At 72.0% G+C, this 57,671-nt stretch carries 42 protein-coding genes (1 of these 42 cut by a window edge); 20 read left to right on the top strand and 22 right to left on the bottom strand.

The window, feature by feature from the left end; translation table 11 throughout:
* A protein-coding gene (locus tag AB0J66_RS13240) for an MEDS domain-containing protein (protein WP_364659399.1) crosses the window boundary here: on the bottom strand, positions 1–161 show its 5' end (the start). 622 nt of this gene lie to the left of the window's left edge; only the first 161 of its 783 coding nucleotides appear in the window; its start codon is at positions 159–161; its stop codon lies beyond the left edge, outside the window.
* 104 nt (positions 162–265) lie between these two features.
* Complete coding sequence (locus AB0J66_RS13235; protein WP_364659397.1) at positions 266–1,114, bottom strand: helix-turn-helix transcriptional regulator; 849 nt, start codon at positions 1,112–1,114, stop codon at positions 266–268.
* Between the two features lie 104 nt (positions 1,115–1,218).
* Between AB0J66_RS13235 and AB0J66_RS13230 the strand changes: the two genes are divergently transcribed.
* Together AB0J66_RS13230 and AB0J66_RS13225 are read left to right on the top strand one after the other, a co-directional pair.
* On the top strand, positions 1,219–1,905 hold the full coding sequence (locus AB0J66_RS13230) for an SDR family NAD(P)-dependent oxidoreductase (RefSeq protein WP_364659395.1): 687 nt from the start codon (positions 1,219–1,221) through the stop codon (positions 1,903–1,905).
* A 91-nt stretch (positions 1,906–1,996) separates the two neighbouring features.
* A complete protein-coding gene (locus AB0J66_RS13225; RefSeq protein ID WP_364659393.1) occupies positions 1,997–2,980 on the top strand; it encodes a hypothetical protein in 984 nt (327 codons plus the stop codon).
* Here the strand turns inward: AB0J66_RS13225 and AB0J66_RS13220 are convergent.
* The 4 genes from AB0J66_RS13220 to AB0J66_RS13205 all read right to left on the bottom strand — a co-directional run bounded on the left by AB0J66_RS13220 (position 2,977) and on the right by AB0J66_RS13205 (position 7,304).
* A complete protein-coding gene (locus tag AB0J66_RS13220; RefSeq protein WP_364659391.1) occupies positions 2,977–3,354 on the bottom strand; it encodes a DUF6582 domain-containing protein in 378 nt (125 codons plus the stop codon). The genes AB0J66_RS13225 and AB0J66_RS13220 overlap by 4 nt on opposite strands.
* Positions 3,355–3,361: 7 nt before the next feature.
* Positions 3,362–5,584, bottom strand: a complete 2,223-nt coding sequence (locus AB0J66_RS13215) for an EAL domain-containing protein (RefSeq protein ID WP_364659389.1) — start codon at positions 5,582–5,584, stop codon at positions 3,362–3,364.
* A gap of 30 nt (positions 5,585–5,614) precedes the next feature.
* A complete protein-coding gene (locus AB0J66_RS13210; protein WP_364659387.1) occupies positions 5,615–6,505 on the bottom strand; it encodes a phosphotransferase family protein in 891 nt (296 codons plus the stop codon).
* 73 nt (positions 6,506–6,578) lie between these two features.
* Entirely contained in the window at positions 6,579–7,304 is a 726-nt protein-coding gene (locus AB0J66_RS13205; protein ID WP_364659385.1) for an ATP-binding protein, read from the bottom strand.
* Positions 7,305–7,494: 190 nt separating this feature from the next.
* Here AB0J66_RS13205 and AB0J66_RS13200 point away from each other — a divergent pair, with 190 nt between their 5' ends.
* The 4 genes from AB0J66_RS13200 (at position 7,495) to AB0J66_RS13185 (ending at position 11,258) form a co-directional block, all read left to right on the top strand.
* Positions 7,495–8,439, top strand: coding sequence for a helix-turn-helix transcriptional regulator (locus AB0J66_RS13200; protein ID WP_364659383.1), 945 nt, complete (start codon positions 7,495–7,497; stop codon positions 8,437–8,439).
* A gap of 45 nt (positions 8,440–8,484) precedes the next feature.
* The gene (locus tag AB0J66_RS13195; protein ID WP_364659381.1) at positions 8,485–9,270 is read left to right on the top strand and encodes an FAD binding domain-containing protein; all 786 of its coding nucleotides are present in this window, start codon (positions 8,485–8,487) and stop codon (positions 9,268–9,270) included.
* A 41-nt stretch (positions 9,271–9,311) separates the two neighbouring features.
* Entirely contained in the window at positions 9,312–10,061 is a 750-nt protein-coding gene (locus tag AB0J66_RS13190) for a CPBP family intramembrane glutamic endopeptidase (protein WP_364659379.1), read from the top strand.
* A gap of 189 nt (positions 10,062–10,250) precedes the next feature.
* On the top strand, positions 10,251–11,258 hold the full coding sequence (locus AB0J66_RS13185) for a hypothetical protein (protein ID WP_364659377.1): 1,008 nt from the start codon (positions 10,251–10,253) through the stop codon (positions 11,256–11,258).
* Positions 11,259–11,866: 608 nt separating this feature from the next.
* Here the strand turns inward: AB0J66_RS13185 and AB0J66_RS13180 are convergent.
* The 3 genes from AB0J66_RS13180 to AB0J66_RS13170 form a co-directional block, all read right to left on the bottom strand.
* Positions 11,867–12,421, bottom strand: a complete 555-nt coding sequence (locus tag AB0J66_RS13180) for a DUF2510 domain-containing protein (RefSeq protein WP_364659375.1) — start codon at positions 12,419–12,421, stop codon at positions 11,867–11,869.
* Between the two features lie 189 nt (positions 12,422–12,610).
* Positions 12,611–12,763, bottom strand: coding sequence for a hypothetical protein (locus AB0J66_RS13175; RefSeq protein WP_364659373.1), 153 nt, complete (start codon positions 12,761–12,763; stop codon positions 12,611–12,613).
* A gap of 234 nt (positions 12,764–12,997) precedes the next feature.
* A complete protein-coding gene (locus AB0J66_RS13170) occupies positions 12,998–15,910 on the bottom strand; it encodes an NB-ARC domain-containing protein (protein WP_364659371.1) in 2,913 nt (970 codons plus the stop codon).
* A 150-nt stretch (positions 15,911–16,060) separates the two neighbouring features.
* On the opposite strand from AB0J66_RS13170, the gene AB0J66_RS13165 reads away from it, so the two are divergent.
* From AB0J66_RS13165 to AB0J66_RS13150, 4 genes are all read left to right on the top strand, one after another.
* Positions 16,061–16,555 carry a hypothetical protein gene (locus AB0J66_RS13165; protein WP_364659369.1) on the top strand — a complete coding sequence of 165 codons (495 nt, stop codon included), beginning with the start codon at positions 16,061–16,063 and terminating at the stop codon, positions 16,553–16,555.
* 58 nt (positions 16,556–16,613) lie between these two features.
* Positions 16,614–17,327: a hypothetical protein gene (locus AB0J66_RS13160; RefSeq protein WP_364659367.1), complete on the top strand. Its 714-nt coding sequence runs from the start codon at positions 16,614–16,616 to the stop codon at positions 17,325–17,327.
* Positions 17,324–18,019, top strand: a complete 696-nt coding sequence (locus AB0J66_RS13155; protein WP_364659365.1) for an NUDIX domain-containing protein — start codon at positions 17,324–17,326, stop codon at positions 18,017–18,019. Before AB0J66_RS13160 ends, AB0J66_RS13155 begins: the two co-directional genes overlap by 4 nt.
* An 81-nt stretch (positions 18,020–18,100) precedes the next feature.
* Entirely contained in the window at positions 18,101–19,315 is a 1,215-nt protein-coding gene (locus tag AB0J66_RS13150; RefSeq protein ID WP_364659363.1) for a hypothetical protein, read from the top strand.
* 4 nt (positions 19,316–19,319) lie between these two features.
* On the opposite strand, the gene AB0J66_RS13145 is transcribed toward AB0J66_RS13150, so the two are convergent.
* From AB0J66_RS13145 to AB0J66_RS13135, 3 genes are read right to left on the bottom strand one after another with little or no spacing between them, the layout of a single operon-like run.
* The gene (locus tag AB0J66_RS13145; RefSeq protein ID WP_364659361.1) at positions 19,320–22,463 is read right to left on the bottom strand and encodes a DUF87 domain-containing protein; all 3,144 of its coding nucleotides are present in this window, start codon (positions 22,461–22,463) and stop codon (positions 19,320–19,322) included.
* Positions 22,460–23,071, bottom strand: a complete 612-nt coding sequence (locus AB0J66_RS13140; protein WP_364659359.1) for a hypothetical protein — start codon at positions 23,069–23,071, stop codon at positions 22,460–22,462. The genes AB0J66_RS13145 and AB0J66_RS13140 overlap by 4 nt, the downstream gene beginning before the upstream one ends.
* Positions 23,072–23,093: 22 nt before the next feature.
* Positions 23,094–24,863, bottom strand: a complete 1,770-nt coding sequence (locus tag AB0J66_RS13135) for a hypothetical protein (RefSeq protein ID WP_364659357.1) — start codon at positions 24,861–24,863, stop codon at positions 23,094–23,096.
* Positions 24,864–25,174: 311 nt separating this feature from the next.
* Here AB0J66_RS13135 and glgX point away from each other — a divergent pair, with 311 nt between their 5' ends.
* Positions 25,175–27,286, top strand: coding sequence for a glycogen debranching protein GlgX (gene glgX, locus AB0J66_RS13130; RefSeq protein WP_364659355.1), 2,112 nt, complete (start codon positions 25,175–25,177; stop codon positions 27,284–27,286).
* A gap of 10 nt (positions 27,287–27,296) precedes the next feature.
* Here glgX and AB0J66_RS13125 read toward each other — a convergent pair whose 3' ends face one another.
* Positions 27,297–28,034, bottom strand: coding sequence for a hypothetical protein (locus tag AB0J66_RS13125; protein ID WP_364659353.1), 738 nt, complete (start codon positions 28,032–28,034; stop codon positions 27,297–27,299).
* Between the two features lie 62 nt (positions 28,035–28,096).
* Here AB0J66_RS13125 and AB0J66_RS13120 point away from each other — a divergent pair, with 62 nt between their 5' ends.
* Together AB0J66_RS13120 and AB0J66_RS13115 are read left to right on the top strand one after the other, a co-directional pair.
* Entirely contained in the window at positions 28,097–28,804 is a 708-nt protein-coding gene (locus tag AB0J66_RS13120; RefSeq protein WP_364659351.1) for a GAF domain-containing protein, read from the top strand.
* Between the two features lie 142 nt (positions 28,805–28,946).
* A complete protein-coding gene (locus AB0J66_RS13115) occupies positions 28,947–33,299 on the top strand; it encodes a S8 family serine peptidase (protein ID WP_364659349.1) in 4,353 nt (1,450 codons plus the stop codon).
* A gap of 47 nt (positions 33,300–33,346) precedes the next feature.
* Here the strand turns inward: AB0J66_RS13115 and AB0J66_RS13110 are convergent, their stop codons facing one another.
* From AB0J66_RS13110 to AB0J66_RS13090, 5 genes are all read right to left on the bottom strand, one after another.
* Positions 33,347–33,805 carry a winged helix-turn-helix domain-containing protein gene (locus AB0J66_RS13110; protein WP_364659347.1) on the bottom strand — a complete coding sequence of 153 codons (459 nt, stop codon included), beginning with the start codon at positions 33,803–33,805 and terminating at the stop codon, positions 33,347–33,349.
* Between the two features lie 210 nt (positions 33,806–34,015).
* On the bottom strand, positions 34,016–34,978 hold the full coding sequence (locus AB0J66_RS13105; protein ID WP_364659344.1) for a hypothetical protein: 963 nt from the start codon (positions 34,976–34,978) through the stop codon (positions 34,016–34,018).
* Between the two features lie 11 nt (positions 34,979–34,989).
* On the bottom strand, positions 34,990–36,459 hold the full coding sequence (locus tag AB0J66_RS13100) for a chitobiase/beta-hexosaminidase C-terminal domain-containing protein (protein ID WP_364659342.1): 1,470 nt from the start codon (positions 36,457–36,459) through the stop codon (positions 34,990–34,992).
* Positions 36,456–40,358: a ThuA domain-containing protein gene (locus AB0J66_RS13095; protein ID WP_364659340.1), complete on the bottom strand. Its 3,903-nt coding sequence runs from the start codon at positions 40,356–40,358 to the stop codon at positions 36,456–36,458. The genes AB0J66_RS13100 and AB0J66_RS13095 overlap by 4 nt, the downstream gene beginning before the upstream one ends.
* The gene (locus tag AB0J66_RS13090; protein WP_364659338.1) at positions 40,355–41,386 is read right to left on the bottom strand and encodes a multicopper oxidase domain-containing protein; all 1,032 of its coding nucleotides are present in this window, start codon (positions 41,384–41,386) and stop codon (positions 40,355–40,357) included. The genes AB0J66_RS13095 and AB0J66_RS13090 overlap by 4 nt, the downstream gene beginning before the upstream one ends.
* Before the next feature lie 448 nt (positions 41,387–41,834).
* On the opposite strand from AB0J66_RS13090, the gene AB0J66_RS13085 reads away from it, so the two are divergent.
* The 5 genes from AB0J66_RS13085 to AB0J66_RS13065 all read left to right on the top strand — a co-directional run bounded on the left by AB0J66_RS13085 (position 41,835) and on the right by AB0J66_RS13065 (position 48,115).
* Positions 41,835–43,115, top strand: coding sequence for a vanadium-dependent haloperoxidase (locus tag AB0J66_RS13085; RefSeq protein ID WP_364659336.1), 1,281 nt, complete (start codon positions 41,835–41,837; stop codon positions 43,113–43,115).
* Positions 43,116–43,136: 21 nt separating this feature from the next.
* Positions 43,137–44,591 (top strand): AAA family ATPase, encoded by a 1,455-nt coding sequence (locus tag AB0J66_RS13080; protein ID WP_364659334.1) that lies wholly within the window; start codon positions 43,137–43,139, stop codon positions 44,589–44,591.
* A gap of 1 nt (position 44,592) precedes the next feature.
* The gene (locus AB0J66_RS13075) at positions 44,593–45,693 is read left to right on the top strand and encodes a hypothetical protein (RefSeq protein WP_364659332.1); all 1,101 of its coding nucleotides are present in this window, start codon (positions 44,593–44,595) and stop codon (positions 45,691–45,693) included.
* Between the two features lie 54 nt (positions 45,694–45,747).
* Entirely contained in the window at positions 45,748–47,187 is a 1,440-nt protein-coding gene (locus AB0J66_RS13070) for an ATP-binding protein (RefSeq protein ID WP_364659330.1), read from the top strand.
* 64 nt (positions 47,188–47,251) lie between these two features.
* Entirely contained in the window at positions 47,252–48,115 is an 864-nt protein-coding gene (locus AB0J66_RS13065; RefSeq protein WP_364659328.1) for an NAD(P)-dependent oxidoreductase, read from the top strand.
* A gap of 11 nt (positions 48,116–48,126) precedes the next feature.
* Here AB0J66_RS13065 and AB0J66_RS13060 read toward each other — a convergent pair whose 3' ends face one another.
* The 3 genes from AB0J66_RS13060 to AB0J66_RS13050 all read right to left on the bottom strand — a co-directional run bounded on the left by AB0J66_RS13060 (position 48,127) and on the right by AB0J66_RS13050 (position 53,067).
* A complete protein-coding gene (locus AB0J66_RS13060; RefSeq protein WP_364659326.1) occupies positions 48,127–49,215 on the bottom strand; it encodes a hypothetical protein in 1,089 nt (362 codons plus the stop codon).
* A complete protein-coding gene (locus AB0J66_RS13055; RefSeq protein ID WP_364659324.1) occupies positions 49,215–51,830 on the bottom strand; it encodes a CHAT domain-containing protein in 2,616 nt (871 codons plus the stop codon). Before AB0J66_RS13055 ends, AB0J66_RS13060 begins: the two co-directional genes overlap by 1 nt.
* Positions 51,831–52,038: 208 nt before the next feature.
* The gene (locus tag AB0J66_RS13050; RefSeq protein WP_364659322.1) at positions 52,039–53,067 is read right to left on the bottom strand and encodes a hypothetical protein; all 1,029 of its coding nucleotides are present in this window, start codon (positions 53,065–53,067) and stop codon (positions 52,039–52,041) included.
* 377 nt (positions 53,068–53,444) lie between these two features.
* Here AB0J66_RS13050 and AB0J66_RS13045 point away from each other — a divergent pair, with 377 nt between their 5' ends.
* Together AB0J66_RS13045 and AB0J66_RS13040 are read left to right on the top strand one after the other, a co-directional pair.
* Positions 53,445–54,404, top strand: a complete 960-nt coding sequence (locus AB0J66_RS13045; protein ID WP_364659320.1) for a hypothetical protein — start codon at positions 53,445–53,447, stop codon at positions 54,402–54,404.
* A 52-nt stretch (positions 54,405–54,456) separates the two neighbouring features.
* Positions 54,457–55,926 carry a vWA domain-containing protein gene (locus AB0J66_RS13040; RefSeq protein ID WP_364659318.1) on the top strand — a complete coding sequence of 490 codons (1,470 nt, stop codon included), beginning with the start codon at positions 54,457–54,459 and terminating at the stop codon, positions 55,924–55,926.
* A 595-nt stretch (positions 55,927–56,521) separates the two neighbouring features.
* Here AB0J66_RS13040 and AB0J66_RS13035 read toward each other — a convergent pair.
* Positions 56,522–57,562, bottom strand: a complete 1,041-nt coding sequence (locus AB0J66_RS13035; protein ID WP_364659316.1) for a hypothetical protein — start codon at positions 57,560–57,562, stop codon at positions 56,522–56,524.
* Positions 57,563–57,671 lie beyond the last annotated feature (109 nt).

Raw genomic sequence — 57,671 nt, 5'->3', positions numbered from 1 at the left:
CCGCCGCGCACCGACGGGTCGGCCGTCCTGGCGCTGGGCACGTACCAGACCAGCTCGCCCGCCGCGAGCCCGACTTCAATAAATTTCCGGGCGTACGCGTCGAAAAGCCGCTCGTCGCTGTAAGCCCAGCACTCGTGCCCGGCCTTGATCGCCGGACTCATGCGCCGGACGCCGTGGCACTCATCATTTCGCAACAGTAACCACCCGCGCCGCCGCCCGCGACGCGCGAGCACGGACGGATGGCACATGCGCCCCTCATGCCCGCTCAGCCGGGTCTTGTAACCTGCCTTCTGGCCGGCAAGCCGGCGGAGGCGAGCAGGGCCAGTTTCTCCGCGTCGGCGGAGCCGGCGTCGGGGTGCAGGACGACCATCATCAGGTGCTCGGTCCCGGCGATGGCCAGCCGTTCCCGGTTGAGGGTGAGCTCGCCCACCTGCGGATGATTCAGCCGGATGGGTGTACCGGACTGACCCCGGACCTCGTGCCGGGCCCAGAGCCGGCGGAACCGGGGGCTGGCCAGGGTGAGCTCGCCCGTGAGCTCGATGAAGCGGGGATCGTCGGCATCGGTGCCGACGGCCTGGCGCAGGTTGGCCACGAAGCACTCGGTGACGTTCTCCCACTCCGGGTGCAGCGCCTGCTGGGCCGGCTCCAGGAACAGGTCCCGGAGCTGGTTGCCGCCCACGGCCAGGCCCGGCAACAGCGACTGGGCCAGGTTGTTCACGGCCAGGACGTCGAAGTACCGGTCCTCGATGAAGGCGGGCTGGACCAGGGACTCCAGGAGCTTGAGGGCGCCCGGGGGCGGGGTCTCCCGGCGCGGCCGGCGCTTGCGGCGGCGGGCGGCCTCCGAGACCAGCGTCATCAGGTGGGCGAAGTGGTCGTCGTCGAGACGGAGCACCCGGGCGATCGACTCGAGCACCTGGACCGACGGGTGGCGGTCGCGGCCCCGCTCCAGCCGCAGGTAGTAGTCGGCGCTGATGCCGGCCAGCATGGCCACCTCCTCGCGGCGCAGGCCGGGCACCCGGCGCACGCCGACGCCGGGGATGCCCGCCTGCTCCGGGGTGACCAGCTCGCGCCGGGCCCGCAGGAACGCGCCGAGGGCGTTCGTCGTCTCGCTCACCAGGCCAGCGTAGATCCGGGCCGGGCCGACAGCCGGGGTCCTGTCAGGCCCCCGGCTGAACAGGGCTCTGGGTGTGGCCGGTGGCCGCGCCTAGCTTTGCCGGCATGACCGTCACACTGATCACCGGCGCCAACAAGGGCATCGGTTACGAGACCGCCAAGCAACTGCAAGAACTCGGGCACGTGGTCTACCTGGGCGCCCGCGACCGGGAGCGCGGCGAGAAGGCCGCGGCCGGCCTCGGCGCCCGCTTCGTGCAGCTGGACGTGACCGACGACGCGTCGGTGACGGCCGCGCTGGCCACGATCGGCGCGGCCGAGGGGCGGCTCGACGTTCTGATCCACAACGCGGGCATCCTCGCCGCCGGCCCGGTCGACGGGCCGGCCGCGCTGCAGGCGTTCGACACCAACGCGGTCGGCCTCGTCCGGGTCACCGAGGCCGCGCTGCCCCTGCTGCGGAAGTCCGCGAACGCCTCCGTGGTCACGATCTCGAGCAGCATGGGCTCGTTCTGGGCCGTGACCAACCCGGACCGCCCCGAGTACGGGTTGCCGCTCGCCCTGTACGCGGCCTCCAAGGCGGCCGCCACCATGCTCACCCTGCAGTATTCGAAGTCCGAGCCGGCCATCAGGTTCAACGCCATCGAGCCGGGCACCACGGCCACCGACATGACGGCCGCCTTCGGCATCGGCCGTCCGGTGGCGGAGAGCGCCGCCTTCGTGGTCCGGATGGCCACTGGCGGCCCCGACGGCCCGACCGGCACCTTCAGCGACGAGCACGGCCCCCTGGGCTGGTGACGGTCAGCGGGACCGGCGAGTGATGTGTTTGAATGGCGGGCCGCCGCATCGATCTTCATGAGCGGCGGTTCGGACTCCACGGGGGAGATTTGTGAAGCGCAGAGGATTCTTGCTGTCCGCCGCCGTCGCGGTCACCGGTCTGGCGGCGGCGTCGCCGGCCCGCGCGGTCTCGCCGGCCGCGGGCGACGCGGCGCCCAATCTGGTGGCCGACCAGGAGGCGGCCGACCGTGACTTCGTCCGCTGGCTGTCGGTGCACGACCCGCGGGCCCTGGTCCGCTCGCCGGCCCGGTCGGCGCTGCTCCACAGCAGCGGCGCCGCCGCCATCACCGCGTTCCTGACCTCCGGCTACAAGTCGGCGGCGGAGCGGGCGGCGACCACCCGCGTGCGCCAGCTCGACTACGCGAACCGGATGGCGGCCACCCACGCGGCGCAGTTCTACCCGTGGGTCAACGCGGCGGCCCGGCGGGCGGCGGCCGGTTCCGACGCCGAGCTGGCCGAGTTCTCCAGCACCGGTTACGCGGCCGCCCTGGCCAAGGACAACGCCAAGGTGCCGTACGACGACGGGGCGGCCCGGGTGACCCAGGACGACCGTGACTTCGCGGCCCAGCTCGCCGTGCTCGACCTCGGCCCGGCCGTCCAGCAGCGGGCCCTCGAGGTCACCACCGACGCCGAGGTGGCCGAGTTCCTGCGGTACGGCCTGAGCAGCGCCGCCCAGATCGACTCGGACGACTTCCGCGCGCTCTACGTCGCCGAGGAATGGGCGCTCTGGCCCGAGGCGAAGTCCCTGACCGGCCGGGCCGTGACCGCCGGCGACCCGGCCGCCGCCCTGCTGGCCTGGCACGACGTGGCCGAGCTGGCCGCCCGCCCGGCGCAGCGCTGGACCGAGCGCCAGCAGTTCGCCCAGCGCCGGGTCAACGACTGGTCGGCGATCGCCGGGTCGGGCCGCCCGCTGCTCGGCGGGGCCGCGGCCGTCCGCACCCAGTGGGCCGCCGAGGTCACCAACGCGGCCGGCCAGACCGCCTGGTGGAACGACCTTCTCCAGTACGCGGCCGCCGCCTCGGAGCTGCGGCCCTAGTTCTTGTCGAGGGCGCGCTCGAGCTCGGCCTTGGTCATCTTCGAGCGCCCCTCGATCTTGCGGCGCTGCGCCTCGGCGTACAGCGTGGCCTTGCTCCTGGCCTTGTCGGAGGACTTGCGGCCGGCGCTGGGCTGGCCCAGCTCGTGCCAGGACGACTCGGTCACCTCGACGCCGAACTTGGCGGCGGCCTTCTTGATGCGGCCGAACGCCTCGTCGCGCTCTTTGTCGGAGACGTCGCGGACCTGGTCGAAGCGGGCGAGCGCGTTGCGCACGTGCCGGGCGTCGTTGAGGGGTTCCTTGCGGACCCGCGGGAACGCGAACGTGCTGTCGGGCAGGGCGTCGCGCTCCGAGGCGTCCAGGGTGTTGTCAGCCATGCTGGTGTTATGCCGCGATCGGGTGCCGGTAAAACCCGATCTCGGCCGCCGGCACCGGGCGGGCGAAGTAGTAACCCTGGGCGAATCGGTAGCCGAGGCGGTGCAGCTCGGCCGCCTGCTCGGCGGTCTCGACGCCCTCGGCCACCGCGTGCAGGCCCAGGCCGTCGCAGATCTGGATGAGGGCCGAGACCACGACCGCCTCCTGGCCGTCGGTGGTGACGTCGTCGACGAACGACTTGTCGATCTTGATGATGTCGGCCGGGCAGGTGCGCAGCAGACCGAGCGACGAGTGGCCGGTGCCGAAGTCGTCCAGGGCGATGTGCACGCCCAGACCGGCGATGGCCCGCAGCTCGTCCAGGGCCTGCCCGCCGTCGAAGACCGCGGTCTCGGTGACCTCGACGGTCAGCCCGGCCGAGGGCAGGCCGGTCTGCCGCAGCACGGCCGCGACCTCGGCCGCGAAGCCGGCCTCGCGCAGCTGCCGGGCCGAGACGTTCACGCTGATCTTCTGCGGCGCCCCCGGCACGTCCCGCCACTGCACGGCCTGGGCGCAGGCGGTGCGCAGGATCCAGGCGCCGAGCGGCACGATCAGACCGGTGCGCTCGGCGGCCGGGATGAAGACCCCGGGCGGGATCGGGCCGCGGACCGGGTGGGTCCAGCGGACCAGGGCCTCGACGGCGGCGAGCTCGCCGCCGGGCAGGCGGACGATCGGCTGGTACGCGAGATGCAGCTGGCCGGTGTCCAGGGCGATCCGCAGGTCGGCGGCGAGCCGGGCCTGCTCGGCGCTGCGCTGGTCCATCGCGTCCACGTAGACGACCTGGCGGCCCTTGCCCTGCGCCTTGGCCTCGTACATGGCCACGTCGGCCCGGCGCAGCAGCTCGTCGGCGGTGTCACCGGCCCGGGCCGCGGCCAGCCCGATGGAGGCCTCGACGACCAGCTCGTGGGCGCCGGCCCGGACCGGCTCCCGCAGCCGGGCCGCGATCGAGGCCAGCGTGGCCGCCGCGTCGCCGCGCAGCAGCATCGCGTACTCGTCGCCGCCGAGCCGGGCCACCGCGTCGCCCGGACCGAGCCGGCCGGCCAGCGACGAGGCGACCGCGACCAGCATCGCGTCGCCCACCGCGTGCCCGAGGTCGTCGTTGATCGCCTTGAAGTCGTCCAGGTCGATCAGGGCCACCGACACGTCGGGGAACTCGGCCAGGGAGGCCGAGATCCGCCGCAGCAGCACGGTCCGATTGGGCAGCCCGGTCAGCGCATCGTGACTGGCTTGATGATCGAGCACGCTCAGCAGCCGCGAATTGTCACGCAGCGCGACCATCTGCCGGGCGGCCACCAACAGCGTCACGGTGACCGAGCCGATCGAGACGGCGAGCAGGTCGACGGTCCGCGACGAGGCGGCGAACAGCAGCAGGCCCCCGGTCGCGAGCACCGCCGCGTACGGCATGACCGAGAGCCCGCGCGGCACCGGCCGCGGCAGGGGACGCCCACCGCGGGTGGCCCGGATCTGCCGGTCGGCCGCGACGCACAGACACAGGCAGGTCGCCGGCAACAGCACGTGGACCGGGTTCAGGTAGTCCTTGCCCTCCAGCAGCGGGGCGAACGCGCCCCCGCCGGCGCCGACGGCCCCGGTCAGGGCCAGCAGGTGCAGGGCCCGCCGGTCGATCGGCCCGGTGCCGGTGAAGGCGACCTTGACGAAGGCGAAGACGCAGATGAAGCCGGCCACGACGACGACGAGGATGGATCCCGTCCCGGCCCCGTTCTCGCCCACCCAGTCGCTCCAGCGCGGGAACATCAGGTGCCAGGCGAAGGTCAGCACGGTGACGATCACGGTCGCGATGTCGAGCCCGAACCGGGCCCACTCGATCCGCGTGCGCCGCGCCCCGGGGATGCGCAACAGGCCCAGGATGATCGCCACGAGCCCGGCGATGTAGATCGACGCCGTGAGCCCGCTGATCCGCTGCCCGGTCTGGTTCCCGCTGAAGTAGTCGTAGGCGTTGCCGACCGCGCCCAGCCCGATCAGCACGATGCCCACGGCCGCGTAACGCCAGTAGGTGCGCCCCTGAGCCGACGCCCGCCGGCACGTCACGGCCGCGACCGGCACCGAGACCAGCAGCGGCAGCCAGCCGACGATCGGCGGGGTGGGGCGGGCCAGCCCGATCGCGAACCAGACGGCCGCCACCACGACCAGCCCACCGGCCACGCCGAGCGTCCGGGTCAGCCGCAACGGAGGGATCACAAGGCTCCCATCGGCCACCCGAAGCCGTTCTTAAGGTACGCGGGCCTTGATCCGGCGCACCGCTTTCTGGAAATACCGGTGCTCGACCGGCCGGGTCAGGAAGTCGGCCAGGGAGAACAGGTCGAGGGCCTGGCTCAGCGAGCGCCAGTTCTCCGGCAGTGCCCCGCCCGCCTCCCGGAAGCCGTCGAGGAAGGCGGTCTCGAACGCCGGCGGGCGCGGGTCCCGCAGCATGTTGCCCACGTCGGCCAGCGGTGGCCCGCTGAACGCGAACTCCCAGTCCAGGACCGCGGTCACCCGGCCGGTCTCCACCGAGACGAGCAGGTTCTTCGGATTGAAATCGGAGTGTACGAGCTGACGTGAGCCGCGGAGCTCGGCCAGCTCGGCGGCCGACCGGGCGGCCAGCCGCAGAAGCTCGCTCTGCTCCTCGGCGGTCAGGTAGCCGGCCGCGTTGCCCTCGTCGAGGCATCGCCGCACGAACACGTCCAGGCCGTCCGTCGGCTCCTCGGCGCCCGTGGCGAGCGAACCGCCGGTGAAGAATCCCGGGTCGTCGAAGGTGACGGAGCCGAGGGCGGCGAGCGTGCGGCCGACGTCGCGGCCCAGCGCAGCCGCGTCGAGCGGGGACAGCTCGTCGATCACGTCGCCGAGCAGCCGTCCCGGGACGAACGCCATCAGCAGAACGTTCGCGTCCACCGCGATGACTTCCGCGGTCGGCACGACCCCGCCCGCCCGCCGGGCCAGCGCCGCCTCGACCTCCGGCCGCTTGCACCGGCGCAGCACGTACCTACCGCCGTCGTCGGTCGTGACCAGCACGTTCTCGTTGCTGTAGCCGCCGGTCAGGGGCCGGGTGGAGATCACCCGGCGGCCCGGAAGGGCGATGTCTTCGATCCACGAATTCGTGTTGCCGGGGGAGTCTGGCCGCATCTACGGCATTGTCCCCCGCATCCCCGCGAAAGGAACCTCATGCGGAAGCCGATCGCCGCGGCCGCCCTGGCGGCTACGTCCGCGGACCCCGGTTCGTCCTGAGCAGGGCCCAGACGATCTTGCCGCCGGGGATGCGGGTGGCCCCGGTGTTGGCGCTGACGGCGTCGATCAGGTGCAGGCCGCGGCCGCGTTCGATGCTCGGCTGGACGGCGCGGGGCAGGACGCTGCTCGCGTCCCGCACGGCGACGCGCAGGTAGCGGCCCGGGCAGGAGACCATGATCTCGAAGTCGGAGGCGGCGTGCAGGATGGCGTTGGCGGCCAGCTCGGTGGCCACGAGCCGGGCGTCCTCCCGCACGGCGGCCAGGTCCCAGGCCCGGCACGCCTCGTCGGCCAGCGCCCGGGCCGCCCGGGCGCTGGCCGGCTGGGGGGTCAAGCACCGGCGCAGCCAGCGCGGGACGAAGGCTCGGGCCGCGGTCAGCGCGTGGTCGCGGTCCGGGAAGAGGGCGACGAAGCTGCGGTACGCGCCGAGGTCGCGGGCCGTCTCGGGATCGGCCCCGTAGTGCAGCACGGGCACCCCGTAGCCCTCCCGCGCCTGGTAGGACGCGGTGGCGAAGGTGGTGAGATGGCCGGGCGTGCCCTGGCGCAGCCCGGCCAGGTCGACGACCACGGCGGCCGGGCACTCGGCGGCGGCCTTGCCGATCGCCGCGCGGACCGTGGACGACGTCGTCCGGCACAGCTCACCGGACAACCGGACCGTGGTGAAGCCGGTCTCCAGGTCACGCAGCGTCGAAGTCTTCACGATGTAACCCCGACATATCCCGCAAGGTTGACGTGGCGCCGTCCCGCCACCACTTCAGCCTGGCGGCTGGGGATGACGGCGGACTACGCGGAGAACGAACGCCGTCATCCCCGGGCTGCCGCGTCGGCGAAGCCCGGTTGATCCGGGAGCGCAGTCGAGGCACTGTGGGCACAGTGAGGGGTGACCGACGGTGATCAGCATTTTCGAGACCGATGATCTCGACCGGGCGTACGAGATCCTGACCCGTACCTATGCCCGGGCGCGGATCACGGTGACCGGCGACCGGATCGGGATGCGCATCGTGCGTACCGACCTGGGCCCGGTCTCCCTGGACCATGTCACCTTCACCATGAGCCACCGCACCGAGCTGGCGCCGATGGGCCAGATCGCGATCGGCCGGGCCCGGGCCGGCCGGGTCTGCTGTCGCACCGGCCGGGACACCACCGAGAACGGGGCCGGCGACCTGTTCCTCGGCAACCAGCCGGACAGCGTGCTGCGCACCGAGAGCGAGAACCACGAGGGCGAGTACGCGCGCTTCCCGCCGGCCGTGTTCGCCCGGGTCGCCGACGCCGCGCCCGGCCGGGCCGCGCAGCCCATCCGGTTCACCGGTTACCGGCCGATGTCGGCCCGGGCCGCGTTGTTCTGGGCCAAGACCTACGACCACGTACGGGATTACGTCGGCGGCCTGTCCCCCGAAGACGAGCCGCTGCTAGTCGGCTCGGCCGTGCAGATGCTGGCCTCGGTGACCCTGTCCGCGTTCCCCAACACCGCGCTGAGCGACCCGACGATCGAGGACCGGCACGACGCCCACCCGGCCACGGTCCGCCGGGCCGTCCGGTTCATCGAGGACTACGCCCATCTGGACATCACCCCGGCCGACATCGCGGCCACCGCCCGGGTGACCATCCGGGCCCTGCAGCTGGCGTTCCGCCGGCACCTCGGCACGACCCCGACCGCCCTGCTCCGGCGGGTCCGCCTCGAGCAGGCGCACCGCCAGCTGCTTGCGGCCGACCCGGCCACCACGACCGTGTCGGCCGTGGCCATGCAGTGGGGCTTCGCCAGCCACAGCACCTTCACGGCCCACTACCGCGAGGCGTACGGCGTCCTGCCGTCAGTCACCCTCCGCCGCCGGTGACCACCCCTTGTCCAACGGCAAGTAAAAGGGGCAATATCTCCTGTCGTGGACTACCTCCGCGCCGAGAACGTCACCGAGGTTCTGACCGCTCTGGCCGACGGCCGCACCGCGGTGCTCGCCGGTGGACAGAGCCTGACTGTCCTCCCCCGCCGGGTGGTCGACATCAATCAGGTCGCCGACTTCGATGTGCTCGCCGAAGTGGACGGCGCCTGGCGGGTCGGCCCGCTCGTCCGGCACCGGACCTTCGAGACCGACGTCGTCGGGGGCGCCCTCGGCGACCTGCTCCGCGTCGTCGTCCAGCACATCGGACACCCCCCGATCCGCGCCCGCGGCACCATGCTCGGCAGCCTCGCCTACGCCCACCCGGCCGCCGAATGGCCGGTCGCGGCCGTCATCCTCGACGCCACGCTCGAGCTGGCCGGGCCACACGGGCGCCGGCGCGTGCCCGCCGCGCAGTTCTTCACCGGCCCGGGCACCACCGTGCGCCGCCCCGACGAACTGCTCGCCGCCGTTCATCTGCCGCTGCTCCCATCCGGCACCGGCGCCGGCTACGCGGAGGACCGCCGCGGCCCCGGCATCTGGGCCGACGCCGCCACCATGGCCGCGGTCACCGTGACCGACGGCGTGGTCACCGCCGCCGCGATCGGCCTGGTCAACGCCGGACCGTGCCCGGTGCGGGCCCACACCGCCGAAAAGACCCTGATCGGCTCCACCTTCTCGGACGCCGCCATCACCGCCGCCGCCGGCGCGGCCGCCGCGGAAGCACCTGACGGCAGCACTGTCCGAATTCTCACCCGGAGAGCGCTGACACAGGCCCGCGACCGCTCCTAACCAGGGATCATGGCCAGCGGCGGGGGTAGTCTTCGGCGCCTATGTCTCCCGTCGTCCCCTCGCGCCTGTCTCCCGTCGTCCCCTCGCGTCGCCGCCTCGCCCTGCTGCTCGGCGCCGTCCTCGTCATCCTGGCCACGGTCAACATCGCCGACAAGTACGGCCCGCGGCACACCGGCCTCGTCGCCGGCCCCCTGGTCGCCCTCGGCCTGGTCCTGCTCGCCCGCCGGGCCGGCCTGACCTGGCACGACCTGGGTCTGTCCCGTCGCACCCTGCTGCCCGGCCTGAAATACGCGGTCGGCGCCATCCTCGCCGTCGCCACGGTCTACGCGATCGGCGCCGCCCTCCCCCTGACCCGCTCGGCCTTCCTCGACGCCCGCTACCACCTGCACCCCGGCGCCGCCCTGCTCACGGCCTTCATCGTGGTCCCCCTCGGCACCGTCCTGCTGGAGGAGATCGCCTTCCGCGGCGTCCTGCTCGGCCTGATCAACCGCCACCGCGGCGCCGTCCTGGCCAGCGTCACCTCCTCCGTCCTGTTCGGCTTCTGGCACATCCTCCCCTCGCTGCGCCTCAACGAGGCCAACCAGGCCGTACGCTCCGCCGTCGGCGCCAGCCTCACCGGCCAGATCCTGGCCGTCCTGGGCGCCATGGCCTTCACCGCCGTAGCCGGCCTCCTCCTCTGCGAGCTGCGCCGCCGCAGCGGCAGCCTCCTGGCCGCCGCCGCCCTCCACTGGGCCACCAACGGCCTCGGCATCCTGGCCGGGACCGCCCTGACCGCCCTCCGCCTGACCTGACCTCGCCCGCAGGCGGTGACCTCGCGAGGTTCGGGCGAATTGTCGGGCCGGACGGGAGGTGACCGGAGGCAACTCGTTCGGGTTCGGGTGGTTGTCTCGAAGTTCGTGCCTTTTACTCCGCTGTGCCGCTGTTCTGCGCTCACATAGCGTCACCGCAGCGAACGGATCGCGGGAAAAGGGGAGAACTTCATGCGAGTACGACAATGGGGCGCGGCGGTCGCGAGCGGGTTGCTGATCAGCGGGGGCGCGGTGCTGGCCGGGCCGCAGGCCGGGCTGGCGGCGTGCGGGGGAAGCTGGCGGCCGGACGGGGCGCTGACCGCGGAGTTCATCCCGTCCACGGCCGGGCACACGTTCACCGAGTTCGTGGCCGTGACCACCTTCCGCTTCACCCGGGCCCAGCTGGACAACCTCAAGTGCACCGGTTCGAGCGCGTTCGAGGTCGACGCGCAGGCGTACGGCGGGGTGCCGCGCCACGGCATCAAGTCGTGGAGCTCGAACCTGCCGGGCAGGTACATCGACACCGAGTTCAGCGACAAGGGCCCGCGGGTGCTGACGGTCGGCTCCAGGTCGGTCGACCAGCTGGAGGCGAACAAGGAGTACTACACGCGGATCCGGCTGCGGGAGATCACCCCGTCGGCCGACCCGGCGCGGCTGCAGCTGGCCTTCCAGCGTGGCCGCTGGGCCAAGGGCGTGAAGGAGCAGATCTCCTGCAAGGGGCATGGCGGCAGCGATCCGGCGTGGTGCGTCTTCGCCGACCAGTCGGTGCCGATGAGCGGCGAGACCGGCGGCCCGGCCCAGGTGTCGCTGCGGTCGCGCTACCAGGACACGTCCACGGTGTTCTGGGGTTCGTACCGCCGCACTCAGTTGACCTCCGGTGAGCAGCTCGGCCCGGGCGACCGCCGCTACTCCCCCAACGGCCTGAACGTGCTGTTCATGCGGGCCGACGGCACCCTGATCGAGTACATCCCCGGCGGCCGCACCGTCTGGGGCGTCAAGACCGGCAAGCCCCGCACCGTCTTCCGCGCCCAGCCGGACGGCAACATGGTCCTGATCGCCCCCGGCAACCGCGCCGTCTGGTCCACCAGAACCAGCCGCCACCCCGGCTCGGTCCTGCAGCTCCAGAACGACCGCAACCTGGTCATCTACGCCCCGGGCCACCGCGCCGTCTGGTCCAACGCCATCGCCGGCCGCGGCTGACGATCGCCGTCACGAGGCCGGCCGTCGCACGTCGACGGCCGGCCTCGAGCGATGACCAGGCCGGATCCTCCCGCATCTCCTCGTGCTGGGCGCGAGCCGCACGGACCCGCTCCGCCTACGCGCCGTCCTGTGCCCGGGCGAAGATCGCCTCCTCCCGGACCCCGCTGTTGCGCGCGCTCGGAGAGCGATCACCGCCGTCACTGCCGCACCCGCCAGGGTTCGAGCGACGCCGAACACGGCCGGCCAGAGACTGCCTGTCGAGGCCATGGTGGCCGCTACCGCCGTTCCCCATCGAGCAGCCTCGGCACGACGCCGAGTTCAGGTAGGGAGGGCCGGTCACGTCGCTGAGATCGCCGTAGTAATACAGCGTGTACCCCTGGCCAGCCGCCTCCAGTCGTCGCGGTTCGCCACGTTCGCTCCCCGATCCTCGGTGCGATCGCGATCCGGCGCCTCATGAGATCGGCCAGCGTCATGTCCAGCGGGAACGCTGTCCGGCGACGCCCGAACACGCCCCGGGAGGCCGCCGAGCAGTCACGCCGCGGCGTCTCTCCCGACGAGGGTGTCCTCAGTGGGATCAGCGTAGCCCGGAACGCCTACCCCAGGCGTTCTCAGAGCGGATCGACAGCCTGGAAACTGCCGTTGGCTACGCGGTTGGTCCAGCGGGTGCCGTCCCACCAGCGATGGGCGTAGCGGCCGGTGGGGTCGTGCTGCCAGGACGGGGGAATCGGGCGGGGCGCGGTCGGCTGGCTGCCGTAATTCGGGGTCTGGGGGGCGTTGCTGAATGAGGGCAGGCGATTGTTCTGGCGGTTGTTCCAGAGCTTGAAAATGAGCATCCAGACGCCGAGCAGGATGTAGAAGCCGATCCATGAGGCGAGTTTCAGCATCATGAGAAACATCCACAAAGGCAGCGGTACGCGGAAAGCCCAGAACCCGCCGTTGTCCTCCGGTGGATTGAGGAAGGCCGGTGCGCTCAGCGCTATGCCGAAGGCCAGGGCGAACAGCCAGACGAAGATGCCGAGCAGAAGGGCGCCGGCGCCGGGCTTCTCCGGCTGGCCGGCGTAGGACGAGCCGTCGGAGCCGGCGATGATCATTGTCGACAGGACCACGACGATGGTCGTCATGCCGACCCAGGTGGTGCCCGCCCAGAGCAGGAATTTGCGCATGGTTGCCCTCCTTCGGGGATTGCCCGGACGTTAACAACGGAATTGCCGGAGCCGCCAGGACCGTCAATGCGAATGGGGCTGGCCGAAAGAACGACCCGTACCGGGTAATTTCTCGAGAATTGCAGAAGCGGCGGACGCGCCATCGGCCCGTCCGCCGCTTTTCTCAGCCGATCATCCCGGCGTGGCCGGTCAGACGCAGCGCTTCAGGAAATCGTCCCAGGTGGTGCTGCCCGGGCAGGTGACCGCGAGGGCCGGATCGGGTGAGGGGGCGAAGACGCCGGTGAGGGCGACCGTGACGGCCGCGACGAGGGACACGAGGATCTGACGACGACGTGCGCGCATGACCTTTCCTTTCGAGGAAGGTTGCGGTTGATGTGGGATCGGCACGCGGTCGCCCCGTCCGGCCGAACGGTGGCTTGAGGAGGGTGGCCGGCCTCCACGCGCGTGCCGGTGCGCGCTCGACATGCGGCCCGGGCACCGTTCCGGTCGTACGCCCCGGTCCGGCACCCCAGCTTTAATGTCAGAATGACACTAAACCCGTACGGTAGTTTGTGTCAAGACGACAATAAGAGTCGGTCAGCCGACTCGGCGGTCCTCCGGCGGCACGTTGCCGCGGTCGTAGAGCTCGGTCACCCGGTCCCGCGCGGCTTTCGCCTCGGCGACGTCTTCGAGCCGGTCGTACGCGTCGGCGAGCTCCGTCTCCACACGGACCTCCAGCTTCACCGACCCGTACGACCGGATCGGCCCCAGTGCCCGCCGCAGCGCGGCGATCCGAGCCCGCTGATCGCCACGGGCCGCCTCGGCCGCGGCCAGCGACAGGCCGACCCGCCCCTCGAGGCCGGCGTCGGCCCCCTCCCGCGCGAGCGTCTCCGCCTCTTCCAGCCGGAGCACGGCCGCGCCGGTGTCGCCCTCGGCCAGGGCCAGATCGCCCAGCCCGTGCAGCGCGTACGCGTGAGCGAGGCCGGTGTCCGGTGGGGACATCCGGAGCATCTCGGCGAAGACCGCGGCCGCCGCGACGAGGTCGGCCCGGGCGAGGTGCGCCTGGCCCAGCCAGTACAGCGCGGGCGCGTGGACGCGGGCCTGGCCCTGGCGGCGGGCCACCTGCTCGGCCTCGCGCAGCACCGCCACGGCCGAGTCGGGGTCGCCGCGGTCGAGGTGGGCCTGGCCGATGAAGCGCAGCGCCTGCTGGCTGCCGACCAGGTCGCCGCTCTCCTGGTAGTGGGCCAGGGCCTCGGCGAACAGGCCCAGCGGGCGCAGCAGCTCGCCGTTGCGCCGCAACGCGTTGGCCAGGGTCCGCTGGGCGATGGCCAGCGCGTGCCGTTCGCCGGTCTCGCGCAGCAACGCGACCGCGCGTTCCAGCTCGGGCACGCCCGAGACACCGGCCCGGCCGCTGGCCACCAGCGGCGGCATGCCCAGCATGGTCAGCACGATGCCCTCGCCGCGCCGGTCGCCGGCGGCCCGGCAGGCGGCCAGGGCGACCTCGTGGGTGGCCCGCCAGTCGTCGAAGTAGCCGCCGATCGCGTAGAACTCGTGGGCCGAGACGGCCAGATCCCAGCACAGGCCGGCCTGGCCCAGCGCGGCCGCCTGCTCGACCGCGGCCCGGATGTTGGCCCGCTCCCGCTCGAACCAGGCCCGCGGGTCGGCGGTGGCCGCCTCGAGCTCGGCGGCGGGGACTTCGACGTCGGCCGCGTCGCTGTGCGCGACGTCGAAATCCTCGCCGTAGATGGCGGTGTGGGCGCGGCGGGTGAGTGAGAGCAGCGCGAGACAAACCCGCAGCGGGGCGTCGGACGGCGTCAGCGGGTCGGTAGCCGCGCGCCCACGGGCGTACTCGCGGGTGAGATCGTGGAAACGGTAGCGAGCCGAGCCGGGCACCGCGTCGAGCATGCCGATCGCGGCCAACTGGTGCAGCGACTCGGTGCCCGGCGAGTCCAGCACTGCGGCGGCCGTCCACTCACCGAAGACGGGCAGCGCGAGCAGGCCGAGGCCGAGGAACAGGCGGCGGGCACGGTCGTCGAGCGGAGCCAGCCCGGCCCCCAACGTGCGGGCCACGCTCTCCACCCCGTACGCGAAGGCCGTCGGCCCCTGCTCCTTCAGCCGCCGCAGCAGCTCCCCGGTGGAGCGGTGGAACGCCTCGACGCGCAACAGCGCGGCCATGCGCACGGCGAGGGGCAGGCCGCCGCACAGCCGGACCACCGCGTCGACCGACTCCCGCTCGCCGCGCAGGTCGACCCGGCCGTCGGCGGTGATCGCGTCGAACAGCTGCCGCGCGGTGGCCTCGTCGAACGCGCTCAGCGGGGCGACGTGGTGGGTGGGGGCCTCGATGTCGGGCAGCCGCCGCCGGGCGGTGATCACCACGACGCTGTCACCGCCGCCGGGCAGCAGGTCCCGGACCTGGGCGCCGTCGGCGGCGTCGTCGAGCAGCACGAGCAGCCGGCGGCCGGCCACCGTCGAGCGGAACAACGTCGCCCGCTCGGGGCGGGTCTCCGGGACCGCCGGCACGCCGAGCGCGCGCAAGAACTGGGCCAGCACCTCGGCCGGGTCGGCCGGGGTGTCGGCGGTGCCCCGCAGGTCGGCCCAGAGCTGGCCGTCCGGGTAGGCGCCGGCGGCGTCGTGCGCGGCCCGCAGCGCCAGAGCGGTCTTGCCGATGCCACCCGGGCCGGAGAGGGCCAGGACCGGCCACCGCCGCTGGCTCAGCAGCCAGCGCACCTCGGCCAGCAGGCTGGCGCGGCCCACGAAGTACGGCGGGGGCGGGGGCAGCTGCCGCGGCACGGGCATGGTCTCCCCAACCGCGCCGTCGCCACTGACCAACGTGTACGCGTAGCGGCGCAGCCCTTGATCCGGGGTCACGCTGGCCGCCTCGTACCGCTCGACGGCGGGGATGATCTCCTCGATCTGGCCGTCGCGGTGCAGCGCGGTCAGCAGCAGCTTGGCCAGTTTGGCGTCGTCGGGATAGAGCGCGGCGAAGGTGGCCAGCCCTTCGAGGTCGCTCTCGGCGGTGAACAACCGGATAGCGGCCCGCTTGCGCTGGCGGCGCAGCGCCTCGACCTCCTCGGTGACCGTGGCCAGGCGCATGTTGGCCAGCGGCCGGTCGGCGCGCCACTGCCCCAGAGCCGCCCGCAGCAGGGCGATCTGCTCGGCTGAGCCGTCGGGGCGGGCGTCGGCCTGCTGGAACAGCCGGCGGAAGAGCAGCATGTCGAGGTCGTCCTCGTGGACCGTGAGCTCGTAGCCGTACCGGTTGTGGGTCTTGAGCGCCTCCGGTCGCCGGGCCGCGGCCAGGGTCTTGCGTACGGCCGAGATCGCCTTGTGGAGCTGGGCGTGGCTCACGCCGCGGTCGCCCCACGCGGCGGCGATCAGATCGTCGGCCGGAACGGATCGGTTGGCCCGCAGCAGCAGGACGGCGAGCACGGCGCGGGCCCGGCCCGCGGGCAGCTCGACCTCGCCACCACCGGGGTCGCGAACTTCGAGATCACCGAGAATCCCGTAGGTCATGGGCCGCCACGGTAGGGGGTGAGCGGGACGAGCGCCATCGGTGCGACAACTAGTTGCCAGATTTGATCGGCGTCGAACTGGAAGCAAACCGGTAGATCGGTGTGGGCGAATCGGTTCATGGTCCATCGTCTGCGTGCCCGGCTGGGAAAATTGACCGACGACGAAGGCCGGTCGTTGCGGCCGATCGGCATGAGCCTGTGCGAGGCCGCCGCGTACACCGGGCTGTTGCTCGACCGCTTCGCCGGCGCCCCGGGCGTACGCCTCTACGACGGCATCCGGGTGACCGAGCGCGGGCCGCGGGTCGGTTTCGCCGTCATGACGGACGCCCGGGTGCTGCTCGTCGAGTCGGTCGCCTGGCCGGCCGGCACGTACACGGTCACGCCCGAGGGGTGCGTGCTGTGCGACGGCGTCTACTTCGGCCAGTCCGTCCGCTCGCTGCTCGCCTCGGTGCGGCTGTTGCGCCGGATGTCGCGCCGGCGCCAGATCGGCGCGGTGGTCGTGGTGCATCCGGCGGGCGGCGGCACGCCGTCGCTGCCGGCCCTCTCCCCGGCCGGGCCGGCCTGGCTGTCACCGGGCGCGGTCGGTCCGTACATCGCCCGCCGCCTGCTCCTGCGGAATCGCCGGCCCAGCTTATTGTCACAATGACAGTAACGTCTGGTACCGTCGGGACTACCGCTAGTCGCCGACGTCAAGGACGGTCCCGGTGCGCATCTGGCAATCCCTGGATCTCATCGCCACCCTCGCCCTCTCCCTCACCATCGGCCTGCTCGGCATGCTCGACCTGGCCGACGGCCCGCTGCTCTCCGGCGCCACCCTGGCCGCGCTCGGCGTCCTCGTGGCCGGCGCGCTGCACTCCCGCTTCCAGATGGGCGGCCTGGTCGAGCTGACCCGGCGCCACCTCGTGGAGACCCCGCCCGCCGACCGCCTGCTGCGCCCCTCCACCTCGGCCGCCGGCGCCGACCTGACCGGCGCCACCGAGATCGACCTGGTCGGAGTGACCCTCAACCGGACCGTACGCAACCACGCGGCCGCCCTGCGCGAATGTCTGCAGCGCGGCGGCCGGGTCCGGGTCGCCGTGATCGCCCCGCACGACGACGTGCTGGCCGAGGCGGCCCGGCGCAGCACCACCCCGGACGCGGCGGCGATGTTCGCCCACCGCCTCCAGCCCACCCTCGACCTGCTCGCCTCGCTGGAGGATCAAGGCCACCTGGAGGTACGCCTGCTCGACTTCGTTCCCGCGGTGAGCCTGCTGGCCGCGAACGGGCGCCTGCACGTCGAGATCTACTCGCACAGCCTCGGTGGCACCGAGCCCGCCCTGACCTTGGAAGCCGGCCGCGACCACGTCTGGTACCAGCACTTCAAGGGCGAGTTGGAGCAGATCTGGTCGGCCGGCCGCTTGTGTACGCTCGGCCAATGATCGATCGGGAGCACACCTACCTCCGGCTCGCCGTCGACCTGGCCATCCTCACGGTCCGCGAGGACGCCCTCCAGGCGCTGGTCATCACCCGGGCCAACGAGCCCTTCCGCGGCCGGCCGGCCCTGCCCGGCGGCTTCCTCCGCGGCGACGAGGACCTCCCCGAGGCGGCCGCCCGCGAGCTGCGCGAGGAGACCGGCCTCGGCCTCCACCTGGAGCAGCTCAAGACGTACGGCGCCCCGGACCGCGACCCGCGCGGCCGGGTGGTCAGCGTGGCCTTCCTCGCGATCATGCCGGACCTGCCGCTGCCGGTCGCCGGGTCCGACGCGAGCAGCGCCTTCTGGGCCCCCGTGGACAAGGTCCGGGGCACCCTCTCCTTCGACCACGACACGATCCTGGCCGACGCGGTCGAGCGCGCCCGCAGCCGCCTCGAGTTCACCAACCTGGCCACCACCTTCTGCGGGCCGTCCTTCACCATGGGCGACCTGCGGCACGTGTACGAGGTGGTCTGGGGCCACAAACTCGACCCCCGCAACTTCAGCCGCAAAATCACCAACACCCCGGGCTTCGTCGAGCCCACGGGCGAGCGCCGCGTCCCCGAGGTGGGCCGCCCGGCCGCGCTCTACCGGGCCGGCGCCGAGAGGACCCTCAACCCGCCGATCATGCGTGCGCCCGGACCGGAAGAAAACCGGTAGACCTTCTGACCAGACTGGTCACCGCGCCCGCCGGTAGGCGGACCGGCGGGCGGCTTTCTCTCTGGGCACGGGAGGCTCTCCTTGGGCGCCGGCGTCGATGTTCTGGTCATCACAGCGCTCAAGGAGGAGTACGAGGCCGCCCGGGCGACTCCCGGGCTGTCCGGCTGGGAGGAGCGGGACGCCGACCGGACGGCGCCGTTCTCCGTGGCCCGGCTCGGCTCCGGGCTGTCGGTGGCGCTGGCCCGGCCGGTCCGGATGGGCGGCCGCAGCGCCGGCGCGATCACCACCACGCTGACCGACCGGCTCGAGCCGGCCTGCCTGGCCATGTGCGGGGTCTGCGCGGGCAACCCGGCCGGCACTGCCCAGGGCGACGTGATCGTGGCGGCCCCGGCCTACGAATGGGACGAGGGCAAGCACACCGAACGCGCCTTCCTCGCCGACCCGCAACAGTTCCCCCTGGACGCCTCCTGGGTTCGGGCGGTCCAGGACTTCACCCCCTCGACCCTGCCGAGCCACGGTCCGGCGACCGACCGGGAGGCCGCGGTCTGGGTGCTGGAAACGCTCCACAAGGGCCAGGATCCCCGTACGCACGCGGCCCGCCGCCGCTACCTGCCCGGCACCGGCTGGGGCGCGCAACTCGAGCGGCTGGAGTCCGAGGGCCTGATCCGCTGGCTCGACGGCCGCTTCGCGCTGACCGAGGGCGGGCGCGACCGCATCCAGCGGCTGCTCTACATGGACGTCGAGGGGCCGGAGAAGCTGCCGTACGCCGTCCAGGCCGGCCCCATGGCCAGCGGAAGCGCCGTCATGGCGACCGGGGACATCTGGACCCGGCTCGAGGCGGGCCAGCGCCGGCTCCTCGCCCTGGACATGGAGGCCGCGACCATCGCCACGGTCGCGCAGGACCGGAAGGTCCCGCACTGGCTGGTCGCCAAGGGCGTCTCCGACCACGCGGACGCCGGCAAGGACGACCGCTTCAAGGCCTTCGCCGCCCGGGCCTCCGCCGACGTCCTGTTCGCCCTGCTCGGGCGGCTGCTCGGCCCGGCGCCGGCGCCGCCCGATCCGCCGATCCCGGACCAGGTCCGCCAGCAGATCCTGCGCCAGCTGACCTACTACTGGCCGGACGTGGCCGACGCGGTCGGCGTGCCCTCGTACGTGGCCCTGCGGTTCCGCCCCGGCGACGAGCCGCACGAGCTCTGGACCTGGCTGCGCAGCCGGCACCGGCTGGCCGACCTGCCGGGCGTGCTCGACGAGATCGGCCGCCCCGACCTGGCCGGCCTGATGCGCCGGCACCTCTGACGGCTCAGCCCCGCGCGCGGGCCACCACCTCCTCGTCGGTGAGCGGACTGCTCGGGTGATGGCTGAGCGACATGGGCGTACGGGTCCGGACCGGCACCTCCCCCTCCAGCGCGATGTAGAACTCCCCCGCGGTGAGGTTGCCGATCTCGGGCACGTCACCCCCCTTCACCTTGGCCATCTCCCGGGCCGCCTCGATCTGCACGGGCACACCGAGCCGCCCGAAGAAGTGCGTGGCCGCGTTGCCCGGGATCCGGTTGTGCAGGTTCTTGGGCGCCTGCGTGGCGAAGATCAGCCCCAGCCCGTACTTGCGGGCCTGCGAGGCCAGCGCCAGCGTGCTCTGCGTGCAGGCGGTCATCGCCCCCGACGGCGCGAACGTCTGCGCCTCGTCCATCACCAGCAACCCCAGCAACGGCCGGTCCCGCGCCGGATGCTTCTTGATCCAGGCGAACAGGCTCATCTGCATCTGATTGACGAACCCCTGCCGCGCATCGTCCCCCGGCAGCCCGATCAGGCTGATCACGGAGATCCGCGCCCGCTTCCCCACCGACGGCGTCAGCAACATCCCCGGATCGGCCGGCGTCCCACTCCCCCCGAACATCGGATCGTTGTCCATCGAGGCCGTGAGCGCCTGCCCGAGATCCGCGGCGATCTTGGCCGCCCCGGCCAGCTCACTCACCCCGTCCGGCAGATCGTCGAGCAGCCCGATCAACTGCCGCAGGTCACCCCCGCCCCGCCGGCCGAAATGCTCGACCGCCTTCCGCAGGACCGCGGTTCCCAGCGGTACGGAGCGCGCCCGGCCCATCAGATTGGCCCGCGGAGCCAACGCCGCCACTGCCGAATCGACCGCCGCGTCGAACTCGTCCGGGTCGTCGCGCACCCCGGCGAAGTCCGGCAACGGCTGAAAACTGAGCGGCCGGCCGGACTGCCGCCGCGGGGTCCAGGTGACGAGCTCGGTCCCGGCCAGGTAGCGGGCCGCCCGCTCGGAGTCGCCCGGCCACCATCCACTGGGCGCCTCGGGCCACTCGTCACCGAGCCGCGCCAGGTCATTGTTGGGATCCAGCACGATGGCCGACACACCTTGCAGCGCGCACTCCTCGACCAGCCGCCGCAGCAGAACAGTCTTCCCCGAGCCGGACGCCGCGAAGATCGCCACATGCTTCCGCAGCGACTCCAACGGCAACTCCACCCCGTCGCCGATCATGAATCCGGCCGGAGGTTTCCCGGGTGGCGTCTCGGCACTTCCTTGATCGTCCTCGGTCCACGCCTCGGCATCGGCCAAGGCCTTCTTGAAGAGATTGATCTGTTCCGAGGGGCGGTAACGGACCACCCAGGCGTGGAGCTGCGCCGGGTTCTCGTTTCGCAGTCCGTGCAGGGCGGTCAGGACCCGGAGGTCGGCTTCGTCGACGTCAAGCGTCACGCCGCCGTCGCGTTCCAGCCCCCGGATCACCTCCTGGGTCTTGGCCGACTGACTCCATTCTCCCTTACGCAGAAGGAAAAGCTTCCGCTTGGGAACCTCCGCCGTGAGCCCCGCAGCGGTGCGGGCCCGGCGGATACGGTGCAGCGCGGCCACCCCGTGGTGGGTGTTGCTGATCGCCCGGAACGACCAGTGGACCTGGTCCTCGGTGCGCGACTGATCCGGCGAATGCTCCCGCTCCTGTTCGGAGCGCTCGTCCAGGTCGCGGCGAAGCCGCGCGTGCAGGTCCGGGCGGGAGCTCGGCGGCGGATCGATGCTGAACTGTTCGCCCCGATCGCCGCGTTCGGCGATCCACGCCTGGAGGCCGGCGGCGAGAAGCGGCGGGAACAAGCGGTCTTCGCCGTCGCCCTCGAGCGGCGAGGCCACGTCAGCGTTCCGTCTCAGCTCCTCGAAGCGCGCTTCGATCCGCGCCAGCTCGCTCTCCGGCACCACGGGGGCGGTGAGGACGGGCGCCTTGGCCTCCTGCGCCTTGGCCGGCACGTCGCTGAGGTGGTGCAGTTCCCGCATCTCGTCGTCGATCAGGCAGGCTCGGACATGCTGGTCGACGGCGATCAGCAGTCGCCGCGGCGTGTAGTCCAAGGCCTCCTGGAACACCTCGGGCCGGACCGGCCAGGTGGGATAGGGCGGAGTGAAGTTCACGGCGGCGAAACGGGCCGCGAACCGCTTCTCGATGATCTGCCGGGCGACGCGGGCGTCCCGGATGCCCTGCAGCGCCATGGAACGCCGGAACCTGTCCGGGAAGGACGACGGGGCGCGGCGCTCGATCAGATCCCACGTCACCGAGAGAGTCGCCACGACCGTCAGGGTCCGGTGGGTCTTGTCGCGAAGATCGGTGAGACCGTTGGCCAGTCCCAGCACCATCGACGACACCCGCACGTCCTGCTCCGTGGCGGCGACCTTCATCAGGTCGTCCTGCAGGGCCGCCTGTGCCATCATCGCGTCGAGTTGGTCGAAGGCGATCACGGACGGTCCGGTCACGGCCAGAAGGCGGGAGATCTCGCCGACGACCTCCTGCGGCGTCCGCGAGTTCGATCGGATGCCCCACGTCTGCCGCTCCCCCGTGATCCCCTCGTCGTCGCCGGCGAAGTAGTTGTCGGCGATGTCCTGATGCTCGTCGTCGTCCGAGGCCAGCAAGGCCAGGGCCCGCAGCGTGTCCCGGCAGTCATGGGCCACCCGCCGGTCGAACTCCCGGAGCCCGGCGACGTAGGCGTCCAGCGCGGCCCGGGTCAGCTCACTCTCGCCGATGACCGAGCGCCGGTCGGCCCGCGGCGCCCCGATTCGCGACGCCAGACGCCGCAACAGCATTCGCAGTTGCGTCTCGCCGCCCGGAACCTCGCGGGCCAGCCCGTCCAGCATGAACACGAGCAGGGACTCCCAGAAATTGCGGCCGTCGATCAGCCCGACCAGGAAGAAGTAACCTCCCTCGTGCTGCACCTGCTCCCGGACCCAGCCCAGCAGATGGGTCTTGCCGGTGCCGTTCCGGCCTTCCAGGACCAGGCCGATCGGGCTCGCGTCGACGCTGGCCCGGGCATCGGCGATTCCTTCCCGGACATCCAGGACCACGGCGTCGTGCAACCCGTCGACGTGGAACTCCGAGCGGCGCCACACGTCGTCGGGCGCCGCGGCCCAGCTGAACCTGAGTGCGGCGAGGGCGGCGCGCTCCTTCTCGTTCATCGCGAGCCGATCGCCAGCTTGTGCCGATCTTCGCCGCCGACCCGGACGGCCGCCGCCCGCGCCTCCGCGTCGACTCGGTGCTTCATCGAATCGGGCTCCAGCCGCACGTCCCGCGACCCGAGCATCGTCACCAGCGCCTCGTCCAGGTCGGCCTTCGAGACGTCCGGCAGAAGGGGCCGGAGAACCGCAAGATCAATCCAGGCCCCGGGTCCGTCGGCGAGCTGGACGTAGGCGGCCCGGACGCGACCCTCGAGATCAACGGGCTCCTCGTCCTTCTCCACCGGCCGGCCGACGATCTCGTTCTGCTGGGCCACCAGGGCGGCCCACAGTTGCTTCTCGCGGGTCGAGCGCTTCTCACCGTCGGCGCCGTCCTCGTCGATCGCGAGGGGGACGCTCAGCACCTTGAGGCCCTGCTTGGTGATGGCGTGCCGGTAGGGGCGGTGGGTGGTGTCGGAGGAGACGTAGCCGGCCGCGTTCAGCCTCTCGTAGGCCGGGCTGATCAGCCGGACCCGGTAACGCTTGTCCATCTCGGTGTTCGACAGTTCGCGTCCCGCGGCCTTCAGCAGGATCAGGAACGCGTATTCGGCGGCAGCCAGCTCGGAAGCCATCAGAGATCCTCTCCAGGTGCTTTCATGGGGGTGTTTGCTGGGTGACGAGCTGTCCGTCGGCGTCCAGGCCGAAGGCCCGTAACCGGATCAGCGACGGGTGATCCTGTGCGGTGTAAAGAGCGATGAGCCGGTCGGCCGCGCCGGGCGTGCCGGCGTTCAGCTCGACCTTGAGCTGTTCCTCGTCGCGGAGCTCGAAGAGCAGCGTGCACAGTTGCAGGGCGGCTTCGGCGCGGCCCTCGTCGGCCTGCGCCCGCAGCTGCTCGATCTGGAATCGGGCCCTCTCGTGGCGGTGCGCCTTCGAGATCCGCAGTTCCGCGGCGCGGTCGCCTCGGGCGGCGCGCGACCGCAACTCGTCCACATCGCCCCAGGCCGCGTGCAGGTCGGCCAGCGCCTCCGCGGCCCGCCGCTCGCCGAGCCGGTCGGTGCGGTAACGAAGTTCGTGGAGGCAGCCGCGGTCGGCCAGCAGCTCCACGAGCCGGTCGGCCGCGATCGCGTTGCCCCCGGCCGCCTCCCGGCGCAGCTGGTCGCCGAGGCCGCCGTCGAACAGCAGCTCGGCCACCTCGGCCGGCCTGTCGCGGATCTCTTTCGCCCGCCGCCACACGGCCTGCACGTGGTCGAGTTTGCGGACGACCGGCTCGTCCTCCGCGCTCCCGGTCAACCGGCGACGGAGAATCTCGGCGGCCTCGGTGAACCTGTCCTGCCGGACGAGCAGATCGGCCAGCTCGACCGCGGCCCGGCGGTCACCGAACTCCAGGGCGAGTCGGGTCAGCGCGCCTTCGGCGTAGTGGTAGCGCAGCCGGGCGGCGGCGCCGGCCGCCAGCCGCCGGAGGTCGTCCGGCCGGCGCAGGTGGGTCACCAGTGCCTGCCAGGCCGCATGCGGCACCCGGTCACTGCGCAGCTTGCTCCGCACGTGCTCGGCCAGATAGTCGGCAATGGTGTAACCGGCCAGAGTGCCCGGCCGGCCCGCGTCGACCTCGTAGAGAGCCGACACGTCGCCGTGGATCCGCTCGGTGGCATGCGGCAACGCTTCCGCCAGCCAGTACTCCGCGGACCGAACCCGCTGATGCGGGCGGAGATAACCGAACATCGCGTCGGCCAGCAGCTCCTCGCTCAGCGGGGACTGCACGCCGAGCCGGTGGGCGTCGGCCGCGGCCGCGATCATCGCCTTCACGTAGGCGTTGGCCGGCTGTTCCCAGCACATCACCAGGCGCGGCCCGCCCGCGAGGACCTGGGTCATGCCGACGTCGCGCACGCTCAAGGCGTCGCGGATGCGGCTGTCCTGCGAAGCGAGGCCGCGGGCCTCCCTCTGCTCGGAGCGGTCCAGCGACTCCGGTACGGAGATCACGCTGGCCCGCTGCATCAGCTTGTGCACGGGCTCACGGCCGGCGGTCCACTTGGCGTACTGGTCGGGCCAGAGGGTCCCGACGACCAGATTGCCGTTTCGTACCAGGGCCGTGACGCACACGGCGGTCTGCGCTGAAGGGCCACCCAGGTAGTGCTGCATCTCGTCGAGCCAGAGGACGGTCGAGCGCGGTGGCTCATGGAGCAGGTCGAGCAGGTCGGACACCTCGGCCGGCTGCATCAGCCGCCAGTTTGGCACCAGCTCGAGCACGGCCTCGTAGAGCGACCGTGTCTTGCCGGTCGAGGACCCGCCGACCATGACGACGAGCGCTCCGCGGTCCGGCAGATCGGCCGACAGCGCCAACCGCAGCTGGAAATCGAAACTGCGTTTGACGTAGGCCGGCAGCGCGTCCTCGCCGCCGGCCACGGGACCGGCGCTGTGAATGCCCAATTCGCCGGGATCGGCCGTGTCGACGCGTGGTCGGTCGGAAAAGGAAGCGTCGCGAATCCGGTCCAATTTGCGCACCCGCCGCCCCATTGATTCACCCGACGGTGCAGAAGGCTACGCCACGCCGGGGAAAGATCACCAGGTCGTGAATGAGGGCGGCGCACATTCATTCACATCGCGCCGGAGTGCATTTGCCGGTGGCCAATCGGAATACTTTGCCAAGCGGTTCTACCGTTTTCCTACCCGCGGCAGGAGTGATCGCCCGGGAACGGGGTAGCCAGCGGGCGACCCTGAGAAGCTGACTAAGGAGCACGATGAAGGTCTGGCCCGGCAACCCGTACCCGCTGGGGGCCACCTACGACGGCGGGGGCACCAACTTCGCGCTCTTCTCCGAGGTGGCGGAGCGGGTGGAGCTCTGCCTGTTCGACGACGACGGCGCCGAGACGCGGGTCGAGCTGCCCGAGCGGGAGGCGTTCGTCTGGCACGGTTATCTGCCCCGGGTGGGGCCCGGGCAGCGGTACGGTTATCGCGTGCACGGGCCGTACGATCCGGCCAACGGGCTGCGCTGCAATCCGAACAAGCTTCTGCTCGACCCGTACGCGAAGGCGATCGACGGGGATGTCGAATGGGACGAGGCGCTCTTCTCGTACCGTTTCGGGGATCCGTCGAGTTTCAACGACGGGGATTCGGCGCCGTTCGCGCAGCGGTCCGTGGTCATCAATCCGTTCTTCGACTGGGCGAACGACCGGCCGTTGAAGATTCCGTTTCACCAGACGATCATTTACGAGGCGCATGTCAAGGGCATGACGATGCGGCATCCGGGCATTCCGGAGGATGTCCGGGGAACGTATTCGGGGCTGGCCCACCCGGTGATGATCGATTATCTGAAGCGGCTGGGCATCACGGCCGTCGAGTTGATGCCGGTGCACCAGTTCGTGCACGACAGCGGGCTGACCGAGCGGGGGCTGTCGAACTACTGGGGTTACAACACGATCGGCTTCTTCGCGCCGCACAACGGCTACGCCTCGTTCGGCGGGCACGGCGGGCAGGTGCAGGAGTTCAAGTCGATGGTGAAGGCGCTGCACCAGGCCGGCATCGAGGTGATTCTCGACGTGGTCTACAACCACACGGCCGAGGGCAATCATCTCGGGCCGACGCTGTCTTTCAAGGGCATCGACAATCCGGCCTACTACCGGCTGGTCGACGAGGACCGGCAGTTCTACTACGACACGACCGGCACGGGGAACAGTCTCAATGTGCGGCATCACGAGTCGTTGCGGCTCATCATGGATTCGCTGCGCTATTGGGTGACCGAAATGCATGTCGACGGTTTCCGGTTCGACCTGGCGGCGGCGCTGGCCCGGGAGTTTCACGCGGTGGACCGGCTGGCCGCGTTCTTCGACCTGGTCAACCAGGATCCGGTGGTCTCCCAGGTCAAGCTGATCGCCGAGCCGTGGGACGTGGGCGACGGCGGCTATCAGGTCGGCGGCTTCCCGCCCAACTGGACCGAGTGGAACGGGAAGTACCGCGACTCCGTGCGTGACTTCTGGCGGGGCGAACCGGCCAGCCTGGGCGATTTCGCGTCGCGCTTCACGGGCAGTTCCGATCTGTACGAGATCGACGGCCGGCGCCCGATCGCGTCCATCAACTTCGTGACGGCGCACGACGGCTTCACGCTCAACGACCTGGTGTCGTACAACGAGAAGCACAACGACGCCAACGGCGAGCAGAACCGCGACGGCGAGAGCCACAACCGGTCGTGGAACTGCGGTGCCGAGGGGCCGACCGACGACTCCGCCGTGATCACCCTGCGGGAGCGGCAGAAGCGCAATTTCCTGGCCACGCTCCTGCTCAGCCAGGGCGTGCCGATGGTCGTGCACGGCGACGAGCTGGGCCGCACCCAGGGCGGCAACAACAACGTGTACGCCCAGGACAACGAGATCAGCTGGATCGACTGGGCCGACGCCCGCGAGCACGACGTGCTGACGGTCTTCACCCGGCGGCTGACCCGGCTGCGGGCCGAGCACCCGATCTTCCGGCGGCGGCGCTTCGTGACCGGGGAGCCGGCCGGCGAGTCGCAGCTGCCCGGCATCGCCTGGCTGCGCCACGACGGCGAGCCCATGCGGGAGCCGGACTGGGGCGCCGAGGCGGCCCGGGCCATCGTCGTCTTCCTCAACGGCGAGGCCATCCCCGAGCCGGACGCGCTCGGCGAGCGCATCGTCGACGACTCGTTCCTGTTGCTGTTCAACGCGTCGCCCGAGGACGCCGAGTTCACCCTGCCCGACGCCGTCTACGGCCAGAGCTGGCAGACCGTGATCGACACGGCCGACCCGCTGCTGGCCAACTCGGCCGACGCCAGCGTGAAATCTCAGGGCACCGTGCCGATGCTGGCGCACAGCCTGCAGGTCCTGCGCCGGTCGTACTAAACAAAAAAGATCAGACGGCGGCCGTGATCAGGGCCTCGAGCGAGAGGAACTGCGCGGCCGCCGCCTCTTCGCCGTCGGGCACTCCGGCCGCGAAGGCCAGGTAGGCGTCCGAGAGCACCGTCTCGCGCCCTGGTTCGAGGTAACCGTCGGCCGAGCCGGGCAGCGCCAGCCCCAGCTCGGGCCAGACGCCGCCGACCGCGCCGGTCAGGTCGGTGCCTGTCCGGCGGGCGTAGTCGCCGAGCGCCCCGAGGTTCTGGGCATAGAGCACGCTGTCCCGGCCGGGGTCGGTCACGCTGAAGTGCAAGCCGCTCGGACGCGGATAAACACGACCCTGGCCCAGCACCGCCAGGTCGCGGGGCCAGAACGGCATGGCCAGCGGTACGTGCGGTTTCAGCGCCGTGGTCACGTGCAGCGGCCGCCCCTCGGGCCCGGGCAGGCCGATCTCGGCCCGGAAGACGCCGATGGCCGACTCGAACTGCAGGCGCGCGCCGTCCCCGGCCCGGTCGGCCGCGGCCAGGCGCGGGTGGCCGCGTGGGCAGTACGCCACCCGCAGGGCGATCCGCGACCGGCCCGGTAGCGTCACGACCAACCAGGCCGACGCGCCGCTGATCACGGCCGCGACCTGGGCGCCGGGCGAGGCGGCCTGCCAGCACGGCGTTCCGCCGCCGGTGCCGGGCAACATCCAGGGTGACACCGCCACCGTGTGGCGCTCCTCGTACCAGAGCATGTCCGCCGCGTACCCGCCCATTATCTAAACAAACGCGGCAAAAGGGTCGGCTTATCGGTACCCGTCCGGGGTAAGCACTCCCGGTGAACGGCCCCCTGGCCACGGCCATCACCACCCTGGCGGCGACCCCGGACCACGCGCCGAGCGTGCCCCGGCAGCTGGCGGCCGTCGCCCAGCTCACCACCGATCGCGTGGCCGCCGCGCACTACACGTCGATCACCGCCCTGCAGGGCCGGTCCCACATCACCGTGGCCGTCAGCGACGAATTGATCCGCGCCGTCGACGAGGTCCAGTACCGCGAGGGCGCCGGCCCCTGCGTCGACTCGCTGAGCCTCAACTCCCCGGTGGGGGTGCCTGACATCGACCGGACCGTGCTGTGGCCCGGCTTCCACGAGCAGGCGCCCCGGCTGGGTCTGCACGCCTCGGTGTCGGTGCCGCTGTTCGCCGGCCGGGGCGACGCCGTGGCCGTGCTCAACGTCTACAGCCGGGACCGGGTGGCGATGGCCCCGCTGATCGCCGGGATCTGCCTGGTGCACGGTCACCTCACCCAGGAGCAGGAGGAGGTCGACGAGGCCCGGCTGGCCGAGCTCGACCCGGGCGGGCAGGAGCTGGTGGCCGGCTACGCCGCCGCCCTCGACGTGCGGGCCACCATCCGGCTGGCGGTCCAGCTGATCGCGATGGCCGGCGGCTGCGGTCCGGACGAGGCGTACCTGGCCCTGTGCACCCGGGCCGGCGTGGCCGGCACCGACCTCGCCGAGGCCGCGGCCAAAATGGTCGGCGAGGGTCTCTGAAACGGCTCGACGCAATTTGCTGATCGGCTGACGGCCGATTGCTCACCCCGCGTCTTGAGCATCGAAGTTTGTGGATCTTAGCGTGCTGTGCAGGCGACCGGCGTGATCCGTCCGGCGCCCGGGACTCCATGAAGGAGACAGCATGGCACGAGGCAGATCCCTGATCGGTGCGGGCTTGGCGATCATCGTCGCCGGGGCCGGACTGGTCGTGGGCGGCGGGGGCGTACAGGCGGCCCCGAAGGACAAGATCCGGCCGGAGCTCGCCAGTCAGATGGCGGCCCGGGGCGGCGGCGACTTCTGGGTCAGGTTCGCCGGGCGCGCCGACCTGAGCGCGGCCAGCAAGATCAAGGACTGGGACGAGCGCGGTACGGCGGTGGCCGCCGCCCTGAAGAAGGCAGCGTCCGCCAGCCAGGGCGCGGTCCGGGCCGAGCTCGACCGGGACGGCACCAAGTACCAGGCCTTCTGGGCCACCAACGCGATCAAGGTCAGCGGCGGCTCGGCCGGCCTGGTGCAGAGCCTCGCGGCCCACGCCGAGGTCGAGGGCCTCTATCCGACCGTGGCCATCGAGGTCCCCAAGGTCAGCGAGGGCACGGCCGAGAAGGCCGTCAACGCGGTCGAGTGGGGCGTCGCGAACATCAACGCCGACGACGTCTGGTCGCGGTACGGGGTGACCGGCGAGGGCATCACGGTGGCCAGCATCGACACCGGCGTCCAGTTCGACCACCCGCAGCTGGTCGGCTCCTACCGGGGCAACAACGGCGACGGCACCTTCACCCACGACTACAACTGGTTCGACGCCGCCGGTGCCTGCGGCAGCAGCGGCGCGCCCTGCGACACCAACGGCCACGGCACCCACACGATGGGCACGATGGCCGGCGCCACCGACATCGGGGTCGCGCCCGGCGTCCGCTGGATCGCGGCCAACGGCTGCTGCCCGTCGGACGAGGCGCTGATCTCCTCGGGCCAGTGGCTGCTCGAGCCGACCGACCACACCGGGGCCAACCCGGACGCGAGCAAGCGCCCGAACATCATCAACAACTCCTGGGGCACCACGGCGCCCTCCACCGAGCCGTTCATGCAGGACGTCACGGACGCCTGGGAGGCCTCCGGCATCTTCGGCGTCTGGTCCAACGGCAACATCGGACCCGGCTGTACGACCAGTGGGTCGCCGGGCAGCCTCACGGCCAACTACTCGGCCGGCGCGTACGACGTGAACAACGTCATCGCCGACTTCTCGTCGCGCGGCGCCGGGCAGAACGGCGAGCTGAAGCCGAACATCGCCGCCCCCGGCGTGAACGTCCGGTCCAGCTGGCCGGGCAACGGCTACAACAGCATCAGCGGCACCTCGATGGCCGCGCCCCACCTGGCCGGCGCCATCGCGCTCGTCTGGTCGGCCGCCCCGGCCCTGGTCGGCGACATCGCCGGCACCAAGGCGCTGCTGGACGACACCGCCACCGACACCGGCTCGGCCCAGTGCGGCGGCACCACCGACGACAACAACGTGTTCGGCGAGGGCCGGCTCGACGCGCTGGCGCTGGTGGCCGGCGCGCCGACCGGTGACAGCGGCACCCTGGCGGGCAAGGTGACCGACGCGGCGACCGGCGCGCCGATCGCCAACGCGGCGCTGACGCTGACCGGCGCGGCCGAGCGGGCCGTGACGACCGGGACCGACGGCGCCTACTCGGCGCGGCTGCCGGCCGGCACGTATCAGGCGGCCGTCACCGCGTACGGCTATGGCCCGAAGTCCTTGACCTTGACTGTCACGGCCGGGCAGACCAGCACGGCCGACGTCGCCCTGACGGCCGTGCCGACGGTGAGTGTCGGGGGCGCGGTGACCGACGGCTCCGGGCACGGATGGCCGCTGTACGCGAAGGTGACCGTGGCCGGGCCGGGTGGCGTCTCCGACTACACGACGCCCACCAACGGCCGCTACAGCGTGAAGTTGCCGGCCGGGGCCACGTACAAGCTGACCTTCACCCCGCAGTACCCGGGCTACGAGACCGTGACCAAGGACGTCGTGGTCGGCGCCAAGAACGTCACGCAGAACGTGGCGGTGCCGGTGGCGGCGACCAGTTGTGAGACCGCACCCGGCTACGAGACCGCGACCGACGGGGCGTACACCACCTTCGACGACACCGCGGGCTGGTCGGTCGTCGACCACAAGGGCAACGGCCAGGTCTGGAAGTTCACCGACGACGGCAACCGGGGCAACCTCACCGGTGGCGCGGGCAAGTTCGCCATCATCGACAGCGACAAGTACGGCAGCGGCAACACGCAGAACACGTCGCTGGTCAGCCCGATGGTCGACCTGACCGGCGTGACCGCGCCGGTGATCTCCTTCGATCAGGACTTCCGGCAGTACGGCAGCGAGCGCACCGATGTCGAGCTCAGCGTCGACGGCGGCGCCACCTGGGTCACGGTGCTGTCGCAGACGCAGGGCGTCCCCGGGCCGAAGCACACCGAGATCGCCGTTCCGCAGGCCGCGGGCCAGGCCAAGGTCCAGGTCCGGTTCCACTACGTCGACGGCGCCTACGCCTGGTACTGGGCGGTCGACAACGTGCTGATCGGCACCCGGATCTGGTGCGAGCCGACCGAGGCCGGCCTGGTCGCCGGGCACGTCAAGGACGCCAACACCGGCGGGTACGTCAACGGGGCCACCGTGACGAGCAAGGACGCGCCGGCCTCGTCGGCGACGACGGTGGCCACGCCGGACGACACCGGGCTGGCCGACGGCTTCTTCTGGCTGCTGTCGGCCCGGACGGGCCCGCGCACGTTCGACGCCAAGGCCGGCAGCTACGCCGGTGACAGCGCGACCGTCGACGTCGAGGCCGACTGGGTCACCCCGGCCGCCTTCGAGCTGGGCGCCGGTCGCCTGACGGTCGCCCCGGCCGCGCTGAGCGCGAGCCTGCGGCTGCCCGACGGCACGGCCACCAAGAAGTTCACGGTCACCAACACCGGCACCGAGCCGGTCGCGGTGGAGTTCGGTGAGCGGGACAGCGGCTTCGAGATGCTCAAGGCCGACGGCTCCCGGGCCAGCCGCGAGCGGATCCTGGCCGCGGCGGGCGCGCCGGCCCAGCGGCTGAGCGTGGCCACGTCGCTGGCGGCCAAGCCGTCCGGCAAGGCGGCCACCGCCACGCCGGCCGCGGACGGCCCGCTGGCCGAGCCGTGGACCAATCTCGCCGAATATCCGAACAAGGTGATGGACAACCGGGTCGTGAACCTGGACGGCAAGGTCTACTCGATCGGTGGCACCGACGGGTCGGCCTCGACCAGGGCCAGCTACGTCTACGACCCGGCCACCCAGGCCTGGACGCCGATCGCCGACCTGCCCGAGGCCCGCTCGGCGCTGACCGTCGGCGTCGTCGACGGCCGCATCATCGCCACCGGCGGGTGGGGCGCCTCCGGCACCGAGGCCGCCACCTGGTCGTACGACCCGGGGGCGAACACGTGGACCCGCAAGGCCGACAACCCGGCCCCGCGGTCCGCCGCGGGCCAGGCCGTGATCGACGGCCAGCTGTACGCGGTGGGTGGTTGCACCACGGCCAACTGCCTGCCGATGTCGAACAGTGTGGTCCGCTACGACGCGGCCGCCGACAGCTGGGACACGCTCGCCGACTACCCGAAGTCGGTGGCCTTCGCCTCGTGCGGCGGCGTCGACGGCGCCGTCTACTGCTCCGGCGGCAACGACGGCTCGGCCTCGCAGAAGGCCGGCTACGCCTTCGACCCGGCGGCCGGGACGTGGAGCCCGATCGCCGACGCGCCGGCCGACCACTGGGCCGCCTCGTATGCCGTGGCCAACGGCAAGCTGCTCGTCGTGGGCGGCTCGCAGGCGGGCGCGGTGACCAACGCGGGCTTCGCCTACGACCCGGCCGCCGGCGCCTGGGCCGCGCTGCCCAACGCCAACACGGCCCGCTACCGCGGCGCCGCGGCCTGCGGCTTCTACAAGGTTGGCGGCTCCTCCGGGTCGTTCAACGCGACCACCAGCGGGGAGGCGCTGCCCGGGCTCGAGGAGTGCGCCGAGGGCGGCGACGTCAGCTGGCTGACCGTCGACCAGCCGCCGGTCACCCTGGCCCCCGGCCGGAAGGTGACGGTCAGCGTCGGCCTCACCGCCGCCGTGGACCAGCCGGGCACCTACACCGGCCTGGTCACCATCAAGGAGAACACGCCGTACGCGGTGGCGCCGGTCGAGGTCAGCCTGATCGCCTCACCCCCGAAGACGTGGGCCAAGCTGACGGGCACGGTCACCGGAGCCTCCTGCACCGGTGGCAGCGGCACCCCGCTGGCCGGGGCCACGGTCCAGGTGGACTCGTGGGCGACGTCGCTCACCTTCGCCACGGACGCCCAGGGCCGGTACGCGTACTGGCTGGACAAGCGCAACAACCCGCTCACCCTGATCGCCGCCAAGGACGGCTGGAAGCCGCAGGCCCGGACCTCGAAGCTCGACCCGGCGACGCCGAAGGTGGAGAACTTCGCTCTCCTGCCCGTGCGCTGCTGATCCCCCGATCCGGCCGGCCCCTCTGCGATGAGCAGGCGGGCCGGCCGCTATTTGAGAGCGAAGCGGATCCCGACGCCGCGGATGGCGTGGATGGTCGCCGCCACGCCGAGCCGAGCGAGCTTGCCGCGCACCCGGCGGACCGTGGAGTGGATGTCGGAGCCGCGCCCGACGTGCTCGTTGCCCCAGACCTCGAGATGCAGTTTCTCGTACGTCCACACGCGACCGGGCGCTCCGACGAGGCAGCGCAGGAAGTCGTGTTCGAGCGGGGTGAGCGCGACCTCGCGGTCCTGCCAGCAGAGCACGCGGCGGTCGGAGTCGATGCGCAGCCCGGACCGGGTCTGGTCCGGGACGGGCGGCGCCACCACGTCCAGGAACTGCCGGGCCTGGTCGATGGTGGACACGATGACGACCGTCTCCGCGCCGTCGAGCAACTGCGCCAGCTTCTTGCGGCCATCCGGCGACGATGCGATGCCGATGGCCATCGGTGGGACCGAACCGTCCGTCATGCCCCCGCCTCCCGACCTTGATGCCGGTGACGATAAATCCGGTTTGTCACGCTCTTGTTAACCGCGCCGCAAACCCATCGAGCCAAGGCTATGTGGCCTGCTCGGACAGGCGGATGGCGCCGTTGCGCCATGTCGTAACTCCGCCACGGGCCGACTCCGGAAAGGGACCGGCCCCGGACAGACGGAGTCCGGGGCCGGTCACGGGAACGGTCAGAGATCCGCGGCGCCCGCGGCCGTGGCCTCCTGGACGGCGTCGGCGCGCCGCTCGTCGGCCTTGCTCGTGTCGTCGGTGCGCGGGGCGGCCGGACGGGCCGCCGAGCGGGCCGCGGCCGCCGCGGGCGGGTCGGTGACCACGCCGCGGCGGATGCGGTTGTTGGCGGCGATCTGGGCCACCGGCGTGTTGCCGGTGGCGGTCAGCGCGCCGTCGATGATGTTGTCGTCGACCGTGACGCCGCCGGTGGTGCTGGTGACGCTCACGTCCTTGCCGAAGAAGCCACCGGAGGCGCAGGAGTCGAGCGGGCCGTTCGGGCCGAGCTGCACGCCGCCGAGGTTGCCGGCGAACGTGGCCTTGCCCCGCACCGAGCTGCCGCAGACGACGCTGCCGGTGGCGCTGTTGAGCACCGAGAGCGTGCCGTCGACGAACGAGTCGTGCACGTCGGTGTAGTACGTGCCGGTGCTGCTGACGTTGCCCGACACCTCGGAGCCGGCGTCGAGGCGTACCTCTCCGGCCTGGACGTTGACGCTGCCGGTGACGCTGCTGCCCTCGACGAACAGGAAGCTGTCGACGGTCGTGGTGCCCTTCGCCCGTACGGTGACGGCGCCGCTCGCGGCGTCCTTGAGGAAGACGCCGTAGCCGCCGGCGGCCAGCACGACCGGGCCGGCGACAGTGGTGTCGGAGGCGTCGAAGTAGCCGTTGCCGGCGATCCGCACGTCCCCGGCGAACCGGCCGCCGGTGACGACCAGGTTGGCGCCGGCGGCGACGCTGACGTTGCCGGTGACGATGGTTCCGGTCAGCGCGCACGACTCGCCGGCCGGCACGTAGAGGTCGTTGGGGACGGTCACGGCGCCGCCGGTGCCGACGCAGTAGGTGGTCAGCGCGGCGCTGGCGGGCGGGGCGGCGGCCAGAACGCCGGCCGTGGACAGAACGGTGACTGCGGCCAGAAGTCGTTTCATGGGAGTCCCTTTCACGAGCCGATGTCCGATCGGGCGGCCGCGCGGACGATCGTGCCCTGCTGCCGTTTGGTGAGGGTGCCGCCGGCGACCAGGGCGGCGGTGACGGTCTCGACGTGCCGTACGAAGGCGGCGTGGTCGGGGTAGTCGCCGTGCTCGGCGACCAGATCGTTGACGGTGCAGCCGTTGCCGGTGTCCTTGTTGGGCACCCCGGTGTCGTCGCCGTCGATGACCACCGTGGCCCGCGGGTCGGGCACCGGGCAGTCGCCGGTCGGCGGCGCGGTCACGGTGAATGTCTCGGACTCCTCGGCCGAGGTGTTGCCGGCGGCGTCGGTGGCCCGGGCCCGCACGGTGTGCTCGCCCACGCCGGTGACCACGACCGGTGCGCTGTAAGCGGTCCAGGCGCCGCCGTCGAGGGCGTACTGGATCGTGCCCTCCTCCGAGGAGGTCACGGTCACCGTGGCCCGGCCGACGGCCGTCGCGACGGACAGCGTCACCGTGGGCGGAGTCGTGTCGGGCTCCTCCGGCTCCACCACCGTGAAGTGCGACATCTGCTCGGCCGAGGTGTTGCCGGCGTTGTCGGTCGCCCGGAAGTGCAGCATGTGCATGCCGGGGGTGGTGACGACGACCGGTGCGGTGTAAGCCGCGAAGGCCGCCCCGTCCAGCGAGTACTCGATCCGGGCCACGCCCGAGTCGGCGTCGGACGCCGTGAGCGTGGCGGTGGCCGTGCCCACGTAGTTGCCGTCGCCGTCGCGGTCGCCGGCGATCTGCGCGGTGACCGTCGGCGGCGTGACGTCCTCATCCGGCTCCGGCGCCACCACCGTGAACGCGATCGAACCGACGGTCGACACATTGCCCGATTTGTCCGTGGCCCGGTAGCGGACCGTGTGAGCGCCGACCGCGGTCACGGCCACGGGTGCGGTATAGGGCTGGAATGCGCCGTCATCGAGCGAGTACTCGACGGTGTCGACGCCCGACCCGCTGTCGGACGCGGCGACCGTGACAGTCGCCGTACCGATGTAGCTGCCGTTGGCATCGCGCGAGCCGGCCGCCGTCGCTGTGACGGTGGGCGGCGTGGTGTCTGGCGTTCCCGGCCCGTCGGTGACGACGAACTCGCCGACCATCGAGCTGTGCCCGGGGATCGAGCAGAAGTAGCGGTAGCGCCCCGGGGTGAGCGTCACTGTCGCCTCGTGCCGGCCGCCCTCGGCGTCGAACGGATTGGCCAGGATGTTCAGCGTGACGTCGTGGTTGTAGCCCTCGGTCGACGTGTCGAAGGTCAGCGTGTGCGGCATCCCGACGGTGTTGCCGGTCGCCTCGCTGTTCTCGAACACGATGGTGGTCTCGCCGGCCGCCGCCTGGGTGGGCGCCGACTTGTAGGCGGTGATGCCGCCGTCGGCGGTCCACGTCAGGGTCTGGGCCGCGGCCGCCGGTGCTGCCGGTGACAGCAGCATCAGCGCGGCCAGGATCAGTAGGAATTTCCTCATAGAGCACGCACCCGGATGTCGCGGAAGTCGACCAGGTCGGTGTCGCTGTGGTTCTGCAGGCCGATCAGGCCCTCGGCGAACTGCCGCAGGTCGGTCGGCGGGTCACCGGCGCGCGAGGACTGCTTGCCGGGGGTGTTGTCGAACTCCTTGATGACGGTGCCGTTGCGGATGATCGTGTAGTGCTGGCCGACGACCTTGATCTCGTACCGGTTCCACACGTTCTTCGCCGTGACCCGGGCCGCCGAGAGCGGGTTCGGGTCGAAGTTGTAGATCGAGCCGGTCTTCTGCGGCTCGCTCCCCTCCCCGTCGTAGATCTGGATCTCGTGGCCGCAGTAGATGGCCACCCAGGCCTGTGACGTGCGGGCCGAGCCGACCGTGCCGCAACTGCCGGCCGGCCGCTGCTCCAGCGGGATCCGCGGGTCCGGGAACCTGGTGAACACCCCGCTGTTGCCCCGGGCGTCACCCGGCGCCACGTCGCGGAACTGCAGCGTCAGCGAGAAGTCCTTGAACGGCTTGGTGTAGTACAGCATCCCGAGCCCGCCGCTGGGCCGCAGCGACCCGTCCGGCTGGATCGTGAACTGCCCGGTCGGCGCCTGGGCCCAGTCGGTCAGCGACTCCGGCGTCCCGTTGTAGAGGGAGACGTAACCGGTGTGCCCCTCCCGGCCGATCGGCGACGAGGCCGCGGCCCGAGTCAGGGCTCCAGCTTCGCGGCTGTTGAGGGAAAGGGTGGCGATGACGGCGCTCACATGCCGGACGAACGCGTCGTGCGACGGCCACGTGCTCTCGTCGTCGATGAGGTCGTCGATCGTGCAACCGTTGCCCACGACCCGGTTCGGCACACCCGAGTCGACGTCGTCCAGACGGACGGTCGTGGAGGTGTCCGGCACCGCGCAGCCCACGGTCACCGTGGTCGTCACGGTCGCGGTCTCACCCCCGGCGTACGTGATCTTCAGTGTCGCCGTGTAGGTGCCGACCCGGGCGTACGTGTGCCGCGGGTTGGCCTCGGTCGAGGTGCCCCCGTCCCCGAACGACCACTGGTAGCTCAGGCCGCCCGAGCGCGAGCCGGTGAAGGCGTACGTCAGGGGCTTGTCCTGCACGGCCACCGCGGTCGCGGCCGGAGCCGGCGTGGCCGCCCCGCCCTGGTAGGTGATCCGGATCAGCTTCTGGTTGGGGTGCAGGCTGAAGAAGCCACCCGCGTAGTCGAGCAGGTAGAGCGCGCCGTCCGGGCCGAACTTGGCGTCCATCCAGGACTGCAGCTGGGTGCCGCCGCCGCCGGACGGGATGATGGCCCGCAGCGTCTCGGCGAACGCCGGCGGCTTCTGCTGCGGCACGCCGGCCGGGTCGACCGTGACCGCGACGCGGTTGGCCGAGTTCGACTGGTCGCCGATGAGCCACTTGTCGTTCCAGTACGACGGCCAGGCCACCGTGGACTTCGGATCGACCAGGTCGCGGTGGTAGGTCGGGCCCGACATGACGGCCTGGCCCCCGCCGCGCAGATACGGCTGGGTGTACGTGGCGTCGGCCGCCTTGTACGTCGGGATGCCGCTCGCGTCGCGGGGCGGGAAGACCGGGCCGCCGCCGTCCGGCGAGTACCAGATCATGTTGTCCTTGATCGGCGGCAGGTCGGTCAGGCCGGTGTTGCGGGGCGACTCGTTCTTCGGGTTGTCGCAGTCGTACCAGCCGGTCAGGACCTTGGCGTCGGTGTTGCTGCGGTCCCGGTACGGCTGCCGGTTGCCCATGCAGTACGGCCAGCCGTGGTTGCCCGCCTCGGTGATGATCGTGGCCGTCTCGTACTTGGCCGGGCCCAGCTCCGGGCTCGGCGAGGACGCGTCCGGGCCGACCCAGCCCGCGGTCAGCCACTGCTTCTTGGGGTCGATCTGCAGCCGGGCGATGTTGCGCACGCCCATCACGTAGATCTCGGGGCGGGTCTTCTCGGTCCCGGGCGGGAAGAGGTTGCCGGACGGGATCGTGTACGTGCCGTCGGCCTCCGGGTGGATCCGGATGATCTTGCCGTTGAGGTCGTTGGTGTTACCGGCGGTGCGCCGCGCGTCCTGGAACGACGTGCCCGCGTACTCCTGGGTCCAGTTGTTGCCCGAGTAACCGTCCGAGCCGCCCGACGAGTTGCTGTCGCCGGAGCCGACGTAGAGGTTGCCCCGGGCGTCGAAGGCCATGCCGCCACCGGCGTGGCAGCAGCTGTGGATCTGGACCGGCCAGTGCAGCAGGTCCTTGCGGGTGTTCTGGTCGATCGTCTGCGCGGCCTTGTCGTAGGTGAACCGGGAGACCGTCCGCTGACCGATCCGCTTGACCCGGTCGATCGACGAGTGCGGCATCCAGTACACGTACAGCCAGCCGTTCTGCGCGAAGGCCGGGTCGGGCACGATGCCGAGCAGGCCCTCCTCGTTCTTGACCAGCTCGTCGCCGCTGCCCCGGTTGCCCATGACCGGCAGCGTGGTCAGCAACTTGACCTGCTTGGTGGCCGGGTCCCAGGAGTGGATGGTGCCGCAGCCCAGGCCGACGTTGGGGTCGTCCCAGCTGACCACCGGGCCGCTCGGGCAGGCCGCCTTGCCCACGTAGAAGACCGTGCCGTCGGGCGTGATGGTCAGCCCGTGCGGCTCGCCGATCTGGTCCAGCTCACCGGTCTTGTTGGCGGCGGTGAGCCGCTCGACCTTGTAGTTCGAGGCGATGGTGGCCTGGCAGTCGCCGCGGACGATGCCGCTGGTCCAGCCGAGGGCGCCGGTCAGGTGCTTGCGGAAGGCCGCTTCGCCGTACGAGCCCTCGGTGTGCCCCATGCCGGTGTAGAAGGACCGGCCGCCGTCGTAGTCGCGGCACCACGAGATCGGGTGGAACGGGCCGTTGGCCCCCAGACCCGGGTTGTAGTGGCGCTCCTCGACCTGCGCGAGGGTGTGCACCGTGCCGACCGGGCTCGGATCCCAGTTGTTCCACCGGTCCTCGCGGGTGACGGTCAGCCCGAGGTCCTTGGTGGCCGGGTGCTGCCGGTCGAGGATGTCGACCACGGCCCGGTTGACCGCGGGCGGGGCCGGCGTCTCGGTCGTGCCGGTGAACAGCCGCAGGTCGGCCAGCTGGATGAGCGGCTCGCCGCTGTTGGCGGTGATGTTCAGCCGGTAGAACTTGAAGTCGGCCGGGGTGGCCACACTGAAGCGGCGGATCTGGAAGCGCTCCGGGAACGTCTGGCCGGTCCGCCGGTCGAGGTCGGTCCAGGTCTGGCCGTCGGCCGAGCCCTGCAGCGTCCAGTCCTTGGGGTCACGGCCGTCGAAGTCGTTGGCCGACGTCAGCGCGTATCCGGTGACCTTCGCGGGGGCCGCCAGCTCGTACGTGACCCAGCCGGTCGCCGTGCGTACCAGCCACTTGGTGTTGGGGTCGCCGTCGGTGAGCTTGGAGCTGATCTCGTTGGGCGGGTTCTCGCCGCTCGCGGTGACCTTGGCGACCGGGTGCGAGACCGGGATGGCGCCGGCCGGGCGGGTGCCGATCAGACCGGTGAACCAGCTCGAGTCGAGTTGCGCGCGGGCCGCGTCGCCGATGCCGAGGAACCCGCCGCCGGCGTTGACGAAGCCCTTCAGGGCGGCCTCCTGGCCGGGATTCAGGGTCACGCCGTCGGCCGACAGGAACACCACTGCGCGGTACGCCGCCAGGCCGCCCGCGGTGAAGGTGGCCGCATCGGTCGTCGCGGTGACGTCGAGCCCGCTTTCACCGGCCAGTTCTTTGATCGTTTGCGTGGCTCGGGTCACCGGGTCCTGCTGCGCTTCCGCGGCGCCCGAGAAGACGAGAACCTTGGGTTTCGCCGGTGCCGCGGCTTTCGCTGCCGCGGCTGTGGCTTCTCGTGGGGGCGCTCCCCCGATGGTCAGTAACGCGGCCAGGGTCACGGCTACGGCACGCCTCATGACCCACTCCCTCCGTGTGCGTGGGTTTGCGCTGTGGCTGCTGCTTTGTGCTGGTGGCCCTGGAAGCGGTCGATCGCCTCCTGGGCGCCGGGCGGCATGCTGCCGTCGGCGTTGCGGACCAGGAAGATGCCGGCCATGCCCTGGTCCGAGTGGGACTGCACGTGGCAGTGGTACATCCACGCGCCGGGCCCGACCGCCTCGCCCGCGAGGACCTGGAAGCCGAACGAACTGCCCGGGTTGAGGTCCTTGTTGTCGATCACCTGGCTCGGGTCGGACGGGCCCTCGAGCATGCCGGTGCGGTTGTCGGCCCAGCGGTGCGCGTGCAGGTGGAAGGTGTGGAAGAAGTTGCCGTGCCCGATGGCGATCCACTCCACCCGCTGCCCGAGGTTGGCCTCGAACATCGGCGTGTTAGGTGCGAGCTTGTTGTTGATCTGCATGTCGTTGAAGACGACCGTGACCTGTTTGTCGGGCAGGATGTCGCCCCGCCGGCGGACGATCAGCGCACCGTAGAGGCCCCGGATCAGCCCGGCCGTGCCGTGGTCGGTGCCCATCGCGTGATCGTGGTAGTGCCAGTAGCCGGCGCTGCCCGGCATGAACCGCCGCCCGCTGGTGGCGGTCATCTCGTGCGACCGCCAGACGTACGTCCGGGTCTCGCCCGGCTCGTTGTACGAGGCGTTGAACGGCGCCCCGTCCGAGTCGGTGCTGTAGTCGACGCCGTGCGGGTGGATGCTCAGCCGCTGGTTGGTCGTGTTGACCAGAGTGATCTCGAGCGTGTCACCCTCGTACATCTCCAGGATGGGCCCCGGGATCGTCGCCCCGCCCGGCGTCAGGCCGTAGCCGAACTGGTTGCCGGGCAACGCTTCCGCGTAGATCGTGATCTTCTTGGTGACACCGGCCGCCGCCCGGGCGGAATCCCCCCGCGTCACCGCGACCGCTCCACCGGTCAGCCCGAGGACCCCGGCGGCCGCCAAAATCGACCTACGCCTCAGCTGGGGCTGCTCGTCTAGATTGACAACGTTGTCTTCCATGCGCGTCCTCCGTCGTCCCCCGGCCGGAACCGGGAGCCCACGAGTCGATAGAGGTGTGCGAGTTACGGACTTTTCTCAGAGAAGTAAAAAGTTCGGTCCGTTCCGAGCAACCTATGACTCATATCGACGAAAGTAAAGGTCTGTTATTGACGGACATCGCTACCTCGGGGGCATGCTCAGCGGCGCCGAGTGCGCCCGGTTCGCCGCGGCCGCCACCTGCTACCGATCGGGTGACAGCGACGGCGACCTGACCTGGCGGCTGGACATGGGCCGCACCCCCGTGACCGGCCTTCTTCGCCGGCGGCCCGGTCCTGGCCGGCGCCCCGCTGGCCCTGCTGGTCGCCGTGACCAGGTGAGACGTCTGAGGTCAGAGGAGTCGGATTCCCATCACCGGAACCGGCCGTCCGGCCGAGACACCCGCCGCGGCCACCGGAGAAGCGTCACCCGCATGAGCACCGATCAGCACACCCACCCTTATCTTTGGGCCGGAGTCGCCGCAGCCGCCCTGGTGCCGGTTCTCGCCACCCCGGTCCAAGCGGCGCCGTCCGACACGGCCTCGGTCGTCTCCGACTGGAACGCGGTCGCCGCCGCCACACTGGCCGCCGACACCGGCAAGACCGGCCCGGAAACGTTCCTCTACATGGGATTCGTGCAGGCCGCCGTCCATGACGCCGTGGCCGGGCTGCGTCCCCGCTACGAGCCGTACCGCCGGCACGGCACGGCCCCGCGGCACGCCTCCGCCACCGCCGCCGCGGCCGCCGCCGGGCACAAAATCCTGGAAACCTACTCGCCGTACGCCAGGACCGCGCTCGACAACGCGCTGGCGACCTCCCTGGCCGAGATTCCCGACGGCGCCGCCAAGTCGGCCGGAGTCGCCTACGGCGCCCGGGTGGCCCGCGACCTGATCGCCCTGCGCGCGCACGACGGCCGCAACGCGCCCGTGCAGTACACCCGAGCCCCGGCCCCCGGCATCTGGCGGCCCACCCCGCCGGCCAACCTGCCGATGGCCGCGCCCTGGCTCGGCGGGGTGACCCCCCTGCTCGCCCGCAGCGCCCAGCAGTTCGCCCCACCGGCGCCGCCCGCGCTCACCTCACGCCGCTACGCCCGCGACTTCGCCGAGGTGAAGGCGCTCGGCTCGGCCACCTCGACCACCCGCACGGCCGCGCAGACCGAACTCGCGACGTTCTTCTCCGGCAACGCCATGGTTCAGATCAACGCCGCGCTGCGCGACCAGGCCGCCGTACGCCACCTCGACATCACCGCCGCGACCCGGATGTTCGCCGCCGTCGACATGACCGTGGCCGACGCCGTCATCACCACGTGGAAGTCGAAGCTGGACCGCGCCTACTGGCGCCCCATCACCGCCATCCGCCTGGCCGACACCGACGGCAACTCCGCCACCAAGGCCGACCCGGCCTGGACCTCGATGATCCCCACCCCCAACTACCCCGACTACGTCAGCGGCTACAACGCCGTCATCGCCGCCGCCTCACGCGCCCTCGAGCACGTCGTCGGCCCCCGCCTCAACCTGACCCTGACCTCCACCGCCGCCCCCGGCGCCACCCGCCACTACCGCTCCGGCTCCACCCTGCGCGCCGACGTCGTCGACGCCCGCATCTACCTGGGCATCCACTTCCGCACAGCCGACACCGCCGCCCGCACCCTCGGCGTCACCCTCGCCGACTGGACCGCCCACCGCTACTTCCGCCCCACCAACCACCGCGGCTGACGCTCTGTTAGAACTGCGGGCATGCTTCATGACGTTGTCGAGGAAGTCCGTGAAAGGTTCGGTCCGGAGTTCGTGCCGTCGCGGCTCGCCGCCGAGGCGGACGTCCGGCAGTTCATCGAGGCGAACCTGGGCGCCTTCGACGCCGAGCGGATCATCGCGCTGGGCCGCATGATCAACCGGCACGGCAAGGCCGGGCAGAACCGGTTCGACCGGTTCACGCCCGGCTTCACCGGCGCCATCATGAGCAAGCTGGGCAGCGATCCCGCCCGGTTCAACGAGATGGCCGGCCGGCTCTGGCGGGAGCCGATCGATCAGGCCGTGGCGACGCTGGGCGCCATCTACGCCGACCGGCCGCTCTTCGCGCACGCGGGTTCGTCGCTGCCGAGCTTCCTGCTCTACCTGCGCGACCCGGACCGGTTCGGCGTCTGCCTGAACGCCACGATGCTCGGACTGGCCGAGGTGACCGGCCGCGGCTATCGAGCTCGAAGCCGCGAGGACTACGAGCGTTTCTGCGCCGACCTCCGCGCTTGGCGCGAACAGTACGGGGTGGCGCCACAGGAGGCCGATGCCATTCTGACCGCCGTCAAACGGGCCGCAACGTCCGAGGCCGCGCCCGTGGTTTCCGATCCTCCCGGCGGGTTCACCACGGAGCAGGTGGCAGCCGCCTGTTACCTGCCGGTGGAGCAGGTCGATGGATGGGTCGAGGCACTGACCACCGGCATGCGACAGGCCGTCTTCCACGGGCCGCCCGGCACCGGCAAGACCCACGTGGCCCGGCTCCTGGCCGGGCACCTGGCGACCTCGCCGGATCACATCGAGCTGACCCAGTTCCACCCGGCCTACTCGTACGAGGACTTCATCGAGGGCCTGCGCCCGGACGACGGCCAGGCCGGGCTGCGCTACGAGGTCCGCAGCGGCCTGTTCCTTCGGCTGTGCGAGCGCGCGGTCAAGGCGCCGGACGAGACGTTCGTGATGATCATCGACGAGATGAACCGGGCCGACCTGGCCGCGGTCTTCGGCGAGCTGCTGTACCTGCTCGAATACCGCGGCACCGAGGTGCGGCTGCCGTACTCGCAGCGCCGCTTCTCCGTGCCCCGCAACGTCTTCCTGCTGGGCACGATGAATACCGCCGACCGCAGCCTGGCCATGCTCGACTTCGCGCTGCGGCGACGCTTCAACGCCTTCCCGCTGCTGCCCGACGATGCCGTGCTGAGGGGCTGGGCCGAGAGCCGCTCGGTGGCCAACGCCGAGCTGGCCTTGGGCGTCTTCCGGCTCATCCGCGAGCGGGTCGGCCCGGATGCGCCGGTCAGCCCCGGGCATTCGTACTGGATGACCGAGGCCCTCGACGCGGCCGCGGCCGAACGCATCTGGACCTACCAGCTACGGCCCTACCTTGCCGAGTACTGGTTCGAGCGGCCCGCCGAGCTGTCCACCCTGGACGCCGACGTGCGCGCTCTGATCGGAGAACTGACCTGAGGTGCTCCACCTGACCGAGTACGCGACGACGACCGCCGAGCTGACCGCCGCCGAGGCCGGTGAGCTGGCCCGGATGACCCGCGGCGCCGCCGGTGGCGGGCGACCCCGGGTCATCGAGCGACTCGCTCCGACAACCACCCCCGGGACGTACGAGATCCAGCCCGGCCCCTACGTCGGCCGTTTCGCGCTGCCCAGCGGCCGGGTGGTGGACATCGGATGCCGGTTCCCCTTCCACGACCTGGCCACCCTGCTCGGCCTGGGCCGGCGGGCCACGCTGCTCGAGGAGGCGGCGACGCCCGGCGCCGGCGGCCGCAGCCTGATGGACCTGATCGCCCTGGCCTTCGCCCGCCAGGCCGAGCTCGTCGCCGGCCAGGGACTCGTGAAGGCGTACCAGCGGCGGTCGTTCACCCGGCCGCCCTACCCTGGCGTGCCGGCGCCGGCCGTCCACCTCCGGGTACACGCCGGGCGCCCCGACCGGCTCGCCACCACGGCCAACCGGCTCACCCCGGACGTGCCGCTGAACCGCCTTGTGGCGACCGCGCTCCGGCGGCTGTGCGCGCTGCAGCTCACCGACCGGCTGCGCGCTCTGCTACCCGTCTTCCGCGACTTCCCCGACCTGACCGGGCGGCTCCCGGACGTCGGGATGGTGCCGGCCCGCTACCGCGACCTGCACGCCCTGTCCCGCCTGATCCTCGACGACCGCACCACGCTGCCCGTGGGCTCCGGCGTCGCCGGGGTGAGCGTCCTGTTCAACATGACGAAGATCTGGGAGAACCACGTCGAGCAGTGGCTGAGAGCCCGGACGCCGGGCGCCGCCGTCTCCCCGCAGCACCGCATCCCCCTGACCGACGACCGCGCCGAGCCCACCGCCCGCGCCGACTTCGTCATCCTCGAGAACGGCACCCCGGCCGCCGTCTACGACGCCAAGTACCGCCCGTGGCGCGCCATCCCCTCCACCGACGAGATCTACCAGCTCTTCACCTACGCCCACCGCCTCGGCGTCACGCACGCCGGCTTGGTCTACCCCAGCGCCACCACACGCCACGCCACCACAACGATCAGCGGCGTAACGCTCGAATCATGGAGCATCGCGATAAGGTAGATGCCATCTACGTAGATCCGATCTACCTAGATGACATCTACCGAGGAGGCGTCCATGTTCGTCGGCCGAAGCACTGAACTGGCCCTTTTGGGTCGACGAATCGACCATGTCACGCAAACTGGCTCAGGTATCGCGGTGGCTTTGCGCGGCCGGCGCCAAGTCGGCAAGTCCCGCCTGGTGCAAGAACTGTGCGACAAATCGGGCTTTCCCTACCTTTACTTCACCGCGGTCAAGGGCGCTTCGATCAATGAGTCGACGACCCAACTGCTGCAGGCGCTGACCGAGTCGGATCTTCCCAACGACCACGCGCTGCTTCCGAGCGCACCACCGGCCGGCGGCTGGGGCGACATGTTGAGGATTCTGGCCGGGGCCCTGCCGGACCGTCCGTGCATCGTCGTGCTAGACGAGTTGCCCTGGCTCGCCGAACAAGACGACACGTTCGACGGGCACCTGCAGGTGGTGTGGGACCGGCTGCTGTCACATCGTCCAGTCCTGCTGCTTCTACTCGGCAGCGACTTGCACATGATGCAGCGACTCAGCGCGTATGACCGGCCGTTTTACGGCCGTGCCGACAACTTCGTTCTGGGGCCGCTGAACCTGGCCGAGACGGCTGCGACGACCGGCCTGTCCGGATCGGATGCCATCGACGCGCATCTGATCACTGGCGGGCTGCCCGGGATCCTGCTGCGCTGGCCGTCCGGGACTCCCGCCGACGAGTATCTTCGCCACCAAAGCGTCGACCCCAACTCAACACTGTTCACAGTGCCTGAGCAGTCCCTGGCGTCCGAGTTTCCCAACCCGGACATCGCCCGGCGTGTCTTCGAAGCGGTGGGCGGAGATGCTCGCACCTACGGGAACATCGCGGGTACCGCCGGTGGTCGGACCGGGCCTATCAGCTCCGGAACCCTGTCGCCATTGCTGCGGCAGCTTACCGACGACAAACAGGCGCTGATCGCTGACGAACCGCTGTCGATCGCCGGTGGCAAGCCGACCTTGTACCGGGTTTCGGACAGTAACCTTCGTCTCTATCTCGCAATCCTGCGTGACGTCCAGAACCTGGCTCGGAGGGGTCGCCCCGACAGCGGATACAAGGTCTTCCAGAACCGCTGGAGCAGCTGGCGCGGCCGGGCCGTAGAACCGTTGATCCGTACGTCACTGGAAGAGGCCGCGCTCGGCGGCGTCCTTCCGTGGCCGGAAGCCCAGGTGGTCGGCGGCTGGTGGAACCGGCAGTTCAATCCCGAGGTGGACCTGGTCGGGGCGGACCGGGGACCGGTGGCCTCGCGGATCCACTTCTGCGGCTCCGTGAAGTGGCTGGGCACACCCTTCGACCGCCATGACCTGCATCAGCTCCAGGAAGGCGCTCGTCAGGTCCCCGGCTTCGACGCTTCGGAGACCGGCCTGGTCGCCGTTTCGCGGTCCGGCGCTGACCTGCCCGCCGAGGCCGTCGACGTCGTGTGGGGGCCGGAGGACGTCGTGGCGGCCTGGCGGGCCTGAGCTTGGTATGCCGGGGAGGGCGGTGGGTAGCAGTTACCAAAGCCTCGGGTGACGGGAGACGATCATGAGTGGCGGGGTTGCTGTGCTGGGCACCGGGATCATGGGGGCGGCGATGGTCCGCAACCTGGTGGGGGCGGGGCTTTCGACGGCGGTCTGGGATCGGTCGCCGGAGGCCACTGCGCCGCTGGGCGAGGCGGGGGCGACGGTGGCGGCGTCGCCAAGGGAGGCGGCAGACGGGGCGTCGGTGGTCATCACGATGCTGCCCACGGCTGAGGTGATCGAGTCGGTGGTGGTGGACGGCGGGGTGGTCGAGGCGCTGGGGCCGGATGCGGTGTGGGCGCAGATGGGGACGATCGGGCTCGAGGCGACGGCACGGCTCGTCGAGCGGGTTGCGGGGCTGCGGGCGGACGTGTCGTTCGTGGATGCTCCAGTGTCCGGCAGCAAAGGACCCGCGACGGCCGGGGAGCTGCTCATTCTGGCGTCGGGGCCGGAGCGGGCGGAGGCGTTGGTGCGGCCCGCCTTCGACGCCATCGGGCGGCGGACCCTGTGGCTCGGGGCGGCCGGGCAGGGGACGGCAATGAAACTGGCCGTCAACGCGTACATGGCGATTTTGATCCAAGGCGTGGCCGAGGCGACCGAGCTCGCCACCCACCTGGGTATCGACCCGGCTCGGCTGGCCGAGGCGATCGAGGGCGGGCCGCTGGACGCCCCGATCGCCGACGCCAAGCTGCACAAGATGGAGGAGGGCGACTACGCGCCCGAGTTCCCGCTGCAGTGGGCCCTGAAGGACGTCGACCTGGCCCTGAGCGCGGCCGGCGACGACCGCCTGCCCCTCCTGGCCACCCTGTCGAAGCAGTGGAAGGCGGCGGTGCAGGCCGGCCACGGTCACGAGGACATCAGCGCGGCCCGGGCTGCTCTCAACGAGTGAGCAGCTGCGCTTCACGCCCGAAGTTCTTGGCTGAGCTCTCTGGTCACGCTGTCGGTGAGCGCGTCGAGGGGCTGCAGAAGGTCGATCGCCGTGCGCAGTGCCTGCCGGGCCGCGGTCAGGTCGTCGGCGCCGGGCCAGCCGCCCGGCCCGATCCGGGACCGGTGCCGCAGGGCGACGGCGAGCAGCAGCTGATTCGGGCCGTCGTCCGGCTCCCGGGCGGCGATGGCGACGGTCAGCGCGACCAGCTCGTCGGTGCGGGACCGGGCCGGGGTGTCGTGCAGCAGCGCCTGCGCGGAGGCGACCGGGTCCTGCGGGTGCGGAAGGAGTACCCGCAAGGCCCGGCGCGCGTCGCCGACGTCCGGCTCGGGAATCGGCCGGCGCGTAGAAACCGGGGCCGGGGTGGCCGCCGAGGGGACGTCGACCACCGCCACCGGCCGGTCCAGCGGATCGAGCTGGGCCAGCAGGTCGCCTTGCAGGGGCGACAGCACGATGGGTGAGCCGGACTTCTGAACGTCGCGCAGCCGCTGAACCGACTTCAGCATCTTGGCCGGATCGCTCACCCCGGCGAGGCCGCGCAGGATCTCGACCATCTCCAGCATGGTCCGGATCCCTTGGGTGACCTCGCTGCCCAGTTGCGGCGCGGCCAGTGCCTGCCGGAAACAGTCCTCGGCGCGGTCGACGGCGCGGCGGATGCCGGCCGGCGAGCCGCCGATGAGGGCGGCGGGCATCAGGTGCACCTGGCCGAGCATCATCAGGCTGGGCAGCATGAGCGCCGGTGGCAGGCGCTCGAAGGCCAGCCCCTCCTCCAGCAGCGGGATCGCCTTCACCCGGTCCTCGTCGGGGCCGGCGTGGGCCAGCGCCCGGATCGCGTGCTGCTGGCCCAGCATCGCGGCGACCTGCCCCCGCCAGGCGTCCGCCGCCTCGAAGTAGCCGTAGGCCTCGGTCAGCACCTCGATGATCTCGTCCAGGTAGGCCCGGGCCGCCGGCTGCCCGGGCCCGGCCCGCCAATACCGGTCGCTGAGCGCCTGGCCCAGCCGGAGCAGGGGCCCGGTCCGCGCTCTGCCTCGATGCCCGGCCACCTCGGCCCGTAAATGGTCCATCACTGTCCCCAATGCACGAAGCCGGCCCAGTTCACGACCGCGCTCGCATCCGCCCGCTCGGCCTGCTCGCGCAACGCCGGCGGCATGTCCGGCCAGACCCGGCGGCGCGGGTCGAGCATCCACAGCTGGGCGTTGCGCAGCGCCGCCCACGGCGTCAGCCCGCCGGTCATCAGGCCGCGGTGGAACGCGTACATCATGGCCGCCGTGCCGTCGTCCGGGATCCGCCATTGCGTCGACAGCACCGACCGCACCCCGGCGGCCAGAAAGGCCGTGCCCAGGCTGTACGCCTCGTCGTAGCCCGTCACCTCGCGCCCGGTGCTGCAGGCCGACAGCACCACCAGGCCGAGCGGCCGGTCGAGCAGCCCACCGAGCTCGGCCGCCTCCAGCTCACCGTCGGCCAGCGCGAGGTATGACCGGGGGTCGGCCTGGTCCGCCGCGACCACGCCGTGGCAGGCCAGGTGCAGCATCGACCCCGCGCCCGGGCCGGTCGAGGCCAGCCACTGCCGGACGTCCTTGCGGGTGCCGGCGCCGGCGTGCCCGTGCGATCCGTCCGGCCGGCGCCCGGCATAGCGGGCGCCGAGATAGAAAGAGCGATGGACGCCGTACGCCTCGGCGCGCGCGAACGGCAGGTCGGCGGCGGGATCACCGACGATCAAACCCAACGGCTCCGGCCGTACGGCGGCGAGCCCGGCCGAGAAGCAGAAGAGCCGGGCCGAGGCGGCCTGGGAGATGGCCATCAGCTGCACGGCGTACGTGCCGTCGCGCCGCCGGGCCGCATGCCAGGGCACCCGGGCCAGCACGCCCATCGGCACCAGCACCACCCGCGGCGGCCGCCCCGGCGGGGTCAACCGGGCCAGATGGCCCCGATAGATCTTGCCCATCGCGGCCCGCCAGGCCCAGTCGCAGAGCGCGTCCAGGCGCCCGCCCAGCGGCGGCGCCGGAGAGTCCACCGCGGACATGTCGCGGGGCAGCGCGGCCAGATAGGCGTCCAGATCCGGGGCGGCGTCCAACCGCAGCTCGGGCAGCGCGCTGTAGCTCACCTCGCCCCGCGCCGACACCACGATCGCGTAGCCCGGGACCACGCCGTCGGCCGGCACCAGGTAGACCAGCGCGTCGGCCTCGACCCGGCGCAGCGCCGCGCCGACCTCCCCGGGCGCCGGCGGGTCGGTGACGGCCCAGCGCAGGCCGTCGCCGGCGAGCGCGTCGAGCACCTCGCGGCGCAGCCGCCGATCCACGCCCGCCCCGCCGGCCAGCGCCGCGCGCCACCGGGCGGCCAAGTCGTCGTGCCCGGCCCGGCTGAGCCGCCCGGCGATGCCCCGCATCTCGGTGGCCGCGAACAGCGCCAGCCCGCGGCCGGAGTCGAGGGCCCGTACGGCCTCGGCCGGGTCGTTGGCCCGCAGGCACTTGCGGGCGATGCCGACGGCGCTCTCCGCCGCGTCCCGGGCGGCGATGGCCGCCGAGCGCAGGTCGGGCTGGGCGAGCACGTTCCAGAGGTAGGCGCGCATCGCGTCGACCGCCTCGCCGTGCCCGGCCGGACGGCCGAGCCGGTACCGGATGTCGGCGAGCATCTCGGCGTACCAGATGGAATTGAGGTCGCGGTCCCCGCCGGACAGCTCCACCGCCTCGACGAGCAGGCGCTCGGCCTCGGGCAGAGCGCCCACCCGGTTGGTGACCTCGGCCTGCCGGAAGAGGGCGAGGGCGAGCGCGGCCAGGTGCAGCGCCCGGCGCGGATGGCCGGGCTCGAGGCCGGCCAGCGCCTCCCGCAGCGTGCCGACCGACTCGGCGATCCGGCCGGGGTCGGTCTCGTCGGCCAGTTCGGCCATGCCGATCACGGCCAGTCCCATCGACGGATCGCGGTCGAGCAGGTCCTGCCGCGCGTCCGGGCCGCCCGGCCCGCCCCCGGAGAGCAGGTGCTCGATCCCGGTCAGGGCCTCCTCGGCGGCGGCCCGGACCGGATGACCGGGCGTGAGCCGGCCGGCGCCGTCCCGGATGCGGGCGATCAGCGGGGTCAGGTCGTCGCCGCGGTGCTGGGCCGCCATCAGCTCGCGCATCGCGGCCAGTAGGTCGGCCATCCCCTCGCCGTCCGGCGCGCCCGACCCCCGTACCCGGTCACCGAGCCCTTGAGCCCGGTCCATCAGGTCGGTGAAGGCGGCCGTGTCGCCCTCGGCGGTGGCCCGGGCCATCTCCAGGCCGAGCCGGGCCGAGTCGATCAGCGCGGCCAGGGCCCGGTCGGCGGCCGCGTCGGTGGCGAGCCCGTCCACTTCGGCGAGCGCGGCCCGGTAGTCGCGCAGCCGGCCGTCCGCCGCGGCCATGCCCAGGGCCAGCGCGCGGGCCGTGGCCCGCAGCGGGCGCCACTGGGCCGCCGGGGGCGGATCCAGGTCGGCCACCGCGACCAGATCGTCCAGCACCCGCATCCGCGAGGCGACCAGGTGGGGCTCGCGGCGGACGATCGCGTGCACGAGCGCGGCGGCCAGGCCCGGACGGCCCGGCGTCCCGGCCGGCAACCGGGGGAAGTCCGCCAGGGCCGGGTCCAGGTCGCCACCGCCGGCCGCGGCCGCCGCCCAGATGATGGCGCCGACCCGGTGAGAATCATCCGAAGGCGTTCCCGTGGTCACACGTTTCCCTGACGGACCGGTCACCGGGGTGGGGCAGCGGGCCGGCAGTCCGCCAGAGCAGGATGACAGCGTTGGCGCACCGGTCGTGAGGAGATGGGCCGCCGTGGAATTGACTCCCGAGCAACGGGTGCTCATCCAGCAGGTGCTGGAGGCCGAGCTGCGGACCGCGCTGCGCCGGGCCGCCGGGGCGGGGGCCGGGCCCGGCGACCTAGCCGCCGTGCTGGCCGACCGCCGGGCCCTCCTGCAGGATCTTGAGTACGGTGTCGGCCAGCCGCCGCACAGCGGCCCGGTCGCCGAGCACGGCCCGCAGGCGTTCGTCGCCGGCCTGGCCGGCGCCGGGGGCCCGGTCGATCAGCTCGGCCCCGTTCCCGTCGAGGAAGAGCGCGACAAGCACGCCTGAGACCGCGGTCTCGGGGTCCACGCCGGCGCGCAGCCTGGCCTCGATCGCCGCCAGCGCGACCGAGGCCAGATCACTGGCGTGGGCGTCGTCGAGCTCGTCCGGTTCGGCGGCGCGCAACGGGCGCGGGTCGGTGGCGTTGTCGCCCGGCGGCGGGGCCAGGGGGGCGTCCTTGCGGCCGAGCGGGCGTTCCACGTGGGCCTCGTACCAGTCGGGGCGCCGCCGCATGACCGCCAGCACGGCCCCGACCTCGGCCTCGACCACCCGCGGGGTGCTGCCCTCGTAGTCACCGGTGATCACGCAGCGGCGGTGGGCCCACGCGTCGAGCGGCCACACCGACCGGCCGGCGTTCGCCGGGACACCGACCCAGGTCAGGATCTGCAGGGCCAGCTCGAGCAGCCACCGGTCGTGGCCCAGCCCCTCGGCCAGCGCCTTGGTCATCCGCGGCCGCTGCAGGGCGCCACGCTCGCCGCGCCGTCGGCGGTGGGCGTCCACCGCGGCCCGGGGCGCCCAGTGGGCCAGCCAGGCGTCCAGGTCGTCGATCTCGGTGCGCGAGGCGAGCAGGTGATCGATCACGGCGTCGACGTCGTCCTGGAACGCGTCCAGACAGGCGGCGGTCAGATGCCGGACGCCCCGCAGGCAGGCCCGGTGGCTGCGGCGGATCTCGACCTTGCGGGTGACCACGGCGAAGACGATCGGGTGGACGACGGCGTAGATCGCCGCGCGCAGACGGCGGCGGGCGGCGGCGTCGCCGGCCAGCATCGTGGCGGCCAGCCGGGCCGTGGCGGCCAGGTGCCGTACGTCCGTGACCCGCGCATCGGCGTAAACCGTAACGGTCATGTCTTGTCCTTATTTGTCGCACAGTAAGCAGCGCGAGGCGCTAGAGGGAGTGTCGAAAGCAGACGGCCGCGAAACCACCCCACAAGGGGGGAAATGGCCACGCGGGCCGGGAACCGATCCGGCCCGGTACCGGCGCGGTACCACCGGCCTAACCCGTTTGGTGTTCTATGCCGTCACTGGCTGTACACATTGATGAAGGAGCACCAGGAAATGCTCTCGCCTGCTCAGGCCCACATCGGGCCGATCACTGTCCTAATTCCTGGCCCGATATTGGCCACACATGACACTCTGCGTAACCGCAACGGAACTCACTTGGCTCGCAACACTGCGCTGCGTTGCTCTAACGTCGACTCATCGTGACGACGCCAGGAGGTTCCATGCCCGACGATGCCGGCCTCCACGAGGAACTGATGGCGCTGCGCAACCGGCGCGGCGTCGAGCGCCCCGGCATCGGCGCCGAGCTCGGCCCGGGTCTGCGCGCCCTCAGCGGCGTGCTGGCCTCCGACCACGACCTCCGGGTCCGGCACAAGGTCGTCACCCTGCTGGAACGCCTGCTGACCGACCTGCCGCCCGACCTTCGGCAAGCCGCCCGGCTGGCCTTCGCCATCGACCGGGACCACCGCTACCCGACCCTGCAGGAACGCGTCGGCCAACTGGCCGAGCTGCAGAGCTGCGCGCCCCGGACCGCCCGCCGGCTGATGGACCGCGCCCTGCACGAGATGGTGACCGCGGCCGCGGGCTTCGGCGCCGGCACGCTCGAGGCCGGCACCGGGCCGGGCTGGCGGGCCACCTCCCTCAGCGCCCTCTTCCGGCTGGACACCCCCACCCCCGAGCTGTACGAGATGCGCCGCATCGTCGCCACCCGCGACCTGGACGAGGTCACCGTGCGCCTGGGCCTGCCCCGGACGCCACCCGGTGAGGTACGCGGCGAGCTGGTCGTCGACGCGCTCTTCGGGGCCCGGGTGACGAAGGTGACCCGGGTCGAGCACCAGCCCGAACGCAACTACTACCGGGTCGATCTGGCCCTGCCGGGCACGGTCGCGACCGACCAGGAGCACGAGATCTGGCTCCGCGTGGTGCTGCCACCGGGCCAGCCGACCTGGAACCACTACGCGATCGTGCCGCTCAACCCCTGCGAGACCGGCAGCGTACGGGTCCGGTTCCACCCCCGGCGGCGGCCGTCCGCGGTGTGGCGGCTCGACGAGGTGAACTACCTCGACCTCGAGGACGGCACGGCCGGCGAGCATCCCCTGCCACCGGACGCCCACGGCGAGGTGAGCTCCCGGTTCAGCCGGCTCCGCGAGGGCTACGGCTACGGGATGGCCTGGCTCCACTGATCCGCCCCGCCTGTCCGTCAGACAGTCATGTGACGCGGGCAGGAGGACACGGATGAACATGCTGACGGTGGCGCTCGCCGCCGCGCTGCTGACCCCGGCCGGGCCGGCCCCGGCCGGCCCCGACCAGGTCTACGCCGCGCTGGGGGTGAACACCCGCCCGGCCGACTACGTGGTGATGATCGACGTCTCCGGTTCGATGGACGGCGCCCGGTACACCCAGGTCAAGCGCAGCCTCGGTGAGTTCCTGACCGCGCTGGCCCCGGACGACCAGGTCACCCTCGTGCCGTTCGCCGAGAAGCCGCGCTCCGCGAGGACCCAGCCCGCCGGCCGCGCCGCCGCCCAGCTGATCGGCCAGTTGCCGGCCAAGGCGGACGGCGTCAGCACCGACATCGGCGCCGCCCTGGAGAAGAGCCTCGACGTGCTGAGCCGCCCCCAGGCGCCCCCGGTGGCCAGCGTCGTCCTGCTGACCGACGGCGTGCACGAGCCCCCGGCCGGCAGCCCGTACCCGTTCACCGCCGGCTACCAGTGGAACGTGCTGGCCCGGCGGGCCCGCGACCTGAAGAAGACCTCGATCAGCGCGTACGCCGTACCGCTGTCGGCCACCACCGGCGCTCCCCTGCTGGCCAAGGTCTTCCCCGGCGCGCAGACCCTGCGCATCACCGGCATCGACAAGCTCACCGCCGCCCTGGACCGCCCCAAGCAGACGGCCCGGGCGGCCAAGGCCCGCGCCCTGCTGGCCGGCGAGACGGCCAAGGGCGTCACCGTCACCTGGCCGTCCGGCCCGCTGGGCGCCGGCGAGCAGACGGTCGAGGTGCGCCTGACGTCCACCCAGGCCCGTGTCCCACTGACCATCGACGGCCTGACGGCCTCAAGTGCCAACCCGGCGGTACGGGTGAGCGCGCCACCCACGCCGATCGAGCTCCCACCCGGCGGAACCGCCACCGTCCCCATCACCGTCGGCTGGCCGGCCGGCCCGCGCCGCCTCGCCCCGTTCGCCACCGTCCGCGAAACCGCCCCGCTGACCCTGACCGCCCGGATCGGCTCCCCGTGGAGCCAGGTGATCACCGGCGATCTGAAGATGACGTTCACCCCGACACTGACCGGCGGCGCCCACAACACCGACCTCTCGGCCCAGCGCGGCAGCGCCGTCTGGTGGGCCCTGGCCCTGGCCGTGCTGATCGCCCTGCTGATAGCCGCCCGCTGGGCCCGCACCCGGCGGCTGCGCCCCGCCCTCACCGGCACCCTGCTGGTCCGCAACGGCGACAAACCGGAAAGATCGCTCCCCCTGACCGGCCACCGCCAGCGCCTGACCGCGGGCGCCGCCGGCATCCCCGGCGCGGGCGAGGTGTCCGCCACCCGAGGCTCGCTCGGATCGTCCGAGGTGGAGCTCCACATCACGTACTCCCCCGACGGCACCGAAACCCACCGCGAAACCCGAGCCTGCCGCCCCGGCGTCACCGTAGCCATCGGCAGCGTCCGCTTCACGTGGAAAGCCCCGTCCCAGCGCTCCGGCGTGCGCTGACCCGGCCACCCGAGCCCACCGCCCACCGCCCGCGCACCCTGACCGCGCACCCCGCCCACGCACGCTGACCGACAGCGCCTGCGGACACAGGCACCTCAGCCAACAGGCACTCCGTCGACCCACGCGCTCACCCGACAACGCCCGCCATCCACGCACCCCGACCGACAGCCGCCACCCCAACCGCCCGAAGCCCGCCCACCCCTACACCCGACCGACAGCCGCTACCCGGCACCCCACCGCCCGGCAACACCAGCCCATCCACGCATCCCGAACGACAGCCACGCACCCCGAACGACACCCGCGGCCCGGCGCACCCTCGGCTCGACAGCACCTACCGTCGCTGGGCGGGCCATGGACGCCGCCCCGCCGACACCCTCGCACCCGTCCGGCAGCACCTGCCGCCCGCGCACCCCGACCGGCGCAGGCCAAGCGATGGCCTACCGCTCCGCGTGGGCCCGGCGCGCGCGGGCCGCCGGCCCAGGGCTCGGGTGCGCGGGGCCGGCGGGCCGTCGTGTGGGCCGCAGGGGTTTTCCACAGGGGTGGTGCCGGATGCCCGGTTGTCCACAGGCGGCCGACATGATCTAGGGGTTTCGGGTCAGACTGGGTCGGGACGGGGGCCCCCGGGGAGGGTGGGCTCCGCGGGCTGGCGGGTGTCGGCGATGATGGCGCGGACGGTGCCGACGATCTTGTTCACGGTGGCGGCGTCGGCGAGGGCGCCGGTGACGCCGCCGAGGGGGTCGGGGGTGGCGTGGGGGGCGCGTTCCAGGCCGGCGGTGAAGGTGCCGCCGAAGACCTTGCGGATCACGTCGACGACCACTGTGCGGGTGTCCTCGCCGACGCCGCAGCGGCGGTTGATCGCGGCCACGGCCTCGCCGGCCAGGCGGCGCAGTTCGCTCTCCGTCGACGCGTCGGGGTCGGTCACCGGGGGCGCCTCGTCGGGCACGACGGCCAGCGGGGGCCGTTTGCGGCCCAGCGGGCGTTCCACGTACGACTCGTACCAGTCGGGGCGGCGCTGCATCGCGGCCAGCACCACGTCGATCTCGCGGGCGACGGTGGCGGGGCTGCTCGTCTGCCAGTCGTCGGTGGAGGCGGCCCGGTCGGCCGCCCACGCCTCGAGGGGCCACATCTGGGTGCCGGCGGTGGTCTCGACGCCGACCCAGATCAGGATCTGGGTGGCCAGCGTGGTCAGCCAGCGGTCGTGGCCGAGGCCGGCCGAGAGCCATCCGGGCAGCCGCGGGCGCTGCAGGGCGCCGCGTTCGCCGCGCCGGCGGCGGTGCGCGTCCACGGTGGCCGCCCGGACCCGGCCGGCGATCCAGGCGTCGAGGTTGAGCACGGGCGTACGGCAGTGGGTCAAAAGATCTTGAACGACGGCCTCGACGTCGTCGTGGAAGCCGTCGACGCACCCCTCGGCCAGCCGGTCGACGCCCTTGGCGCACAGCTGGTGGCCCCGGCTCAACTCCAGCGACCGGGTGAGGCGGGCGAAGACGATCGGGTAGGCGATCTCGTAGGCGGCGCCGGTCAGCACTCGCCGCTCGGCGTCGTCGGCGCGGGCGGCATGCTCGGCGAGCCGGCCGGTGCCGGCGAGCTCCCGCAGGCGGGCGGCACCGGACACATAAGTCGTGGATCCGTTCGGCATCCTCACGGCGGCTCCCTCCGTTGTCGTGGCGACCGCCTCAGCGGCGCACGCAAAGTGGACAGCCGACACCCACCCGGCAGCTAGACCGAAAACGGTCACTCAGAAGAAC

Source organism: Actinoplanes sp. NPDC049598 (assembly GCF_040675435.1).
GTDB lineage: Bacteria > Actinomycetota > Actinomycetes > Mycobacteriales > Micromonosporaceae > Actinoplanes.
This window is presented reverse-complemented; position numbering and strand designations above follow the sequence as displayed.

Coding starts and splice junctions, on each gene's coding strand:
- AB0J66_RS13230 (WP_364659395.1), top strand. CDS start 1,219: ATGACCGTCACACTGATCACCGGCGCCAACAAGGGCATCGGTTACGAG.
- AB0J66_RS13220 (WP_364659391.1), bottom strand. CDS start 3,354: ATGGCTGACAACACCCTGGACGCCTCGGAGCGCGACGCCCTGCCCGAC.
- AB0J66_RS13210 (WP_364659387.1), bottom strand. CDS start 6,505: ATGCGGCCAGACTCCCCCGGCAACACGAATTCGTGGATCGAAGACATC.
- AB0J66_RS13190 (WP_364659379.1), top strand. CDS start 9,312: ATGTCTCCCGTCGTCCCCTCGCGCCTGTCTCCCGTCGTCCCCTCGCGT.
- AB0J66_RS13185 (WP_364659377.1), top strand. CDS start 10,251: ATGCGAGTACGACAATGGGGCGCGGCGGTCGCGAGCGGGTTGCTGATC.
- AB0J66_RS13180 (WP_364659375.1), bottom strand. CDS start 12,421: ATGCGCAAATTCCTGCTCTGGGCGGGCACCACCTGGGTCGGCATGACG.
- AB0J66_RS13175 (WP_364659373.1), bottom strand. CDS start 12,763: ATGCGCGCACGTCGTCGTCAGATCCTCGTGTCCCTCGTCGCGGCCGTC.
- AB0J66_RS13170 (WP_364659371.1), bottom strand. CDS start 15,910: ATGACCTACGGGATTCTCGGTGATCTCGAAGTTCGCGACCCCGGTGGT.
- AB0J66_RS13155 (WP_364659365.1), top strand. CDS start 17,324: ATGATCGATCGGGAGCACACCTACCTCCGGCTCGCCGTCGACCTGGCC.
- AB0J66_RS13145 (WP_364659361.1), bottom strand. CDS start 22,463: ATGAACGAGAAGGAGCGCGCCGCCCTCGCCGCACTCAGGTTCAGCTGG.
- AB0J66_RS13140 (WP_364659359.1), bottom strand. CDS start 23,071: ATGGCTTCCGAGCTGGCTGCCGCCGAATACGCGTTCCTGATCCTGCTG.
- glgX (WP_364659355.1), top strand. CDS start 25,175: ATGAAGGTCTGGCCCGGCAACCCGTACCCGCTGGGGGCCACCTACGAC.
- AB0J66_RS13125 (WP_364659353.1), bottom strand. CDS start 28,034: ATGGGCGGGTACGCGGCGGACATGCTCTGGTACGAGGAGCGCCACACG.
- AB0J66_RS13115 (WP_364659349.1), top strand. CDS start 28,947: ATGGCACGAGGCAGATCCCTGATCGGTGCGGGCTTGGCGATCATCGTC.
- AB0J66_RS13110 (WP_364659347.1), bottom strand. CDS start 33,805: ATGACGGACGGTTCGGTCCCACCGATGGCCATCGGCATCGCATCGTCG.
- AB0J66_RS13105 (WP_364659344.1), bottom strand. CDS start 34,978: ATGAAACGACTTCTGGCCGCAGTCACCGTTCTGTCCACGGCCGGCGTT.
- AB0J66_RS13100 (WP_364659342.1), bottom strand. CDS start 36,459: ATGAGGAAATTCCTACTGATCCTGGCCGCGCTGATGCTGCTGTCACCG.
- AB0J66_RS13095 (WP_364659340.1), bottom strand. CDS start 40,358: ATGAGGCGTGCCGTAGCCGTGACCCTGGCCGCGTTACTGACCATCGGG.
- AB0J66_RS13090 (WP_364659338.1), bottom strand. CDS start 41,386: ATGGAAGACAACGTTGTCAATCTAGACGAGCAGCCCCAGCTGAGGCGT.
- AB0J66_RS13085 (WP_364659336.1), top strand. CDS start 41,835: ATGAGCACCGATCAGCACACCCACCCTTATCTTTGGGCCGGAGTCGCC.
- AB0J66_RS13080 (WP_364659334.1), top strand. CDS start 43,137: ATGCTTCATGACGTTGTCGAGGAAGTCCGTGAAAGGTTCGGTCCGGAG.
- AB0J66_RS13070 (WP_364659330.1), top strand. CDS start 45,748: ATGTTCGTCGGCCGAAGCACTGAACTGGCCCTTTTGGGTCGACGAATC.
- AB0J66_RS13065 (WP_364659328.1), top strand. CDS start 47,252: ATGAGTGGCGGGGTTGCTGTGCTGGGCACCGGGATCATGGGGGCGGCG.
- AB0J66_RS13060 (WP_364659326.1), bottom strand. CDS start 49,215: ATGGACCATTTACGGGCCGAGGTGGCCGGGCATCGAGGCAGAGCGCGG.
- AB0J66_RS13050 (WP_364659322.1), bottom strand. CDS start 53,067: ATGACCGTTACGGTTTACGCCGATGCGCGGGTCACGGACGTACGGCAC.
- AB0J66_RS13045 (WP_364659320.1), top strand. CDS start 53,445: ATGCCCGACGATGCCGGCCTCCACGAGGAACTGATGGCGCTGCGCAAC.
- AB0J66_RS13040 (WP_364659318.1), top strand. CDS start 54,457: ATGAACATGCTGACGGTGGCGCTCGCCGCCGCGCTGCTGACCCCGGCC.
- AB0J66_RS13035 (WP_364659316.1), bottom strand. CDS start 57,562: ATGCCGAACGGATCCACGACTTATGTGTCCGGTGCCGCCCGCCTGCGG.